The 57,671-nt window shown below is 40.9% G+C and carries 57 protein-coding genes, 1 tRNA gene and 1 pseudogene (2 of these 59 cut by a window edge); 36 read left to right on the top strand and 23 right to left on the bottom strand.

What is annotated here, in order from left to right:
- Positions 1-1,096: the 3' portion of a MalY/PatB family protein gene (locus tag EOK74_RS17410; RefSeq protein WP_133471379.1), read on the top strand. The gene continues 35 nt to the left of window position 1, outside the view; the window shows 1,096 of its 1,131 coding nt (coding positions 36-1,131); its start codon lies off the left edge, out of view; it ends in the stop codon at positions 1,094-1,096.
- A gap of 73 nt (positions 1,097-1,169) precedes the next feature.
- Here EOK74_RS17410 and EOK74_RS17405 read toward each other — a convergent pair whose 3' ends face one another.
- Positions 1,170-3,398, bottom strand: a complete 2,229-nt coding sequence (locus tag EOK74_RS17405; RefSeq protein ID WP_133471378.1) for a TonB-dependent receptor domain-containing protein — start codon at positions 3,396-3,398, stop codon at positions 1,170-1,172.
- A gap of 153 nt (positions 3,399-3,551) precedes the next feature.
- Between EOK74_RS17405 and EOK74_RS17400 the strand changes: the two genes are divergently transcribed.
- The gene (locus EOK74_RS17400; protein ID WP_133471377.1) at positions 3,552-4,196 is read left to right on the top strand and encodes a UPF0149 family protein; all 645 of its coding nucleotides are present in this window, start codon (positions 3,552-3,554) and stop codon (positions 4,194-4,196) included.
- Between the two features lie 105 nt (positions 4,197-4,301).
- Here the strand turns inward: EOK74_RS17400 and EOK74_RS17395 are convergent, their stop codons facing one another.
- Together EOK74_RS17395 and EOK74_RS17390 are read right to left on the bottom strand one after the other, a co-directional pair.
- Complete coding sequence (locus EOK74_RS17395; RefSeq protein ID WP_133471376.1) at positions 4,302-4,673, bottom strand: DUF2750 domain-containing protein; 372 nt, start codon at positions 4,671-4,673, stop codon at positions 4,302-4,304.
- Between the two features lie 71 nt (positions 4,674-4,744).
- On the bottom strand, positions 4,745-6,109 hold the full coding sequence (locus tag EOK74_RS17390) for a glycoside hydrolase family 2 TIM barrel-domain containing protein (protein ID WP_133471375.1): 1,365 nt from the start codon (positions 6,107-6,109) through the stop codon (positions 4,745-4,747).
- Between the two features lie 65 nt (positions 6,110-6,174).
- Between EOK74_RS17390 and EOK74_RS17385 the strand changes: the two genes are divergently transcribed.
- The 3 genes from EOK74_RS17385 to EOK74_RS17375 all read left to right on the top strand — a co-directional run bounded on the left by EOK74_RS17385 (position 6,175) and on the right by EOK74_RS17375 (position 9,373).
- The gene (locus EOK74_RS17385) at positions 6,175-7,014 is read left to right on the top strand and encodes a type 2 periplasmic-binding domain-containing protein (RefSeq protein WP_239024153.1); all 840 of its coding nucleotides are present in this window, start codon (positions 6,175-6,177) and stop codon (positions 7,012-7,014) included.
- Positions 7,015-7,076: 62 nt separating this feature from the next.
- Positions 7,077-7,316 (top strand): DUF2164 domain-containing protein, encoded by a 240-nt coding sequence (locus EOK74_RS17380; protein WP_133471374.1) that lies wholly within the window; start codon positions 7,077-7,079, stop codon positions 7,314-7,316.
- Between the two features lie 83 nt (positions 7,317-7,399).
- Positions 7,400-9,373 carry a RecQ family ATP-dependent DNA helicase gene (locus EOK74_RS17375; RefSeq protein ID WP_133471373.1) on the top strand — a complete coding sequence of 658 codons (1,974 nt, stop codon included), beginning with the start codon at positions 7,400-7,402 and terminating at the stop codon, positions 9,371-9,373.
- Here the strand turns inward: EOK74_RS17375 and EOK74_RS20960 are convergent.
- The 3 genes from EOK74_RS20960 to EOK74_RS17360 all read right to left on the bottom strand — a co-directional run bounded on the left by EOK74_RS20960 (position 9,333) and on the right by EOK74_RS17360 (position 11,361).
- Entirely contained in the window at positions 9,333-9,575 is a 243-nt protein-coding gene (locus tag EOK74_RS20960; RefSeq protein ID WP_205964682.1) for a hypothetical protein, read from the bottom strand. The two genes, EOK74_RS17375 and EOK74_RS20960, sit on opposite strands and share 41 nt — an antisense overlap.
- A gap of 184 nt (positions 9,576-9,759) precedes the next feature.
- On the bottom strand, positions 9,760-9,966 hold the full coding sequence (locus EOK74_RS17365) for a hypothetical protein (RefSeq protein ID WP_133471372.1): 207 nt from the start codon (positions 9,964-9,966) through the stop codon (positions 9,760-9,762).
- 246 nt (positions 9,967-10,212) lie between these two features.
- Positions 10,213-11,361 (bottom strand): alpha-hydroxy acid oxidase, encoded by a 1,149-nt coding sequence (locus EOK74_RS17360; RefSeq protein ID WP_133471371.1) that lies wholly within the window; start codon positions 11,359-11,361, stop codon positions 10,213-10,215.
- A 106-nt stretch (positions 11,362-11,467) separates the two neighbouring features.
- Between EOK74_RS17360 and EOK74_RS17355 the strand changes: the two genes are divergently transcribed.
- The 3 genes from EOK74_RS17355 to EOK74_RS17345 all read left to right on the top strand — a co-directional run bounded on the left by EOK74_RS17355 (position 11,468) and on the right by EOK74_RS17345 (position 13,802).
- Complete coding sequence (locus tag EOK74_RS17355) at positions 11,468-12,367, top strand: LysR family transcriptional regulator (RefSeq protein ID WP_133471370.1); 900 nt, start codon at positions 11,468-11,470, stop codon at positions 12,365-12,367.
- A gap of 646 nt (positions 12,368-13,013) precedes the next feature.
- A complete protein-coding gene (locus EOK74_RS21225) occupies positions 13,014-13,184 on the top strand; it encodes a helix-turn-helix domain-containing protein (RefSeq protein WP_205964686.1) in 171 nt (56 codons plus the stop codon).
- Between the two features lie 135 nt (positions 13,185-13,319).
- Positions 13,320-13,802, top strand: a complete 483-nt coding sequence (locus tag EOK74_RS17345; protein WP_338047282.1) for a VOC family protein — start codon at positions 13,320-13,322, stop codon at positions 13,800-13,802.
- Positions 13,803-13,838: 36 nt separating this feature from the next.
- On the opposite strand, the gene EOK74_RS17340 is transcribed toward EOK74_RS17345, so the two are convergent.
- Entirely contained in the window at positions 13,839-14,210 is a 372-nt protein-coding gene (locus tag EOK74_RS17340) for a nuclear transport factor 2 family protein (protein ID WP_133471369.1), read from the bottom strand.
- A 344-nt stretch (positions 14,211-14,554) separates the two neighbouring features.
- Here EOK74_RS17340 and EOK74_RS17335 point away from each other — a divergent pair, with 344 nt between their 5' ends.
- From EOK74_RS17335 to EOK74_RS17275, 13 genes are all read left to right on the top strand, one after another.
- Positions 14,555-15,676, top strand: coding sequence for an efflux RND transporter periplasmic adaptor subunit (locus EOK74_RS17335; protein WP_133471368.1), 1,122 nt, complete (start codon positions 14,555-14,557; stop codon positions 15,674-15,676).
- Entirely contained in the window at positions 15,673-18,801 is a 3,129-nt protein-coding gene (locus tag EOK74_RS17330) for an efflux RND transporter permease subunit (protein ID WP_133471367.1), read from the top strand. The genes EOK74_RS17335 and EOK74_RS17330 overlap by 4 nt, the downstream gene beginning before the upstream one ends.
- 133 nt (positions 18,802-18,934) lie before the next feature.
- Positions 18,935-20,710, top strand: a complete 1,776-nt coding sequence (locus EOK74_RS17325) for an aminotransferase class III-fold pyridoxal phosphate-dependent enzyme (RefSeq protein ID WP_133471366.1) — start codon at positions 18,935-18,937, stop codon at positions 20,708-20,710.
- A 2-nt stretch (positions 20,711-20,712) separates the two neighbouring features.
- Entirely contained in the window at positions 20,713-23,421 is a 2,709-nt protein-coding gene (locus EOK74_RS17320) for a glycosyltransferase (protein ID WP_133471365.1), read from the top strand.
- A 2-nt stretch (positions 23,422-23,423) separates the two neighbouring features.
- Positions 23,424-24,299 carry an archaetidylserine decarboxylase gene (asd, locus tag EOK74_RS17315; protein WP_133471364.1) on the top strand — a complete coding sequence of 292 codons (876 nt, stop codon included), beginning with the start codon at positions 23,424-23,426 and terminating at the stop codon, positions 24,297-24,299.
- A 17-nt stretch (positions 24,300-24,316) separates the two neighbouring features.
- Positions 24,317-24,946 (top strand): hypothetical protein, encoded by a 630-nt coding sequence (locus EOK74_RS17310; RefSeq protein ID WP_133471363.1) that lies wholly within the window; start codon positions 24,317-24,319, stop codon positions 24,944-24,946.
- Between the two features lie 368 nt (positions 24,947-25,314).
- Positions 25,315-25,536 carry an addiction module protein gene (locus tag EOK74_RS17305; RefSeq protein WP_133471362.1) on the top strand — a complete coding sequence of 74 codons (222 nt, stop codon included), beginning with the start codon at positions 25,315-25,317 and terminating at the stop codon, positions 25,534-25,536.
- Between the two features lie 308 nt (positions 25,537-25,844).
- Complete coding sequence (locus EOK74_RS17300; protein ID WP_239024152.1) at positions 25,845-26,462, top strand: hypothetical protein; 618 nt, start codon at positions 25,845-25,847, stop codon at positions 26,460-26,462.
- An 855-nt stretch (positions 26,463-27,317) separates the two neighbouring features.
- The gene (locus EOK74_RS17295) at positions 27,318-28,637 is read left to right on the top strand and encodes a nitrate regulatory protein (protein ID WP_133471361.1); all 1,320 of its coding nucleotides are present in this window, start codon (positions 27,318-27,320) and stop codon (positions 28,635-28,637) included.
- Positions 28,638-28,752: 115 nt separating this feature from the next.
- On the top strand, positions 28,753-29,136 hold the full coding sequence (locus EOK74_RS17290; protein ID WP_133471360.1) for a hypothetical protein: 384 nt from the start codon (positions 28,753-28,755) through the stop codon (positions 29,134-29,136).
- 139 nt (positions 29,137-29,275) lie between these two features.
- Positions 29,276-29,629, top strand: a complete 354-nt coding sequence (locus tag EOK74_RS17285) for a hypothetical protein (protein ID WP_133471359.1) — start codon at positions 29,276-29,278, stop codon at positions 29,627-29,629.
- Between the two features lie 113 nt (positions 29,630-29,742).
- Positions 29,743-30,261: a hypothetical protein gene (locus EOK74_RS17280; protein WP_133471358.1), complete on the top strand. Its 519-nt coding sequence runs from the start codon at positions 29,743-29,745 to the stop codon at positions 30,259-30,261.
- A gap of 75 nt (positions 30,262-30,336) precedes the next feature.
- Positions 30,337-30,672: a cupin domain-containing protein gene (locus EOK74_RS17275; RefSeq protein ID WP_133471357.1), complete on the top strand. Its 336-nt coding sequence runs from the start codon at positions 30,337-30,339 to the stop codon at positions 30,670-30,672.
- 62 nt (positions 30,673-30,734) lie between these two features.
- On the opposite strand, the gene glgC is transcribed toward EOK74_RS17275, so the two are convergent.
- The gene (gene glgC, locus EOK74_RS17270) at positions 30,735-32,111 is read right to left on the bottom strand and encodes a glucose-1-phosphate adenylyltransferase (RefSeq protein WP_133471356.1); all 1,377 of its coding nucleotides are present in this window, start codon (positions 32,109-32,111) and stop codon (positions 30,735-30,737) included.
- A 728-nt stretch (positions 32,112-32,839) separates the two neighbouring features.
- On the opposite strand from glgC, the gene EOK74_RS17265 reads away from it, so the two are divergent.
- The 3 genes from EOK74_RS17265 to EOK74_RS17255 are packed head-to-tail and all read left to right on the top strand — an operon-like array spanning position 32,840 to position 36,464.
- Positions 32,840-35,473: a M14 family zinc carboxypeptidase gene (locus tag EOK74_RS17265; RefSeq protein WP_420818938.1), complete on the top strand. Its 2,634-nt coding sequence runs from the start codon at positions 32,840-32,842 to the stop codon at positions 35,471-35,473.
- 55 nt (positions 35,474-35,528) lie between these two features.
- Positions 35,529-36,113: a glutathione S-transferase family protein gene (locus EOK74_RS17260; protein WP_133471354.1), complete on the top strand. Its 585-nt coding sequence runs from the start codon at positions 35,529-35,531 to the stop codon at positions 36,111-36,113.
- An 18-nt stretch (positions 36,114-36,131) separates the two neighbouring features.
- The gene (locus EOK74_RS17255; RefSeq protein ID WP_133471353.1) at positions 36,132-36,464 is read left to right on the top strand and encodes a DUF1244 domain-containing protein; all 333 of its coding nucleotides are present in this window, start codon (positions 36,132-36,134) and stop codon (positions 36,462-36,464) included.
- Between the two features lie 63 nt (positions 36,465-36,527).
- Here the strand turns inward: EOK74_RS17255 and EOK74_RS17250 are convergent, their stop codons facing one another.
- Complete coding sequence (locus EOK74_RS17250) at positions 36,528-37,166, bottom strand: NAD(P)H-dependent oxidoreductase (RefSeq protein ID WP_133471352.1); 639 nt, start codon at positions 37,164-37,166, stop codon at positions 36,528-36,530.
- A 294-nt stretch (positions 37,167-37,460) separates the two neighbouring features.
- Between EOK74_RS17250 and EOK74_RS17245 the strand changes: the two genes are divergently transcribed.
- Genes EOK74_RS17245 through EOK74_RS17225 form a run of 5 tightly spaced genes read left to right on the top strand, consistent with a single transcriptional unit; the run spans position 37,461 to position 42,577 of the window.
- Entirely contained in the window at positions 37,461-38,150 is a 690-nt protein-coding gene (locus tag EOK74_RS17245) for an ABC transporter ATP-binding protein (protein ID WP_133471351.1), read from the top strand.
- Positions 38,151-38,155: 5 nt separating this feature from the next.
- The gene (locus EOK74_RS17240) at positions 38,156-39,157 is read left to right on the top strand and encodes an HlyD family secretion protein (RefSeq protein WP_133471350.1); all 1,002 of its coding nucleotides are present in this window, start codon (positions 38,156-38,158) and stop codon (positions 39,155-39,157) included.
- Positions 39,154-40,161, top strand: coding sequence for an HlyD family secretion protein (locus EOK74_RS17235; RefSeq protein ID WP_133471349.1), 1,008 nt, complete (start codon positions 39,154-39,156; stop codon positions 40,159-40,161). The genes EOK74_RS17240 and EOK74_RS17235 overlap by 4 nt, the downstream gene beginning before the upstream one ends.
- The gene (locus EOK74_RS17230) at positions 40,158-41,339 is read left to right on the top strand and encodes an efflux RND transporter periplasmic adaptor subunit (RefSeq protein WP_133471348.1); all 1,182 of its coding nucleotides are present in this window, start codon (positions 40,158-40,160) and stop codon (positions 41,337-41,339) included. The genes EOK74_RS17235 and EOK74_RS17230 overlap by 4 nt, the downstream gene beginning before the upstream one ends.
- Positions 41,336-42,577 (top strand): ABC transporter permease, encoded by a 1,242-nt coding sequence (locus tag EOK74_RS17225; protein ID WP_133471347.1) that lies wholly within the window; start codon positions 41,336-41,338, stop codon positions 42,575-42,577. Before EOK74_RS17230 ends, EOK74_RS17225 begins: the two co-directional genes overlap by 4 nt.
- Positions 42,578-42,636: 59 nt before the next feature.
- On the opposite strand, the gene EOK74_RS17220 is transcribed toward EOK74_RS17225, so the two are convergent.
- Positions 42,637-43,368 carry a siderophore-interacting protein gene (locus EOK74_RS17220; protein WP_133471346.1) on the bottom strand — a complete coding sequence of 244 codons (732 nt, stop codon included), beginning with the start codon at positions 43,366-43,368 and terminating at the stop codon, positions 42,637-42,639.
- 122 nt (positions 43,369-43,490) lie between these two features.
- Between EOK74_RS17220 and EOK74_RS17215 the strand changes: the two genes are divergently transcribed.
- On the top strand, positions 43,491-43,916 hold the full coding sequence (locus tag EOK74_RS17215) for a MarR family winged helix-turn-helix transcriptional regulator (RefSeq protein ID WP_133471345.1): 426 nt from the start codon (positions 43,491-43,493) through the stop codon (positions 43,914-43,916).
- 91 nt (positions 43,917-44,007) lie between these two features.
- Here EOK74_RS17215 and EOK74_RS17210 read toward each other — a convergent pair whose 3' ends face one another.
- Positions 44,008-44,562, bottom strand: coding sequence for a carboxymuconolactone decarboxylase family protein (locus EOK74_RS17210; RefSeq protein WP_133471344.1), 555 nt, complete (start codon positions 44,560-44,562; stop codon positions 44,008-44,010).
- Between the two features lie 157 nt (positions 44,563-44,719).
- Here EOK74_RS17210 and EOK74_RS17205 point away from each other — a divergent pair, with 157 nt between their 5' ends.
- A complete protein-coding gene (locus EOK74_RS17205) occupies positions 44,720-45,307 on the top strand; it encodes a TetR/AcrR family transcriptional regulator (protein ID WP_239024151.1) in 588 nt (195 codons plus the stop codon).
- Between the two features lie 12 nt (positions 45,308-45,319).
- Here EOK74_RS17205 and EOK74_RS17200 read toward each other — a convergent pair whose 3' ends face one another.
- Positions 45,320-45,739, bottom strand: coding sequence for a cytidine deaminase (locus EOK74_RS17200; RefSeq protein WP_133471343.1), 420 nt, complete (start codon positions 45,737-45,739; stop codon positions 45,320-45,322).
- A gap of 233 nt (positions 45,740-45,972) precedes the next feature.
- Here EOK74_RS17200 and nlpI point away from each other — a divergent pair, with 233 nt between their 5' ends.
- The 5 genes from nlpI to EOK74_RS17175 all read left to right on the top strand — a co-directional run bounded on the left by nlpI (position 45,973) and on the right by EOK74_RS17175 (position 50,071).
- Positions 45,973-46,884: a lipoprotein NlpI gene (nlpI, locus tag EOK74_RS17195; RefSeq protein ID WP_133471342.1), complete on the top strand. Its 912-nt coding sequence runs from the start codon at positions 45,973-45,975 to the stop codon at positions 46,882-46,884.
- Positions 46,885-46,887: 3 nt separating this feature from the next.
- Positions 46,888-47,919 carry a hypothetical protein gene (locus EOK74_RS17190; protein WP_133471341.1) on the top strand — a complete coding sequence of 344 codons (1,032 nt, stop codon included), beginning with the start codon at positions 46,888-46,890 and terminating at the stop codon, positions 47,917-47,919.
- A gap of 87 nt (positions 47,920-48,006) precedes the next feature.
- Positions 48,007-49,065, top strand: a complete 1,059-nt coding sequence (gene nadA / locus EOK74_RS17185) for a quinolinate synthase NadA (protein ID WP_133471340.1) — start codon at positions 48,007-48,009, stop codon at positions 49,063-49,065.
- 132 nt (positions 49,066-49,197) lie between these two features.
- Positions 49,198-49,785: an HAD family hydrolase gene (locus tag EOK74_RS17180; RefSeq protein ID WP_133471339.1), complete on the top strand. Its 588-nt coding sequence runs from the start codon at positions 49,198-49,200 to the stop codon at positions 49,783-49,785.
- 196 nt (positions 49,786-49,981) lie between these two features.
- Positions 49,982-50,071: transfer RNA gene (locus EOK74_RS17175), tRNA-Ser, on the top strand.
- Positions 50,072-50,564: 493 nt separating this feature from the next.
- On the opposite strand, the pseudogene EOK74_RS21310 reads toward EOK74_RS17175, so the two are convergent.
- The 11 genes and pseudogenes from EOK74_RS21310 to EOK74_RS17115 form a co-directional block, all read right to left on the bottom strand.
- A pseudogene (locus EOK74_RS21310) lies at positions 50,565-51,587 on the bottom strand (recombinase family protein); the annotation flags it as partial.
- 53 nt (positions 51,588-51,640) lie between these two features.
- Positions 51,641-51,823 carry a hypothetical protein gene (locus EOK74_RS17160; protein ID WP_133471338.1) on the bottom strand — a complete coding sequence of 61 codons (183 nt, stop codon included), beginning with the start codon at positions 51,821-51,823 and terminating at the stop codon, positions 51,641-51,643.
- Between the two features lie 35 nt (positions 51,824-51,858).
- Positions 51,859-53,148 (bottom strand): relaxase/mobilization nuclease domain-containing protein, encoded by a 1,290-nt coding sequence (locus tag EOK74_RS17155; protein WP_133471337.1) that lies wholly within the window; start codon positions 53,146-53,148, stop codon positions 51,859-51,861.
- Positions 53,145-53,540 (bottom strand): plasmid mobilization relaxosome protein MobC, encoded by a 396-nt coding sequence (gene mobC / locus EOK74_RS17150; protein ID WP_133471336.1) that lies wholly within the window; start codon positions 53,538-53,540, stop codon positions 53,145-53,147. Before mobC ends, EOK74_RS17155 begins: the two co-directional genes overlap by 4 nt.
- 79 nt (positions 53,541-53,619) lie before the next feature.
- Positions 53,620-54,132 (bottom strand): hypothetical protein, encoded by a 513-nt coding sequence (locus EOK74_RS17145; protein ID WP_133471335.1) that lies wholly within the window; start codon positions 54,130-54,132, stop codon positions 53,620-53,622.
- Between the two features lie 26 nt (positions 54,133-54,158).
- Positions 54,159-54,455 carry a hypothetical protein gene (locus EOK74_RS17140; RefSeq protein WP_133471334.1) on the bottom strand — a complete coding sequence of 99 codons (297 nt, stop codon included), beginning with the start codon at positions 54,453-54,455 and terminating at the stop codon, positions 54,159-54,161.
- 193 nt (positions 54,456-54,648) lie between these two features.
- Positions 54,649-54,945, bottom strand: coding sequence for a hypothetical protein (locus EOK74_RS17135; protein ID WP_133471333.1), 297 nt, complete (start codon positions 54,943-54,945; stop codon positions 54,649-54,651).
- A gap of 19 nt (positions 54,946-54,964) precedes the next feature.
- A complete protein-coding gene (locus EOK74_RS17130; RefSeq protein WP_133471332.1) occupies positions 54,965-55,330 on the bottom strand; it encodes a hypothetical protein in 366 nt (121 codons plus the stop codon).
- Between the two features lie 13 nt (positions 55,331-55,343).
- Positions 55,344-57,008, bottom strand: a complete 1,665-nt coding sequence (locus EOK74_RS17125) for a type IV secretory system conjugative DNA transfer family protein (protein WP_133471331.1) — start codon at positions 57,006-57,008, stop codon at positions 55,344-55,346.
- A 4-nt stretch (positions 57,009-57,012) separates the two neighbouring features.
- The gene (locus EOK74_RS17120) at positions 57,013-57,321 is read right to left on the bottom strand and encodes a hypothetical protein (protein ID WP_133471330.1); all 309 of its coding nucleotides are present in this window, start codon (positions 57,319-57,321) and stop codon (positions 57,013-57,015) included.
- Positions 57,318-57,671, bottom strand: partial view of a hypothetical protein gene (locus tag EOK74_RS17115; RefSeq protein ID WP_133471329.1) — the end only. The gene runs 894 nt beyond the window's last position; 354 of the gene's 1,248 nt are visible here — the last part of the coding sequence; its start codon lies beyond the right edge, outside the window; its stop codon occupies positions 57,318-57,320. Before EOK74_RS17115 ends, EOK74_RS17120 begins: the two co-directional genes overlap by 4 nt.

The raw sequence follows: 57,671 nt of genomic DNA, 5'->3' as shown, positions 1-57,671 counted from the left end.
TAGCTACGCCTACAAGTGGGAAAAGTACAAAGGCCGAGATATATTACCTATGTGGATCGCAGACACTGAATTTAGATGCGCCCCCGCTATTCTTGACACACTAAACGAGCGCACAGAACACGGTTTGATGGGGTACACCCTACCTGCCCATCATGCTCCAGCAAATGAGGCTGTCGTTAAGTGGATGGCTCAGCAGTATGATTGGAATATTTCTGCGGACTGGATTGTTTGGACTCCAGGCGTTGTACCTGCGTTTAATGTTGTCTGTAAGGCTTTTTGTAAGCCTGGTGACAAGGTTATGGTGCAAACCCCAAATTATCCGCCATTAATAGCAGCACCTAAGCTTCATGGCTTAGAAAGAGTCGATATTGGTACGGTTGCCATAGATGAGCGCTGGACTATTGACTTTGAAGACCTTGAAAAACAAGCTGCTGATCCTAAATGTAAACTGTTTATAGTGTGTAACCCAATGAATCCGGTTGGTACGGTTCTATCAGCAGCAGAGTTACAACGTATTAGTGACATTTGTGTGCAGAACGATGTCATGCTTTGTTCTGATGAAATTCACTGCGATATTATTTTAGATGAACATGCCAAGCATATCCCAGCAGGAAAGCTAGAGGCCCTTAAAGGCAAAGCGATTACTTTAATGGCCGCCAGTAAAACCTTTAATGTTGCGGGACTAGGGACGTCATTCGCTATTATTGAAGATGCCAAAACAAGAAAAAGCTTTAATCAAGCTGCACAGGGTCTAGTGCCTTGGGTCAATGTGATGGGCCTTAGCGCGACTCAGGCTGCCTTTACAGAATGTGAAGATTGGCGACAAGACTTACTCACTTATTTACGTGGTAACAGAGATTATCTAGCTGCTGAAATTGCAAAAATCGATGGCCTTAAGTTACTGACTCCTCAAGCTACCTTTTTAGCTTGGATTGATGCCAGTGGGCTAGGGGTAGATAACCCTCAAAAGTACTTTGAAGATAAAGGAATTGGCCCGTCACCGGGTATTGATTTTGGCGATAAGAACTTTGTACGTATTAACTTTGGTTGCCCTCGTTCGCAACTAGAAAAAGCCATTGCACTGTTAACTAGTTAAAGGCGTTTACAGAAATAAAAAAGGCTTAACCGTAAGGTTAAGCCTTTTTTGTTAGTGCCTTTACTGAGGAATACTAAAAGTTATATTTAGCACCCACAACAAATGAACGACCCGGTAAAGGCGCGACATCTTTAATAAATGAGCTATGCACTTTACCTAGTTCATCAGTTAAGTTGTTACCTTTAACATAAAGGGTTAAATCATTACCACCGAGAGGTACATAGTAGTTAAATGAAGCTGAAACTATAGTGTAGCCGTCTGTTTCAGTTTCAAAATCAGCTATTTTATCCTGCTTAGCGTAGTGAGTTGCGCCAAGCTCTGCGTGCCAATTATCTTGTTCCCAATGTAACTCAGCGCCAACTCGCATCGGAGGGATCCTAGGCAAGTTATCGTTGCCATCATCACTATCGGTTAACTTGGCTCGAGTGAAGTCGGTAAAACCACTTAAACGTAGGTTTTCACTGAAGTGCCAATCTACATCTGCTTCAAATCCATAAATTACCGCATCTTGTTGGTTGAACACATATACTGGCGTGCCTTCTTCCTCCTCGTGCTCTTCTTCCTCATGGTCTTCCTCTTCAAGTTCTTCTTCTTCATGGTCGTGGAATTCCAAACCAGTGTTTTGTTGGAACAAGTAGTTGTCTACTTGGTTGTAGAACACACTGAAGTTTGCTTGAAGGTTATCACCTTGTACTCTGTAAGTTATGTCTAGGTTGTTAGATATTTCTTTGTCAACGGCATCACTAGATTGTACAACTGTGAACTCAACATCATCGGGGTCGCTATCATCAATAACCAAATCATAACCTGCACCCACTTCATAGGTCGAGGTACTGATATGCAGTCCGTTAGAGAATATTTCAGAAGAAGAAGGAGCGCGTTCAGAAAACGCATAATTCACAGCAAGAGACTGATTGTCACTTACACTGTACACAAACCCTGCTGATGCACTGCTAGCGGTATAGGATAGCTCTTTAAAATTGGCATCTACATCACTTGTAATGAAAAAGTCGTTATCAGGTTTATGAGAAACTCTTTCAACCCTACCACCTAGCTGCCATAAAAAATTACCCACTGTTTTTTCTTCTAGAATAAACAAAGCGGCATGGGTTGAGTCTGTAGATGGGGTAAAGGCCTCTTCACCCTCCGCTGAAAACTCAGAATCAGTATAGTGAAGACCAACCACCCCTTCCCAACCACTGGTCATTTTATGTTTAGCCCAAAGTCGTGATTCTAAGGTGTCATTTTTAAAGGTTGTACCTACTTCACCTTCTTCAATTTCACTATGCTGATAATCTGTGTAGGTATTGTGCCAATGTAATTCGTTGAAGAATCCTGAGATATTTTTCCAATCCACTACAGACTGAAACCTATCTTGTTTCATACGAGCAAAGACTTCTTCCTCTTCTTCATGCTCATCTTCATCGTGATCTTCTTCGTCATGATCTTCCTCATCATGGTCTTCGTCTTCCTCATCTTCATGCTCGTGATCATCATGGGAGTGTCCAGGAATACCATAGTCTGTTTCTAATCTTCCATAGGCAAGAGAAACATTTACATCATCTCCAATCCAGCCCGCGCCAAAGGTATAACCCTGCGAGTCAATATCTGAATTATCAATAGTGTCGACTATGTCACCATCTTCAAGGGCAAACTCAGGCACATCATAATCATCGGTTTTACGCTTAAAGGCATCTAAGTGCCAAGCAAAGTTTCCTGAACCACCGTTAATATCAGTGGATGCCGTGCGCTCGTTTGACACAGAGTCATATAAGGCACTAACACGTCCAGAGGTTTCATCTTGGCGGGTTTTCGGTAGGCGGTTGTCAACAACGTTAACTACACCACCAATGGCACCACTACCAAATAATAAGGTTGATGGCCCACGAAGTACTTCGATTTGGGTGGCAGTACTCGCTTCGTTGGTTGTGACATGGTCGGGTCCTACTCGTGAGGCATCCGAACTGTCCATTCCATTTTGAACTACTTTTACCCTAGGTCCATCTAAGCCGCGAATAATAGGGCTACTGGATACAGGGCCAAAATAGGTGCTATTAACACCCGGTACTGACTTTAACGTCTCGCCTAAAGTGGCGGCTTGGTTTTTCTCTAGTTCATCGCCACTTAAAATAGATACAGGTGTAGTTGACTGAAGAACAGAACGTTCTAAAGGGCTAGCTGTAATTATTAGAGTTTCGATGTCATTTTCATCTTTTTGAATGACTTTATCTGCAGCTAATGCTGAATTTCCGAGCAGGGCGGCCATAACAAAAGTGCAAGTAGTGGATAGTTTGTGCGACATGGGCAACCAATCTCGTTATTAAGGTAATGTTATATTATAACTTGTGGTTTTTGATGCAAGGGGTTTTTAAGATGCGGTGTCGCAGATTTACCGTTGCACTCAAGGCATGCTTCTGGTTTATTGTGGGTATGACTATTTGAGAAATAATTGTGTATGTTCAAAAATGAATCAGGTGTAGAAACCAAACTCAGGGCACTATGTGCATCACCAGAGTTGAGTGATGTGGTTCACCCCTTTGAGTTTATTCTAGGGAGCGTGTTCGCTGCCGCTGCGGCACCAGAGATCCCCATGCCAGAAATTTGGTTACCTTGGGTTATCAAAAAAAGTAATCAACTGAGCAGTACACAGCAGGCGGATGAATTAACCAATTTATTGATGGCGTTACTACAAAATCAATTAAAAGATATGAGTGATGAAATTATTCAATTGCCCGCAGGTATTGGGGTTAGGCGTAGTTCAGAACAAAAATGTTTAGCACTGTGGTGCCAAGGAATGTTGTTAGGCCATAGCCAGCTTGAAGCGGTGTGGCAGCATGCATGGGATAAAATGCAAGTGACTAAAAAAGAAGAAATGCAGAAGCTACAAAAAGATTTGAGTCATTGTTTGTATATGTTTACCACTTTTGCAGATATGCCTTTGGCAGTAGCTCAAGCTAAGCAGCGGGGTAATGATTCTCTTGAAGATATGCTACCTAAAATCTTTCAATCTTTTGGAGAGTCTATGAAAATTTATGTGGGATTGTCAGGACGACTAGTGGACTTTTTACCTAATCAATTTGAAACCTTTGAACAACAATAATATTTGTAACAAAAGTTGAATGTAAGATTTGTTGCAATCATCAAGCTTTAAAAGCTATACCGTCACTCTTATTAGGCTGTAGTCAGATGACGGTATGGCGTGTGTTTATTTTCTAGCTTGGTTTTTTAGTTCTAAATCAAACTCAAAAGCTGACATTACCAGCCCTTCATCATTTTCATCTGGAAACACCACAATAGCTACATCGTCGTCTTCTAACCCTTGGCTCCAGCGACTATGCCACGTTTTTAAGTCTATAGCGTGAGGTTGACATGCTTCCCAATCTCCTGTGGCCCATGCTTTTGCCGTAGCTTCGCTTGGCCATACAGGTGCGCAGTCTTCGTCTTCAGTGTTTAACATGACGCAGCCGTCATCATCTGTCAGTATCCAAACTTGACTTGATGCGACACATTCTTTAACTAAGTAAGTCAGGCGTTGTTCTGGGGTAAAGTTAGTAAATTCACTTGGGGGATTAGACATAGTCATTCCAAAATATCGTGTTCTAAAACATGCAGACTAGAGCAAAGTGATGCTCTAGTCTCTAGTTGTTTTTAATTCTTTACCATAAATGGAATATTTGCATTACCTACGTTGTTATTTCCGTCGTATGCGTAGTTAAACAACCTATACTCGCCCGCTTCTAGTGGTGCTTTAAAGATCATTTCAACAGAGCCTGCGTATACGTCTGTCTTTATTATCTCTAAAACACGTTCAGCTGGTTTGGCTTCAAAGTGACCACCCTGACTACGGGCTTTAACTTCTTCCATTAATACCCATTCATGGGACAAAGTGTCGTCATCTGGATCTGACACTAGTACTTTCACTGTGGCCGTTTGCCTGGGCTTTAAATAAATATTATCCACCGCTGCAGTATTATCTATGGTAATGGCCTTTGATAAAGGTGCGCGGTTGCTAGGATATTGCCCAGTCCAAATTTTGGTGAGCTCATCAATACGGGCAGTGTGCTCGCCAGATTCATTGAACATGCCATACCAAGTGGGAGTACGCTCTTGTTTTTGGCCCCAGAAAAAAGCAAAGGACCCTATTATGTGCCCAGTTTGGTCGTTAATGATGACATCTTGCATACGTTTTGCCATGCCTGCTGCTTTTACTGCGCTTGGCTCTTCGATTTCACGGCCCCATTCGGTTGTTGGTAATTCCCAGTGCCCCATAGGCCCAAACTCTGTGACCATAAAAGGTTTATCCACTTTACTTTGTGCAATGCTTTGGGGGACTGTGGTTAGGTCACCATAGGTTTGCACCGCAATAATATCGATATTTGGGGCGTATTTAACAACTTGCTGTATATGTGCAGGGTTGGCGCCAGCTAAGCTAAAGGTAGCAGGGTGGTTGGGATCATTTGCATGAATATAGTCAATGATGTCGCCCATGGCAGCGTACACCTTAGGGTTAACATCTTTTAATTTACCCTGGTCATCAAATAGCAGGTTAGGCTCGTTATTGATAACCCACATTAAAACATTAGGGTGGTTTTTATATTTCTCGATGGCAGCGGTCACTTCTTTAAATTGTTTAGCGACAGCGGCTTGGTCATTGTAATCAAACCCTAACAACTCTTTACCTGTGCTAATGCCTACAGCAATCATCAAGTCTAATTGCTCAGCTATCGCCAACTCTTTGTCTATGTGCTCCATACCCCAAGTTCTAAAGGTGTTACCGCCGGCTGCTTTTAATGCGACTACTTTTTCAATGTTTTTGAATCCTAGGCCTACTCCTCTTACTTCATATGGTGCATCATTTACAGATAGTGAGTATTTACCTTCATGTTTTATTATTTTCACAACTGAGGGGACGCTCGACTGCTCAGAACTTGTGCATGCACTTAAAAATAGACAAATGGGTATGACTAAAAAGAGTCTTGGTAAGCGAGAGAAAATAAAAATCGCAAGTTGCATAAATGGCCTTAATGTTAACTATATGCATTAAATTGTATGCTAGCTAATGGCCATTAAGTACTTAAATGGGCCTGAATTCGGCGACGTGGATTATTGAAGGGGTTAAGCGGATGGATAGAGTGCATTTTTGGAATGGCAATAAATCTTCCAGCAGGCAAGCTTATGAAGTGGCCTTACTAAAGGCTTGTTTGCGCATAACAGACGTTAACGGACAAGCAACAAGTGTTTATATAGACAATACTGACTACCCCGGCGCGGCTGATGAAGGGCGCGTGTTTGAAACCGGAGCTGATGTGTTAGTTACCGTGGCAGGTAACAGTAAATTTGATGGCATCAACAAGCTAGTGGTCCCAAGTCCACTCACCAAGGGGTTGTTGGGGTTTAGGCTCTTGATAGTTAGAGACGCTTCATTACCTCAGTTTGCTAAATTTAGGTCTCAAGCACAATTACAACAACATAGTATCGGGATCCCTAATACATGGGCTGATGCTGCCTTGTTTAGGCACAACCACTATCCAGTGGTTGAGCGAGGCTCTTTAGATGAATTGTTTCATCGCCTTAAGCACAAAGAGTTTGATTATGTGGCTTTAGGAGTGAATGAAATTGAGGACATATATAATCACCTAGCAGCACCTTTAGGTGGCTTGAGCATAGAGCCATCTTTAATGCTTTATTATCCTTTCCCCCTTGTTTTTTACGTTAATCCTAACCGTCCTGAGTTGGCTAAGCGGTTACAAAAAGGCTTGCAGGCTTTACAAGATACCAATGAATTCTCGACAATTTTTAATCACAATCATGATAACCTGCTTGAAAAATTTAGCTTAGCAGGGCGCACACTTTTTACGTTAGAAAATCCACAGTTACCTCAAAGCATGGTTAACTTCCAAGCTAGCCTACTTGATTAGGTAAACTTATTTGAAAGTTAGCACTCACTTATTTTTTATTCCAATTTATTCGGAGAGTATCAGTGTCAAAAATTGAGTTTTCGTCGCAACAAAAAGAACAAATTATCACTAAGTTACAAAAGTTTATGTCCTCAGAGTTAGACTTAGAACTTGGGCAATTTGATGCAGATTTCTTGATTGATTTTATTTCTAAAGAAATGGGGAGTCTTTACTATAATCAAGGACTATACGATGCTCAGGCAGTATTGGTAGACAGAATGGATTCACTTACCGATGCAATTTATCAGTTAGAGAAATCTTAAATGGCGCTGACCATTAATCTAGCTAACAAACCTTGCCTTGAAACTTTGAAGCTTAGTGACAGTAAACAAGGAAGGTACAACAAATGAATTCAAATCCAGATCACACGCAATTACTGCAATCCCTGTTTGGGTTCTCAGCATTTCGCACTGGCCAACAAGAAGTGGTAGATGGCCTATTAAATCAGCGCTCAACACTTGCTATATTTCCTACTGGGTCGGGCAAGTCATTGTGTTACCAGTTTGTGGCAACCCAATTGCCCCATCTAACCTTAGTGGTATCACCGCTATTAGCGTTAATGAAAGACCAACTTGAATTCTTACACAGTAAAGGTATCGCAGCGGCCAGTATCGATTCGACCTTAACAGCTCAGCAAAACAAACAGGTAATGCACGATGTGCGTTCAGGCCAATGCAAAATATTAATGGTGTCGGTAGAGCGTTTTAAAAACGAACGTTTTAGGCAGTTTATAGAGTCTATTCAAGTATCTATGCTGGTGGTTGACGAAGCCCACTGTATCTCTGAATGGGGTCATAACTTTCGACCCGACTATTTAAAACTTCCGGCCTATAAGCAAGAACTCAAGATACCTTTGGTACTGTTACTCACAGCAACGGCCACTAAAAAAGTTAAGCAAGACATGGCCAACAGGTTTGCCATTATCCCAGGTGACATAATTCAAACAGGGTTTTATCGTTCTAATCTTAACCTCAATGTGGTGCCCGTAGTTGAGGCCCATAAAAATCAGGCGCTATTACAACAGGTGTCACAGCAGCAAGGGGCTGGAATTGTTTATGTCACATTGCAGCAAACGGCAGAACAAATAGCCGGTTTTTTAAAGCAAAATGGCTGCGCAGCAAAAGCTTACCATGCCGGGTTAGACAGTGATGTTAGGCAGTCCATTCAGCAAGACTTTATGGACAACAAGCTGCAAGTAGTAGTGGCCACCATTGCCTTTGGTATGGGGATAGACAAATCAGACATACGTTTTGTGGTGCACTACGATTTACCCAAATCTATTGAAAATTACAGCCAAGAGATAGGCCGCGGAGGCCGAGATGGGCAAGCTGCTAATTGCACTGTATTAGCTAATCTAGATGGCTTGGTGACCATAGAAAACTTTGTGTATGGTGACACCCCAGACATGCCCGCTATTCAAAGAGTCATAGATGACATTGCCGCCCAAGGCTCAGATGTAAATAGTAACGGGCAATTTCAATGGGAAACCCAAATTAATAATTTGTCGACCATAAGTAATATTCGCCAATTACCCCTAAAAACTTTATTGGTGCAGCTTGAACTTGCCAAAGTCATTCGCCCTTTATACGCCTACTTTGCCGAGTTTAAATATAAATTCATCACAAACAAAGGGACAATTTTAAGTCAGTTTTCTAAAGAACGAAGTGATTTTCTCAATGCCGTATTTACCCATACCGCTATGAAAAAGGTTTGGGGTGTAGTGAATTTTGATGAAATTTATCAAGCATACGGAGCCGTGCGCAGTAGGGTGGTGACAGCCTTAGAATATTTACACGAACACAATCATATTGAACTAGCCTCTCGGTTAATTACCGATGTTTACGAAGTTAAGCAACAAGCCTTATTAGCACCAGACTTAGCTAAAACCTTAGCCCAGTATTTTGCAGAGAACGAACTAAAAGAAGTGAAGCGTATTGCCGCACTTGTGCGATTTTTTGAATTAGATAAATGCTTGAACTTTAATTTATCCGCTTACTTTGATGACAAGCAAGCACCCGAGCATTGTGGCCATTGCAGTGTTTGTAACGGCCAAGTGGCAAAACTAGAATACTCAACCCCAATTGCAGTACCCGATAAAGCACAAGTGGCAGAGGCCATGTCAGCGCTACAAACTCACCTTGCTGATAAAACCGATGTGCCTTTAACCGAATCTATCTACTGTCGATTTCTAACCGCCATGACCATGCCCTTGTTTACCCGTTTAAAAGTGAGGCAAGTGGCAGGGTTTGGGAGCTGCGAGCATTGTCGTTATGGGGATGTTAAGCAAGTTGTGAGGGAGGTGTTGGGCCAGGCTTTTTAATGTATTTTGAACACAGGGTATCACTGGGTGATGGAGCAACTGCCACATTATTAAACGCTTGGCCTTTATCAATGGCCGCTAACAATGCCGAAGCATTAATGACACCAATATCAGGAATACTGCGTAATATGTTGCCGCTTTCACTTTGTTCAACAAATTCATTTAATTGTTTTTCAATACTTTTTAGGAAAATAACAAACAAATAACAAAGACACCCACTTTTAAAAAGTACAAAACAGCGTCCCGCTTCGAGGTTGAAATGCACAACTTTTGCTGAGCTATGAGTTTGAGAGTTCAGGAGTTTTTAGCAATGGGTGTCATGATTAGCTGAATTCAGGGTATTGTGGGGCTGGAGATTAGGCATTTCGGGCTACCAGATTACATTACTATTGGTACCAAACAGTTACTACAACTGTCGCTGGCATCCATGAACCGCCACTTTGAGTTTGAGTAATTTTCTTTATCTCAATATCGGGTTTTGATGCAAGCCAAAGGTTAATTTCTGCTTCTAATACACCATGGGGGACTCCAATAGGTTGCATCCAAAAATTCAATTTTGGTTTTAATGACTTAGTAAATAATTTAACTTCCATTATTGAAATAACTCCGTTTATTTAACGTACCAATATTAAACGTTAACTACTATTGAATGACAAGGGCAAACCCATGAGAGTTTTTCTGAAGGAGGTTAAGTTCCAATTGGTATAGAATATTTATCTGTAATACAAAGCTGATGTAAAACAAAATTGAGGAAAGTAGTCGAGTCGTACTTGACCCGACTGAAGTGTCCATATCTGTCTTTATTTCTTTGGGCTATTGGGCTTTTATGGCTAGCTAAACTAGGAACGAAAACGTAAGTTATTAGTCGACAATTGCTCGATTGAGGTTTTTCCCATCAATTTCATGCCTCGTTCTAACTCTGCTCGCATTAAACCTAATGCTCTTTCAACCCCTGGTTGTCCAGCCGCGGCAAGCGGATAAAGGTACATTCTGCCAATTCCTACTGCTTTTGCTCCTAAGGATAGCGCTTTTAGTACATGGGTACCGCGCTGTACTCCGCTATCAAAAATCACGTCTATTTCATCGCCTACTTCATCGACAATTTCGGCAAGTTGGTCAAAAGAGCTTCGCGAGCCGTCTAATTGGCGACCTCCATGATTAGATATCACAATACCGGTGCAACCGATATCTACCGCTTTTCTTGCATCTTCACGGCTCATAATGCCTTTTAAGCAAAATTCGCCGTCCCAAAATTTGACCATTTCGGCTACATCGTCCCAATTCATAGAAGGGTCAAGCATGTTAGTAAAGTAATCTCCAATAGAAGATGCACTGCCACTCATATCAAGGTGATCGTCAAGTTGTGGTAATTGAAAGCGCTCGTGGGTCACATAATTGATGCCCCACATGGGCTTGATTGCAAATTGCAACATACCGGCTAGGGTCAGGCGAAAAGGAATAGAAAACCCAGTGCGTAAATCCCGTTCACGGTTACCGCCTGTGATGGAGTCAACCGTTAGCATCATTACCTGTATGCCTGATGCTTTGGCTCGTTCCATCATGGCACGGTTTAAACCGCGATCTTTATGAAAATAAAACTGGTATACCTGAGGAGTATCAATTTGCTTGGCGATCTCTTCCATGCTGATAGTACCAAGAGAAGACACACCAAACATAGTGCCATATTTTTCTGCTGCCGCTGCCACGGCTCTTTCACCTTGGTGATGAAATAAACGTTGTAAAGCTGTGGGTGAGCAGTAAACAGGCATATCTAATTTTTGCCCCATTACTGTCACAGAAAGATCGATATCTTTTACACCGGTCAACACGTTAGGGACTAAGTCACAGGTTTCAAATGCAGCAGTGTTGCGGCGATAAGTTGACTCATCATCAGAGCCACCATCAATATAATTGAAAATCGGACTGGGCAGACGTTTTTTAGCTAACGTCCTGAAGTCATGAAAGTTATGGCAGTCTTTAAGTCGCATAATGGTATTTCTTCTAAGGGAACATATAACTCATTATAATCATGCTTTTATTTGCAATAAATACGACATAAAATAATAAACTATTTCTTAAAACGGCTTAATAGTTTTGAATTCAGCAGATTTAACCCTCTTCGTATACGTCGTTGATAGCGGCTCTTTTAATAAGGCTGCACTCAAAGCTGGCTTATCGACCCCAGCGTTAAGTAAAAAAATAAGTAAACTAGAACAAGCGCTTGGCGTACAACTGATTCACCGCACAACCAGGCGCCTTAGCTTAACAGAAGCAGGTGAAAACCTTTATGTTCATGCCAAAAACATAGAAGGCCAAGTCAGTGATGCCATTGCTTCTGTGTCTGCCTTCAGCCAAGGCATTAGCGGCCATATTAAAATATCGGTACCAACCATATCTGGAGAGTTACTTTTAGCAGAAGCTATCGCTGAGTTTTGTCAAATGTACCCCAATATTACTGTTGATATGCGACTCGATAATGGCTTTGCTGACTTGCTTGAAGAAGGGCTAGATCTTGTTATACGAACAGGAAAATTAGAGGATTCAAGCCTGATTGCCAAGCCGTTGATTCAGTCAAACTGGGTAGTCTGTTGTTCCCCTAAGTATGTAGAAAAGCACGGTGAAATAAAAAGCTTAGAGATGCTTAAAAATCACAATTGCCTTGCTTATACCTATCAAGCGCAAGGCTCGTTTGATTGGCGTTTTACTAAAAATGGGGTAGAAGAATGCGTGCGCATCAGTGGTAGTTTAGCCACCAATAATGCTCAAGCATTACGTAAAGCTGCGTTAGCTGGCTTTGGGATCGTTTATGTACCACGCTGTTGTGTTTATGAGGATTTACAACAAGGGACATTGGTACCAATTTTGAGTGAGTTTCAGCCTAGGCAACTCGGTGTTTATGGGGTTTATCCTTTTACTAAATACTTACCTAAGAAATTAAAGCTACTGATTGCACATATCAAACAGGCTTATGAAAATAAAAAGGAATACTTTTAATTTTAACAAGTATGTTTTTTAAAAATCGCTAAAAATCAATAACTTAAAAGTAAGTCCGTATTTAAAATGGATTTCCCGCACTTCGCAACAGTCTGTACTCGACAAGGTTTTTAAAACCGAATGGGTGTTTGAGACTGGTAATTGCTGATCTCATTAAGGCCAGACAGTAAAACGAAGATACGACTCTGAGAATAGGCCGGATATATGTCAGTACAACCCTTAGCCAATAGTCATTAGATGAGATGTTGTTAGTCACAATATAGAGGTAACTACTTTCTAAAATAGAAGGTGAAAGTAAATATTGTCTTGACGATAGCATTTGTCTACATAATTGTTTTTATATTCACCCACTTTATATAGCCTTAATACTGATTGGGCTAAGGCTGTGTCATTAAAACATATTGATCAGATTATTCAGTCTACATTTATTGTGTGGGAATATGAAAAGTGGCATTTTAGTGATGAATAATTGAGTTATACCAAAATATCAAATTTGTTCCTTTCGGTCACTGGGACAAAATATGCCTAGTAAGCAAACTAGTCGGTTAGATGTCGGGTTAAATACGTAATCGACAATGACAGAATTAATGAATACTCTTTATTCTTGAATATAGAGAGAAACTTAATGATTCTAAAATAACTATTCATTAGTCATTGTCTTTCACAGGAGCAATTAGCTCAAATATCAGGGTTAAATGTACGCACAATTCAACGGATTGAAAGTGGCAATAATGCAAGTCTAGAATGGCTTAAATGTATCGCTGCTGCACTTGAGGTTGATATTTCTACTTTGAATCAAGAGAAATTTACACCATAAAAAAATAATAATGTTAATTATTTATAAGCTGCTCATGGGGCTAGCCAAACTTGGTTCGCCACTATGGCTAAAGTTTTTTGTTAATTATACTTTGCGTCATTACAGGATACAGACGAACTAAACTAAGAGGTTAAGATGAAAGCTAAGTTATATATTTTATTATTTGTAGTTTTCTTAACTGGTTGTGTAACAGCACCAGTTTCCCAAACATCAACTCATATAGGTGAATCAGCTATGAAATTAGGTAATTTTTCTGTCAGTCTCACTGTTAAGGATATTGAAAAATCTAGAGTCTTTTATGAAAAGCTAGGTTTTACGGTACGAGGGGGGGATCAGGCTCAAAATTGGTTAGTGCTTCAAAACGAACAAACTATCATAGGTTTGTTTCAGGGCATGTTCGAAGATAACATATTAACATTTAACCCCGGCTGGGATAACAATGGCAATAAGCTTGCTAACTTCACTGATGTTCGTGAACTTCAAAGTACGTTAAAAGCAAGTGGTATTACACCGCTAACTGAGGCTGACGAATCAACCACTGGACCTGCATATTTTATTATTGAAGATCCTGATGGTAACCAAATTATGGTTGATCAACATGTGTCTGCAGCCGATTAAACCTATTTGAATGGAACCCAAGTAGCCTTTAAAAGGCTATTTTTTTAGATCTGGGCCTGTTCCAACAAAGCCAACCATGCGGGATATTAGCCCGTCTTCTGTTTCAATAAAGTATTGGCCGTGTTGAATCATGTCTTTACCATCAGGCCCCTTTCCTCCAAAAGCAACGGTAGCCCGTGTCATACCTGCAGTGGTATCGCAGCCGACTACTTGGGCAGACCAGCCTGGGGCGTTCGCACTGAACATTCCAACATATTCATTTAAAGCTGTTTTTCCATCTATTGTTTGTGGCGTACGTGGATCATCGTATTTGATCTTGTCTTTAACCGATTGATCTAACTTTTCAAGCCGCTGTTCTGACGCAGTGCATTGCCATGCATCGAAGAAAGTTGTTATTGGATCTGCCATGATTCACTCCAGAATTATTGAAATTTTATTGTATACCACAGAACAAGGGCTTAGCGAGGGGATTGGTTCTTTTAACTAATCATAAGTTCTTTATAATTCTTCAATATTTAATACCCTTTAAATAATAATCACCACAGGTTAACAAAACTCATTATTTAAATTGTTTAAACACTGATCAAATCCATGGACTTCACTCGTAATAAGATTTTAGATTTGCGTTTTTGAGTTTTCAGATTGCTGCATGTTATCTAATACGTATTTAGTAACATTTACTTTCACTAATTCACTGCTTTCTTTTTTATAAATTAGTTAATATAGCGCGGTCAATTTTATAAGGATCTCTAATGCTCTTCACACTCACTAAGTTAAGACAACAACCCGCTTGGATTGCGCTGATTATATTTTTGTTGTTATGCATTTGGGTTGGCTCAGGTATGTTGACTGCCGAAGATAAAAAGCCCCCAGCTAAAGCCCATGCAGATGCTGCTTTGGTAAAAGTGACAGTAGAGCGCATGCAGGCGTCTGAAGTGACCCGTGAAATTACTTTATATGGCCGCACCGAGCCTAATCGAATAGCGAGTTTACGTTCAGAAGTAAAAGGCTTAGTCGAAGTTATTCATGTGCAAGAAGGCGAGCGTGTTAGTAAAGGGCAACTGTTGGTTAGCCTTGAAAGTAGCGATGCCGCCAGTCGATTAGCGGCTGCAAAGGCAACTTTAGAGCAAAGAGAAGTAGAGCTTAAAGGTGCTCAATCTTTAAAAGAAAAAGGCTATCAGTCACAAACCGCGTTAGCACAAGCCACAGCTAATCTTGAAATGGCAAAAGCAGACGTACGAGCGTATGAGTTGGCATTGTCCAGAGCAGAAATTATCGCGCCTTTCGATGGCGTTTTAAATCAGCGTTTTGTTGAAGTGGGCGATCTATTAAAAGATGGCGATAAAATTGCTGAGCTGGTGGACTTAAACCCACTAGTGATCAACGCCCAAGTCACTGAAGCAAATATTAAGAGCTTAACCAAGGGGCAGCCTGCATCTGGCAGAATGGTGTCTGGTGATTTTTTGCAAGGGAATATTCGCTATATTTCAAGTGTTTCTGAAGCCGGAACTAACACCTTTAAAGTTGAAGTGGCTGTGCCAAACCCAGACTTCTCCCAAGTTGCAGGTATGAGCACCGAATTAGCTTTACCTCTGCAAAAAACGTGGGCTGTTAATATTACTCCAGCGGTTATGACATTAGATGACGATGGTAATTTAGGGGTTAAAGTTGTAGTCGATGAGCATGTTAAATTTGTGCCCATCGATATTGTAAAGAGTGATAGTGAAGGCGTGTGGTTATCGGGTTTAGGTGAAACTGCCGATGTGATTACTTTAGGTCATGGCTTTGTACGTGATGGCGATAAAGTTGAAGCGGTTTATGCTGACAAAGTTTATAAAGAGTCTCAAACATTATCTTCAAAGGCTACGCAATGAATAGCATTATTACCGGAGCCTTAAGTCACAGCCGCACGGTATTGATGATATTTGTGTTGTTGTTGGTGTCTGGAGTGGTGACTTACGTAAATATTCCTAAAGAAGCCGAGCCAGATGTACCAATTCCTATCATCTATGTGTCCATTACCCATGATGGTATATCGCCAGAAGATTCTGAACGCATGTTGGTTAAGCCTATGGAGCGTGAGCTGCGTTCTCTTGATGGCCTAAAAAAAATGAGCGCCACCTCTGGTGAAGGGTTTGCAAGCATTACCCTTGAATTTATAGCTGGCTTAGATTCTGCTGCCGCTTTGGCTGATGTGCGCGACAAAGTCACCGTAGCCAAAGCTAAGCTCCCCTCTGAAACAGAAGAGCCTACTATTCATGAAGTTACGATAGCAGGGCAAAAAGCTGCGCTTACCGTAGTTCTGTCGGGCCCTGTGTCAGAGCGCGCTTTAGTGACGGTTGGCCGAGAGCTAAAAAATCGCCTTGAAGGACTGAGCGAAGTGCTTGAAGTCGATATAGGTGGAGACCGAGAAGATATCGTTGAGATTGTAGTCGACCCACTTTTAATGGAGTCTTACGGGTTAGATCAAACCGATATTCTTAATTTATTGTCACGAAATAACAAGCTTGTTCCTGCAGGGACTATGGACAACGGTAAAGGTAGCTTCGCGGTTAAAGTACCTTCGGTGTTCGAATCAGTAAAAGATGTCATGGAGCAGCCTGTAAAAGTGCAAGGTGAAAGCGTGATCACCTTTCAAGATGTGGCTCAGGTAAGGCGCTCTTACAAAGATCCAAGTAGCTTTGCTCGATTAAACGGTGAATCTTCGGTGTCGTTAGAGGTGAAAAAACGCCCCGGCGAAAATATGCTTGAGACAGTCGCTAACATTAAGAAGCTGGTGTCTGCGGCGCAAGCCTCTGCAATTTGGCCTGCGAATATTATGGTCAGTTACACAGGCGACCAAAGTATTGAAGTAAACACCATGCTCAATGATTTACAAAATAATGTCTCCAGTGCCGTTATTTTAGTGGCAGTGGTGATAGTGGCAATATTAGGGCTGCGTACTGCATTTTTGGTAGGGGTTTCAATTCCTGGTGCTTTTTTGACAGGGATATTAATCATCTCTTTGTTTGGTTACACCTTAAACATGGTGGTGTTGTTCTCACTGATTATGGCTGTGGGTATGTTGGTCGATGGGGCGATAGTTGTCACTGAATATGCCGACCGCTGCATGAGCGAAGGCCTAGATAAAAAAGTTGCTTATAGCCGCGCAGCCCAGCGTATGGCTTGGCCTATTATTGCATCAACCGCCACAACACTTGCTGCATTTGCCCCCCTAATGTTTTGGCCGGGTATGATGGGTGAGTTTATGAAGTATTTACCCTTTACCCTCATTGCGGTGTTGTCTGCTTCTTTGCTTATGGCGTTAATTTTTGTACCTGTGCTTGGCGGGGTATTTGGAAAACCTCGTTATATTTCTGATTTTGATAAACAACAAATACATGAAGCTGAAAATGGCGATATTCGTAATTTACAGGGTTTTACTGGTAAATATATTCGTGTACTAGATACCGCTATTCGCCACCCATGGAAAATGTTATTGCTGGCAATAGTGGCGGCTATTCTTTCTTTTAGCGCCTATTACATGTCTGGTTTAGGTACACAGTTTTTCCCTAATGTAGATGTAAAAGGCATTAATATTACGGTTCGCAGTGCTGGTGATATGTCTATCTATGAAAAAGACCAAGTTGTCAAAAAGGTTGAAGACAGACTGCTTGATATGGAAGAGATAGAAACCTTATATGTACGCAGTGGAGGTACCGATAGAGTAGGTTACTTACGCCTTAATTTAGTTGATTGGCATTTACGGGTACATTCAGATGAAGTGCTCAAAAAAGTACAGCAAAGAGTGGCTGACTTAGCAGGCATGGACATCGAAATCTCACTTGATCAAAACGGCCCTCAGTCGGGTAAAGATTTGCAAATTCAGCTGTCATCAAGGTTTCCTGAACTGTTAGACGAAGCGGCCTTAAAAGTCAGAGCGGCGCTAGATGCAAACGATAAGTTTAATGCGGTAAGTGATACTGCGCCAAAACCGGGAATAGAATGGCAGCTTAAGGTCAACAGAAGCGATGCAGCTAGGTTTGGAGCAGATGCCACCTTGGTGGGAAGCACAGTACAACTTGTGACGAACGGCTTAAAAATAGGGGAGTATCGCCCTGATGACGTAGACGACGAATTGGATATTTTGGTGCGCTACCCAGTGGACTCCAGATTTATCGGAAAATTAGATGAGTTAAGAATGAAAACCGCCAATGGCATGGTGCCTATTTCTAACTTTGTAGAGCGCACCCCCCAACCTAAAACAGATTTGATTCGACATATAGATAGTCAACGTGTGCTTATGGTTGAAGCCAATATGGCACCCGGCGAATTGCTGAGTATCGAGTTACCTAAGTTACAAGAACAACTGCCTGATTTGAATTTAGATCCAAGGGTGACCTTGATGGTGAAAGGTCAAAACGAAGAGCAAGACGAATCAACCGCCTTTTTATCTAATGCATTCTTAGTGGCTCTATTTGTGATGGCTATTATTTTAGTCACCCAATTTAATAGTTTCTATCAAGCTTTTCTGATCTTAAGTGCGGTGCTGTTTTCAACGGTAGGGGTGTTTTTAGGGTTACTCATATTTCAGCAACCATTTGGCATCGTTATGTCGGGTATTGGGGTGATTTCATTGGCCGGTATTGTAGTAAATAACAACATTGTGTTGATTGACACTTACAACATATTGCGCAAAGAGGGCTTGCCCTACATGGAGGCGATACTGCGCACCGGGGCGCAAAGATTACGCCCAGTGTTAATGACAACTGTAACCACTATCTTAGGATTGTTGCCTATGGTGGCCCAAATCAATATCGACTTTATTGGTCGTAATGTAGATATAGGTGGCCCATCGACAGAATGGTGGTCACAATTGGCTACTGCAGTGGCTGGTGGTTTGGCCTTTGCTACAGTACTTACCTTAGTGCTAACTCCTTGTTTGCTCGCGTTAAAAGCAAGAACCGAAGCTAAAAAGTATCAGGCAACCTATAAGCCTGAAGCTGCAATTACAGAGTAATCATATTACTTCAAGCTGAAACAATGCCCTGCTTCAGGGCATTGTTAACTGTAATAAAACAGTCTCAAAACTGAAATAAATTATTCAAAGTAGCGTGCTAGCTTATGCAAAACCTGACGACTAACCGGGTCACATGCAACAGACTAACATTTACTATTTTATTTTGGCACTGATTAGCATTTACCTTATTTACAAGGTGGCTATTCGACTGCAACTTTCAAAAGCCAAACACCCTTCGTTACGGGGCCACAGTAAATGGTCGCGACGTATAGCCGGTAAAATTCCTTATTTTACCTATCAAGACTCAGTTTATTTTTGCTCAGATGGTGCCCCTAAAGACATTGCAGAGAAGCGCCGTGCAGCCTTACAGCGGTTACAGCAAAGCATAGCTGCTAAATGCAGCCAAACCATTGCTCGCTATGAGCCACTAGAAGAAAGTGTCTCTGACGTTAGATTTACTAGCCATTACCGTATTCCTTTTCCGTTTCGTAGCAAGTTAGCAAAAGAATTTACTTTAGGCTCTATCGCCGATGAAACCAAAGGCTCACAAGTTAAAGATCTCGATGGCAACTGGCGTTATGACCTTTCTGGCTCATATGGCGTGAATGTATTTGGTTACGATTTTTACAAAGAATGCATGAGTGTTGGCTCAGAAAAAGCCAAAGTACTTGGGCCTGTTTTGGGGGCTTATCATCCGTTAATTACCGAAAACGTAGAGTTAATTAAACAAGTCTCGGGTTTAGACGAAGTTTCTTTTCATATGTCTGGCACCGAGGCGGTGATGCAAGCTGTAAGGCTAGCCCGATACCACACAGGTAAAACCCACTTAGTTCGATTATGTGGTGCTTATCACGGCTGGTGGGATGGGGTACAACCAGGCATTGGTAACAACCGTAAAACTCACGATGTATACACACTCGCTGATTTAAGTGAGCAAACCTTGCATATACTCAATACCCGTAAAGACATAGCTTGTGTGTTAATTAACCCTTTGCAGGCGTTTCATCCCAACGCTGATTCGGCGTCCGATGTATCTTTAGTGGCAAGCGATAGGCAAACCCATTTCGATAAAGAAGCCTACTCACAGTGGCTCGGCAAAATAAGAGCCATTTGCACTAAAAGAAACATAGTGCTGATTTTTGATGAAGTATTTACTGGCTTTAGGTTAAGCCATCGCGGTGCCCAAGGTTTCTTTGGGATTCAAGCCGATATGGTGACCTATGGTAAAACCCTAGGTGGCGGTTTTCCGGTAGGTGTAGTGACAGGCACTCACCAATTAATGAAACGCTTTAAAGATGACAAGCCGGTGGATGTGTCTTTTGCTAGAGGGACCTTTAACTCACACCCCTATGTTATCGCTGCCATGAACGAATTTCTTACTCGGGTGCAACAGCCAAACATTCAAGAGATTTACGCCAAAGCCGAACAGGTGTGGAACAGCAGGGTCGCTAAGTTCAACCAAGCATTATCGGCTGCCAAGTTGCCCATTCAAATCACCAATATGCATTCTATTTTATCTGTGATTTATACCCAGCCGAGTCGTTACAACTGGATGCTGCAGTTCTATCTTAAAGATGCAGGCCTAGAACTAAGTTGGACGGGTACAGGCCGCTTCATCATGAACTTAAGCTATACCGACCAAGAGTTTCAGCAAGTCATTGAGCGCTTTGTTGCGAGCGCTACACAAATGCAAGCTGATGGCTGGTGGTGGAGTTCAGCAGCTCTTACTAACAAGGCCATAAAAAAGCAATTTTTAAACGATATGTTGAGAACTAAGTTCCCAGCGATGGGACGGTTTTTAGACTCGCCTTTAATTGATCAAAGCCTCAATACCAGTGAACCGAGCGGTGCATTCAATGAAATGAGTTCTGCCCCCTCAATCAGTAGTAACAGCGATAAGGTGGGTTAAGTATGTTGAACGTAACAAATCAAATGCCGCAAAATGATTTTCGCGCATCATTAAAAAACGAATATAACGAATTTTTAGACAAACAAAGCCGTCGCTTTAATACAGAAGATTGCTTAAAAATTGATTTTCACTGTCACGATCATAACAGTGATATTCCCGATGAGTTATGGGGCCGAATTTTACGTTTGCCAGAAACTTGGCTAAAAACTAAAAAGCTGGTGAATCTTTTAAAGAAAAACGGTAGTGATGTAGTAACGGTAACTAACCATAACAATGCGCGTTCATGTTGGGACTTACAAGCCAAAGGTGTAGACGTACTAGTTGGGTCTGAGTTCACCTGTTTTTTCCCAGAATATGATTTGTTTATTCATGTTTTAACTTACGGTTTTACCCAAGAACAAGAAATTATACTTAATAAAAAACGCCAGAATATTTACGACTTTTTACGTTACGTAGCCGCCGAAGATATTCCGGTGATCATGCCGCACCCTTTATATTTTTATACCCGTAACGAAAAAATAGATTTAGACCTGTTTGAAAAACTTGCTGTGATGTTTTCTCGGTTTGAAGTGTTAAATGGTCAGCGTGATCTATGGCAAAGCGTGTTAACCCTGAACTGGGTTGAAAGCCTCACCCCAGCAAAGATTATCTCTTACGCTAAAAAGCACGATTTAAACCCAGCTGATTTTGCCGTAGACCCATACAAACCTAAAGTGTTAACGGGCGGGTCGGATGATCACACTGGCATATTTGCGGGTCAGTGCGGCTCTATGTTGTATGTTGAAAACCTGCAAGAGCGGCTAAAAACTCAACCTGCATCTGAGCTAGTCTTAGAAGCCCTTAAGAAAGGCGATGTAGCGCCGTTTGGTCAAGTGGGCGAGAACCAGAAATTAAACATAGCTTTGTTAGATTATTTCTCTCAAGTTGCCACTAAAATTAAAGATCCTGGCTTGTTCCGCATTATGTTACACAGAGGCTCTACATGGGACAAAATCGGTTGTTTTGCAGTGAGTAACTTGTTGCTTGAAATGCAAAAACATAAGAAAACCATGAAGTTTTTCTCATTTGTACACGAGGCGCTACAAGGCAAAAAGCCAAGTAAGTTACTAAAGTGGCAAGTGTCTAAAGATTATAAGTTTTGTATAGGTCAGTTAGAAAAAATCGCTGATAGCAAAAAGCTTGGGCCAGAAGCCTTTACCGAGACTGTTAACGAAGCCATTGCTGATTTGTTTACTAACTTAAACAAACTTATTGCTACACGCCTTGAAGCTGAACTCAAGGGCAGTAAGGGTTTACAGTTAGAAAGCTTCTCAATGGAAGAGATGACGCAAAAATTCGAGATACCCAGTCAGCTAACAGCGCTGTTTTTTGGTGATGGAAAGCGCCAAGACAATATGAGTAATGTACGGGTTGAGAAAATGCTCGATAGCTTGTCATTCCCTATTTTGATCAGCTTGATTTTGGCAGGCTCTACTTTGGCTTCTACTCGGGTGTTATATCAAAACCGAACACTGTTAAATCGCTTTGCTGGGCAAATTGGTAAAAACAAACACGCCAATCGTGCTTTGTACCTTACCGATACCTTGCTAGATAAAAACGGTGTGTCTAATTCACTGTCGGGCAAACTAAAAGAGGTACAAAGAGCTGATTTACCCGTTGATTTTCTTATTTGTCATAGCACTGCTGAATCTGCACCACACTTGCATGTTGTTAAACCCATCACAGAGTTCGAACTAGAAAAATACGGAGAACAAGTGATCCGTATTCCCGATTTAATGGAAATCGCTAAGATTTTCTACGAAGGTGGTTACGACCGTATTGTGTGTTCAACCGAAGGGCCAATGGCCTTGGTATCTATGTTTATTCAGCAGATGTTCAATGTGCCCAGTTACTTCTTTATGCACACCGACTGGATTGATTTTATTAAACATACCACAGACCTAAATCAATATGGTCGTGACCGTATTCGCCGCTTAATGCGGGCCTTATACAACCGTTACGATGGTGTATTTGTGCTAAACAGCGAACACAAAGAATGGCTAATTGGTCACGAAATGCAGTTACCAAAAGAAAAGGTATTACTAACAGCTCATCATACTCAACCAAGAGATTTAGGTGCTCACAAAATCAGCAAATCTAGCATTGTCCCAAATGCAACTGATGCTACCCCAGTGCTTTTTATTGCGTGCCGTATCAGCAAAGAGAAAGGTATTTTCGACTTGCCCGAAATTGTCAAGAAAGCCAAGCAAACTATCCCCGACTTGAGGATAGTGGTTGCAGGCTCAGGCCCTGCTCTAGAAGAGTTGAAAGCCGTTATGCCAGAGGCTATTTTTCTGGGTTGGCAAAGTAAGAAAGAATTAGCTTCTTTGTATTTAAGCCTAGACTTGTTCGTATTTCCTTCCCGGTTCGACACTTTTGGTAACGTTATTCTTGAGTCTTTTGTGCATGGCATGCCAACCCTTGCCTACAACTGTAAAGGGCCAAAAGATATTATCGAGCACCATAAAAGTGGTTTCTTAGTCGATTCAACATCTGAAATGGCCGAGAGTATTGAGACTTTTTTTGCAGATAAATCTCTGCAACACAGTATGTCCCAGCAAGCTGTGCTTCGAGCGACCCAGTACCAAGCTGAACCTATCATGCAGCAGTTTTTGAGTGACATGGGACTAGAGTTACCGCTTATGTACAACAATCAAAGAACGGTTGCTTAAGCATGAATAGCGCGGTTCAAGCTCTCACTAAAAAAGAACAACTCAACTTTTTGCTAACTAACCGTATTCCGCGGCGTTGGTTAACCTTTTTTATTGGCTGGTACAGTCAAATTCAAAGCCCATTACTGACAAAAGTATCTATCTGGGTGTGGTCATTGTTTGCCGAGGACTTACGCCTTCAAGATGCTCAAAAACAGCGTTTTAATAGTTTAGATGAGTGCTTTACTAGGCAGCTTAAAGAAGGGCTGCGCCCCGTAGAGCAAGATGAAGATATAGTGACCAGTCCATGCGATGCCATTGTGGGCGCTCATGGTGAAATACTTGGCTCGAGAGTGTTTCAGGCTAAAGGGTTTCCTTATGACATTAGTGAATTGATACCCGATAGGTACCTTCAAGAAAAGTACAAAAACGGCAAGTTTGTCACTCTAAGATTAAAGTCGAGCATGTACCACAGGTTTCATGCGCCAATTGCCTGTGACGTGAACAGAGTGTCTTATATTTCTGGTGATACTTGGAACGTTAATCCCGTTGCATTAAAACGGGTAGAAAAGCTATTTTGCAAAAATGAAAGGGCGGTTATCGAATTACATTCAGATAAGCCAAATAGCAGCATTACCTTGGTGCCAGTGGCCGCTATTTTAGTGGCCAGTATGAAGTTTAATTTTTTGTCAGAAACACTGAGCCTTAAATACAAAGGGCCAAACATATTGCCATGTGAGGCTTCATTCTCTAAAGGAGATGAAATGGGATATTTTCAACATGGCTCCACCATTATTTTATTCGCAACTGCTAATTATGAATTCTGTGAAGGGATCGAAGAGGGAGTTGCTATCAAAATGGGCCAAGCATTAATGACTGGCCACTCTACGTTTAATTAATAATCAAAGGCAATAACATGACTTTTTTACAAGAACTACAACAACAACGCTGGGATGATCACCGCTATTATCATCACAATAGAATCAATCAGTTTTTGCATTTATTAAGTGCAATGTGCTTTTTAGCGAGTTACGTATTGGTATTTTTCTACCCTGCTATTGCCGCATTAGTGGGCTGGTTACTAGCTATGACGTTACGCCAAACAGGGCACTTTTTCTTTGAGCCACTAGATTACGACAAGGTAAACAAAGCCACTCACGAATACAAAGAAAGCGTTAAAGTGGGTTACAACCTACAGCGCAAGGTAGTGTTGTTATCTATTTGGGCTTTGGTTCCTATTGTGCTGTTTTTTGAGCCTAGCTTTTTTGGGCTGTTTACGCCTGCTGTGGACTTTGTTGGGTTTGTCGATAACATGGCAATAATCTGGTTAGTGGTAGGTTTAGGGGCAATCGCATTTAGAACCGTACACTTATTCAAATTGATGGGTGTTCAGTCTGGTTTAGTATGGGCAAGCAAAATCATCACAGACCCGTTTCACGATATTAAGATCTATCACAAATCTCCTTACTTCATCATGAAAGGCGAAATGTACGACAACATGGAAGATTGGTACGAAGAAGCCTCTTTTGAGAATAAAGTCTTGTAATCGAATATTTAAACCTAGCTTTATAGCTAGCTTTTAGGAATAAGAGATAAGAAAAACAAGATAAAATAAAAGCAGAAGCAGTTAGTTGAGCCAGTGTTTTACCGAAAGGTATAACACTGGCTTTTTTGTTTTGTGGCGTGGCGCAACCAATATATTCACAATGCTCATTTTTATGTGTTTCGTTCATCGTCACTTCCCGCTATGCCCATTTCATGTTGAACGATACAGATATAGTAAATGTGCCGTATAACAGCAAGGTCTTGGAGCTTTTATGGATATAAATATTGCTAGCCACTCATGAAAATATCTAGCTTTTCTAATATGTTTTTAATGTTATTGTTGATACTTATCGATAACGGAGATGTTATATGTCTGATGCGTTGAAAGTTATGCTTGAAAATATAGAGCAACTTAGCTCTAAAGAGAAAGCATTGGCTGCTCACTGTCTTCTTACTGCGATGAATTCAAAGTCAGATGATAATGTAGATGCGGACTGGTTGAAGTTGGCGGAGTCACGTAGTGCAGATCTTGAATCAGATAAGGTAAAGGGACTTTCTTGGGAAGAGATTAAAAGCGAAATATTAAGTTAATGCTTCCCATTATCCTGATGTTCAGTTTGAAATTAAAGACTCATTTGAATGGTATCAAAAACAATTTAAAGGGTTAGGGCATGACTTTATTCAAGAGTTAGAAGAGTCTTATCAATCTATCCGTTAACTTCCTTTTTTTTGGCCAAAAATGGGGCAGTTTCATCGTCGTTACATCTTAAGTCGTTTTCCATTTTCGGTGATATACAAACTTCAATAAATACTTACCTAGACACCCATTCTAAAAAAGTAACAAAAAATCAGCTTTGTTCTAGGCTTTAATGTATTTATTGAAACCAAGGATGGTCGCTATGCCTCAGTCCCGTAAATCTCAAATTAGTTTAATTGATACCCCTCCATTTTTGATATATAGCTTGTTAAAACAGCAGTTTATGGATAATTTACTACTTGGAGATCTAATTCAGCTCAACGCTGATGATGAACAACACATACATGGAGATTTAATTGTGAATAAATTCTTTTATATTGTTTTATTATTTTTAGTATCTAGCATTTTTCAAAGTTGTGGAAGAGATGCGAATGCAGTTACTGTTTCACCTGAAATAGAATACGAAATATTGCATGAGTCAGATCATAACGAATATGGAGATTATACCAGTAAAGCAGCCATTGTTATTGATAGCCAAATTGCCTATGAAAAAGAACTTGTTTTAAGAACTAGTGATTTAACAACAGATGTCAATTTCAACGAAGAGTCTATTTTATTAATTGATATGGGGGTTAGAGGCACGGGAGGACCTAGCATCAATTTAATTAGTCTGGTAGATAATGGCGACCATATAGTAGCTACTATTGAACTTAATGTTACTCCTGGTGCGTTACAATGGGTAACGAACCCTTATAAATTTATAAAAATTAAATCTACAAAAGAAATATTGTTTGTCGAGCAGTTAAGTACTGATAGTTAAAAAACAATACGCTTAATTCGAGACTAATAGGTTAGCAAAGGTGATGCACGTCTAACTTGAAGTTGGGAAGTACAAAGACAGTCATGATTAATAAGGCGGTTACATTTCTATCAACATAAGAACTTAGCTTTGAAAATCACCTCACTAAAAAACTTACAAGAATCTGATGTTTCCCAACACTCTAAGATTTAGAAGAAAGTATTAGTCTCTGAGCTTATCAGGACAGTCATGATAACTTTGCTGGTGTTAGCACAATTCACATTCGAGTAGTTATGAAGAGTATCGTAATTTTATTAGTTTCCTTTTTTCACCTTTAGATGTCATCGCTGAATGTCTTTTCCTTGAAAATCAAACAGAAATAAAAGCAGTCTCGGCTCTTAGAAATCAAGCCATTCTTGTTTTAGATGCAGAGGGAGAAAACTGTGACTCTATCACTGAAAGAGATATACGAACTTCCTGTCAGTGTAAGTACCGAAAAGAGCCTTTAATCAAATTTAAAAATCAATATGATGAAGTGCTTAGTAAACAGCCAGAATATAGCGAAAGAATGGTATGTTTTTCTGAGAATAACCAAGGAATATCTGTAAACTTTATTGCTTATAAGCAAATGGCTTCTTGGTGCATTTAGTGCCAGCCAATCAATCAAGTACGCGCCTTCTACCCCGAGAGTTTAGGCTCTAGAAAAATCTCAGAACAAGATTTTAAATAACATTCATAATATAGGTGTTACCGCTCAACGACTCATACAGGTTACTTAGAACAATAAAATAAGCATAAAAATTGCATTGTTTTTTTATGGCAGAAACCATTTAGCGTTTCATTTAATCCTCATCTTGTAATAAATTCGGATTGTCCATGAACAAGTATAGTGATACTACCAAGCAGTTTTTACTTGCCACTAAACGATCAGAAATAGAAGCTCTGCACCAACTTGCATCAAATTGCCAAGTTATTACTTTTGTTTGTGAGCTGATTCACCAATTGCAGCGTGAGCGGGGTATTTCTAATATCTTTTTAATCAGCAAGTCCACGCGATTTTGCGAACAAAGGCGTAATCAAATAGAAGCAAGCATAAACGCAGAAGAAATGCTTCGAAGCCAACTTAAAGCCAAATACTTACAAGTCAGTGATAGTGCCAGTAACATGCGCTTATTCAACTTAATTGCACTAGCCTTACAAGATATGGATCATGTGCCAAGTTTAAGACGAAAAATAGAAAACCAACTTTTGACAGCTGCCCAATCAACCCGGGCATATTGTCGAGTCATTTCAGCCTTGTTGGCAGTGGTCTTTGAAGCATCTGATGTAGCTAGTGATCCTAAAATTACTCAGCAATTAGTCGCTTTATTTAATTTTATACAGGGTAAAGAGTTTGCTGGGCAAGAACGAGCATGGGGGGTAGTAGGTTTTTCTCAAAGTACATTTGATAAAAGGCTCTGTGAACGAATAAAGCAACTAGAGGTAAGCCAACAAGATAGTTTTAAAACTTTCTTTGAGTTCGCACTTGAGAGCGACAGCCAACAGTGGCAAAGCCTAGAAAGCGCTGATTCAGTTGAGCCACTGTCACAGATGCGAACCATGATCCAGCAATTAGCTAATGGCACACCTATAGCCGCTGAGATAAGCGAAGTTTGGTATGAATTAACTACGGCACGCATAGATAAAATGCATACAGTCGAAGAACAGTTAAGCGCAGGACTGCTCAATCAAACCAAAAGCCAAGTAGCCAAGGTGGAAGATGATTTGCTCAACCATAGAAAACGAGTGAATACTGCTGCAAACAAAATTTCTGATATGGATTATTGGTTGTCTACTCAGCTAACATCAAATGAAGATGCAAAGAACACCCTTCAACAATATGATATAAAGAACCACACTCAAACCGACCAGTTAACTGGTAACCGAGCGTTTTATGACCTGATTAAAGAGCAATCTGATCATATTAAACGGATGGAGCTGGAGCTAGATACAGCAAAGCAAGCATTTGTTGAGCATAAAAAGATCGACCGAGCTAAATTGCTAATCATGCAAGAAATGAATTTTGATGAAGCCGAAGCCCACAGAGTTATACAAAGACGAGCTATGGACGAGCAAACTAGTTTAATGGCTATTTCTGAAACAATTATTAAAACCGCAGCTGCCTTGCATAAAAGTTTGAAGTCTCTTGAGAGTTAAGTAGTCAGCCATAATCAAAATGAACTAATAACAGTTAGTTTTTCTTGTTTTTCGCAATATTAGCCAACAATTTTATTGGTGTTTAGTAAAACGTTAAATTTAAAAGGAGTGTTGTATGAAACGGTATTCAAGCAAAAAACTGAGCTTACTTTTTTTGATTATTCCACTGTATATCATAGGCATAAATTTTGTGCCTCAATTAACCATTTTGAATAGCTCAAACATACGAATTGTAGATGCTAAAATCACAACCCCAAATTCTGATTTGAAATTTTGGTCACTAAATGATGGAGAAGATAAGGAGCTTCATTATTCAATTTTCCAAAAAGAGGGGAAGTATCAATATGACTTTTCTTTAAATAATAATATTACCTTGAGCGGTGAGTGCGGTTTTGTGAATAATTTTGAGTTCGGTAAACGTGTTATATTTTTAGTTAGCGACGACAAAGTAATCTATTCTAATGGTGAAAGTGTCGTATGCGAGACATATGAAATATAGCAAGCGAAGTTTTAGGCGTTAGTGTTATTTACCCTGACAGCCATGACTTAAATGGTTCTGAACTTCGAATTAAAATCTAAGCGCACAATAACGCTTCTTTTTTTGGTTAAGTCAAGCTTGGGGGGGACAGAGGTCACCATTGAAAAATTTTTTAATTAGTATTTCTTTATCGAGTTTTTTAGGTGCAGCAATTTTATTCTTGTCTCCGTATGTCACCGGTGAAATTGAACCGTGGGACTCAAATAATTATTATTACAGCAGCGCGCTACTAATCGCTGGATTTGTAATTTTGTTGGATAGACAAGCCTCATATGAGATTGCTTTTATTGGTATTATACTTGGTCAAGCCTTGTATATGTTTTCTTTTATGCCTGTTGATTCATTAATGGGGATTGGATTCGTTATTATGGCATTTAAGAGCTTGCTGTCTCTGGTTGGGTTAGTCTTAAAGTCGGCTTATCTTAATTTACTGCTTTTGAATGGTAAGTACTGACCAACATAATGTTAAATATCATTATTTTACCAAGTTATTACTCTTTATAGTTTAAATAGAAAGCATTCTCGTTTATAAAGTACGCCATTTTTAAAATACAGAAAATTAAACTAATGGCTGCATCAAAATTACATCTTACGTTTCGCAAATATCATCGTTGGCTTGGCTTTTTCTTAGCGGGAATTATGGGAGTTTACGCTGTTAGCGGAATTCTTCTTATTTTCCGTCCTACTGACATTCTAAAATATGATCAAGTTCAGGTTAAGCAGTTAGAACCAGGCCTTAATAGTAAAGAGCTGCTTCTAGCACTGCGCACTAAGGGGAGCAAAGTAGTATCTGAGACAGATTCAATCATTACCCTTAATGTTGGTGAATACGAAAAATCCAGTGGCACGGCGACAGTGACCCGTAAAGAATATCCTATTGTACTTTCGAAAATGGTAAAGCTACATAAAGCGACTAACAATAGCCCATTATTTTGGCTGAATATTAGTTTTGGCTTAGGGTTGCTGTTTTTTGTGATTTCTGCTTTTTTGATGTTTTTACCTAAGCTGCCCATTTACAAGAACGGCTTAAAAATAGCTGGGGTTGGAGCGCTAGTGGCCGTAGTCGTCGTGATTTTTGGTTCATAGTTTTAACTCGGTAATATGGGGGTATTTGCTGATCCCAAATGGTAATTATAACTCTATTAAAATGAGAGATTAGCTTTGAAAATAACGTCACTAGAAAACATACAAGAATCCGATGTTTCTCATAACTCTCTGATTAAAAAGAAAGTATTAGTTTCTAATGGTGATATTCCCCATATCACTTATTTCTCTAAAGCGGTGTTTCCGCCAGGAGAGTTGGCTAATGCCCATAGTCACAGTGATATGACTGAGGTGTTTTTTATTGAATCAGGTACAGGGGTTATTACCGTTAATGGTGACGATATTCCTTTAGAGGCTGGTATGTGCGTAACCATTGAGCCCCATGACTTACATGAGTTAAATAATACTGGGCCCACAGATTTGGTTGTTTTGTACTTTGGTATTGAAACCTAATAATGGACTCTGTATTTTTAAGGAAGAATATATAAAAGTAGCCACCATAAAAGTGGCTCTTATTAGCCCTCATTAATCGCTAAATTTTTACCGCTTGGCTGAGTATTTTGTATTGAAATGTCAGAGGGTATTTGTTCAACCACTGTTAATTTAGACGTATGTCGTGGCCTGTCTATTTTGTATTCTGACTGGCTTAGGCTATCAATGGCTTCTTGAGTAATTAATATCACGCCTTTATCTGTAACCGTAAAGCCTTGCTGCCTAGCAACGGCTTTATTATCGATTACAAAGTTATCGGGAATGGTGACACCTTTATCAATAATGGCATTTTCTAAGGTAACCATATGGCCCACTGTTACATCGGGTAACAATACGCATTTATCTAGGTTGGTTCCTGTCTCAACTTTACAATTATTCGATAATACTGATTGTCGAACGTAGCAGCTTGTTAAATGACACCCCGAACCTATTAGTACGTTTTCAAGTTCACAAGGGGCTTGATGGGAGGCTCGTGTGATTTTAGTGGTTGTGCCTGCAAACGCGTGCCCGCGAATTGGCCAATTAGGATCAGATAAATTTAATATATCGCTATTATTTAATAGGTCCAGATGGGCGCGCCAATAGCTGTCCAGTGTTCCCACATCTCTCCAATAAGGTATTTGAGTGCCAGTAGGTCCACGAAAACGATGGGCAAAAATTCGACTCTGTTTAATAATGTTGGGAATTATATTTTTACCAAAGTCATGTTCTGAATCAGGTGAGTTTGCATCTTGCTCTAGTAAATCAAGAAGTACATCTGTATTAACCACATAATTACCCATTGACGCTAAGCAATAGTCAGGTGCATCTAATAAAGCATGGGGTGTGGCAGGCTTTTCGTTAAAGGCTGTGATTTTCCCCTTACCATCAGCACTTAATACACCTAATTGATTTGCGGCATTTTTAGTTGGCACTTCTATGCAGGAGATTGTCATATCGGCTGCATTTTTTACATGGGTGGCTAATATTTTTCGATAGTCCATCTGATACACATGGTCGCCTGATAAGATCATCACGTATTTAGGAGCCATTTCTTTTATATATGAAAGGTTTTGATAGCAGGCATCGGCTGTGCCTTGATACCAGTTTTCTGAATGTTGCTGTGAAGCTGGCAGTATATCTAAGCGCCCACCAAAATTGTCATTAAGCGCTCCCCACTGCTGCATTAAATGACGTATTAAACATTGGGATTTATATTGGGTAAGTACTGCAATTCGATTAAGCCCTGAGTTAACACAATTAGACAAAGGGAAGTCGATAATGCGGCAATGGCTGCCAAATTCTAGTACGGGTTTTGCTCGCATTTGGGTGAGTTGTTTAAGGCGAGAACCTTGCCCTCCTGCCAACACAAGCACCATAGTGTTTTCTACTACTTTCTGCACATCTGTAATCGCTTCCATTTTGAGGCTCCTAGTCAAGTTACCCCTGACCTAGGTAACAATAAATTTAGTTGTCTGTTGGTGGGGGCTAACTTAGACATCTTGAGCTTCCCAATTTTCAATTTTCTGATAAGGCTGCTGCTCCAACACTTACATTTAATTTAAAACTAGGCAGAAATAAGCTGCTGCTAGGCTCCAGTGCATGTGTTGTATCTTCTCAATCTCGATTGGTTTTTACTGAAATCAAGGTAGATAAGTAAACATTAGATTTGATAGAGCGTTCTTGATCCGTATCAATGTTTTATATTCTGTTTGAAATTCAAGCAATACATTATCAGCAAAACAGGTAATGTTGAAAATTGGTTCATTATTTTATTGGTACAAACACCAATTCTAATTGCCACATTAGTTAGGTTTTGGATTGTTAAAAATAAGGCTAAACAGGAAATCGAAAATATTGAAAAATTATTAAAGGAATATTGAGATATCTTCCATATTAATATCCTAACTCCTTAGTCAATTTGATTATTAAATTGTATTGTTTCTTTAGCTTGGCATATTTATTTTGTGTTTCAGCTCACAGTAATTGCAGTTGCTATTAAATTCACTTTATTATGATGATCCTTGTTTTAATTGTAATTTGTTAGGAACCTCCCTCGATGAGCTTTAGTTCTTTAGCTGTTTTTCATGGTGTTACTCTTTTATATCGTCGCTGCCTATTTTTAGGCTTTGTTGTTTCTTCTGGCTTAATGAGCTTTCTAGCCCAAGCCGAATACGATCTATGGCCTGGTGCTCAATACAGTGCTGATATCCCCACCCACAAGCAGGTTTTGGGCTATGAAGTAGGTGAGCGAATCACTAATCATGGCGATATGCTTAGGTTTTTTGAAGCCCTAGAGCGTGCAGCACCAGATAGAATTCGTTTATTTGAATATGGTCGCTCATGGGAAGGCCGTAAATTAATTTATGCTGCCATAGGCCAGCCTGAATTAATTAAAGATTTAGAAAGCTTTTCTAGCGACATGCAAAGTTTGTCTGACCCTAGAATTACCGATAAAAACCAAGCTAAACAATTACAAGACGTTCTGCCAAGCTCAGTATGGTTACAATATGGTGTCCATGGCAACGAAATAAGCACGACAGATGCCGCAATGATGACGGCTTACCACCTGCTAGCCGCGCCAAATGAGCCCACCAATAAAAAGATTTTAGATAACAATATTGTGTTCATTGACCCGCTGCAAAACCCAGATGGTAGAACACGATTTACCCAGCGTTATTATGCAAGTGTTGGTATCAGCCATAGCCCTGACCGTTTGTCTGCAGAGCACAACGAACCATGGCCAAGAGGTCGTACAAATCATTACTTGTTTGACATGAACCGAGATTGGTTAGCCCTTACTCAGCCTGAAACTCAAGGTAAGATCAAAGCTCTTAACAAATTTCGCCCACTTGTGGTGATTGACTTGCATGAAATGGGCGGAGACTCTAGTTACTTCTTTGCACCTTCGGCTCAACCATTTAACCCCCATCTTCACCCTAAACAAATTGAGAACATCACCTTAGTGGGCCGTAACAACGGTAAGCATTTCGACAAGTTTGGGTTTGATTACTTTACCCGAGAAGTCTACGACGCGTTTTACCCAGGCTATGGAGATAGCTGGCCAACCTTTTACGGAGCGGCTGCTTCTACATACGAAGTGGGTTCTTCACGGGGTGAAGTTTTCTTAAAGGACAATGGTGAGCTTTTAACCTTTAAAGACACTGTGCATAAGCATTTTGTGGCGTCTATTTCTACCGCAGAGGCGGTAGCAGATAACCGAGCTAAATTACTTAAAGATTTCTATCAGTATCAGGTAGATGCTATTAAAAGTGGTAAGTCTGACAAAAAAGAACGGACTTTTATTTTATCTAACGGCCAAGACAGAGCCACTACACACAAGCTCGCTACCTTGATGGCTCAGCACGGTGTTGAAGTGCAACAAGCGACTGAATCATTTAAAGCCTGTGGTGAAACCTACCAAGCTGGTACGTATATTATCGATACAGCTCAGCCTAGAGGGCGCTTTGTTAAAACTACCTTTACTCAGCAAGTAGATATGTCTGACGCCTTTATAAAAGAACAAGAAAGACGCCGAGCTAGATTGCTACGAGACGAAATTTACGATGTAACTGCATGGTCGTTACCGCTAATGTTTAATGTGGATACAAACACATGCGGTAAAGCCGTTTCAGCTAAAACCATTCAGGTAGAGGCTAGCGATAAACTAGTAGGCAGCGTTGCAAACCTAGATGCAGACGTGGCTTATCTAGTGCCTTGGGGCGATATGGCTTCGGTACACTTTTTAACACAAGCGTTGCAACAAGGCTTGATTGTTAAAAGTGCAGATAAAGCTTTTCAATTAGATTCTAAGCAGTCTTTCCCAGCGGGTAGTTTGATTGTTGAAAACCGCCGTAACGGCGAAGATTTAGCTGTCAAAGTGCAACAAATTGCAGCCGATACTGGCGCTGTGGTAACGGGCGTTGATAGCAGTTGGGTGATAAATGGCCCAAGCTTTGGTAGTGGTGATGTAGTTGATATGCCAGCGCTGAATATTGCTATGGCATGGGATGAGCCGGTTTCTTCTTTAAGTGCCGGTAACTCACGATTTGTTATTGAGCAGCAGCTAAACTATCCGGTTACCGCCATTCGTACCGATAAATTAGGCTCTGGAAATTTGGCCCATTACCAAGTGTTAATTCTACCGTCTGGTCGTTACAGCCAAGCTTTCTCTAAGTCAGCCTTAGATAATATTAAAAACTGGGTTAGTAATGGTGGTGTATTAATTACCTTTGGTGATGCCACTGCATTTGCTGCATCAGCTAATGCTAGTTTGTTAGATGTGAAGCGTGAGCTTGCAGTGACAGACAAAGAAGATTCTGCTAATTCCAAATCTGATTCAGACAGAGTTAAAGGCCAGTTGTTAACCGACAAACAAGCCTTGTTAGATGCCAGCGTTGATGCCAAGCAACAGCCAGACTATGTCGCTGGGATATTAGCGAATATTGAAGTTGATCAGGAACATTGGCTTACCGCTGGTGTCAACCCTAACGTGGTGGCTATGGTCACTGGCCGTAATATTTATACGCCCATTACCCTTACCTCAGGTAAAAACCTAGCCTGGTTTAAGGGCGAAGAGTCGTTATTGGCTAGCGGATATTTATGGCAAGAAAACACCAAACAACTAGCCTATAAGCCTTTTTTAATAGTGCAACCACAAGGTAATGGCATGGTGATTGGCTATACTCAAGAGCCTACTACTCGCGCTTATTTAGATGGGTTAAATCTAATGTTAGCAAATAGTATTTTTAGGGCCGCAGCCCATGCGCAACCAGTTAGATAATATGTTAATTAGCATCTTGTTGATGAATTGATAGCAAAGCACTAAGGACAAATGAATGTTAAAACTTTATGGTTCTACTACGTCTCCTTTTGTACGTCGTATACGTATTTGGTTAGCCAATACTCAGCACGAGTTTGTAAATTTACAGATATTTGCCGAGCAAGATAGAGAGGCGCTAATCGTTAAAAATCCCACCATGAAAATCCCCATGTTAGAGGATGAAATGGATGGCAAGTCGCAGGTGATTTATGACTCGAGAGTGATTTACCGTTACCTGACCGATAAGTTCGCAGACCCAGCTTTGAGTTGGGAGCAAGAAAACCAATTGACCTTAATTGATTCGGCCAATGACTCTTTAGTGCAGATGTTTATTTTGTCTAATTCAGATATTCAAGCAGATGAAGACAAACTGTTTTTTAAGCTCCAAAAAGAGCGAGTAAATGCGGTTTTAGTGCAGTTAAATGAACAGGTAGATAGCGGGTTGTTTTCTAGTTGGAATTACCCCTCAGTGTGTTTATATTGCCTTATAGATTGGATAGAATTTAGAAAACTACACAATATGCAAGGGTTAACCAGTTTGTTGGAGTTTCATGATGAAAACTCACAGCGAATTGAAGTGACAGCCACAGACCCAAGATAATTTTAAAAAAGGCAGCAGATGAATCAAGAACAAAAAACTCAAGCCGAAGCAGCAGCTTTTAGGCATTTACTTAAACATTTAGATGCAAATAAAGATGTGCAGAATATCGACCTGATGATTCTGGCTGATTTTTGCCGTAACTGTTTGGCTAAGTGGTATATGGCTGCAGCAAATGAACAAGGCGCTGAAATGGATTATAACCAAGCCCGTGAAGAAGTGTACGGTATGCCATTTAGTGAGTGGAAAGATAAATATCAATTACCTGCTACTCCAGAACAACTAGCAGGATTTGAAGCTAGGCAAGACGCTAAAAAACTAGCAACTGAACCGTCTACCTCAGGCTGTCAGTAACTTAGTTAGCGGCATATACAAGTTGCATGTGCCGCCACTAGATCCCGTTTTAAAAAGCGGGGTTTATTTTACTTCGGTAACAAAATCCTCTGTATCTCGTCTTACTTTTTTCAAGTCAACAAGCCAGTCGCCAGACTCGGCACGATAACCTATAGGTAGCAACAATACAGATTTCAAACCTTTTTCTTTAAGGTTAAGAATTTCATCTACCTTGTCTGGGCTAAACCCTTCCATTGGTGTGCAATCTACTTTCATCTCTGCTGCGGCAATTAATGCAGTACCTAAACCAATGTAAGCTTGTCTTGCAGCATGTTCAAAGTTGGTTTGCGCATCGCGGCCAGGGTAGGTAGCTAGCAACATTTGACGATAGTTTTCCCAGCCTTCATTTTTAAAGCCACGTTGCTCGTTCACTAAATCAAACATGTGATTAATACGTTCGCTTGTGTAATTGTCCCATGCTGCGAATACTAATAAGTGCGAGCCATCGGTAATCTGTGCTTGGTTCCAAGCATGAGGTACGATCTCAGCGCGAACATCAGGATTAGTCACCACTATCACCTCGTAAGGTTGTAAACCACTAGAGGTAGCAGTTAAGCGAATAGCTTCTAATATAAAATTGATTTTTTCATCACTGACGGCCTTAGCAGGATCCATCTTTTTAGTGGCATAGCGCCACTGTAGGTTTTCTAATAATACAGACATCTAATACTCTCGATTGGCCTAGGGGGAGAACGTTTTGGGAGGTAGCACTAACGTTCTAGTTTGTCATCTGTATTAGTATGGGCGGCTCTAAGGGATATCAATGGAGTAACAATAAACTACTAGGTATCAGGAAGGGGACTTTTTACATCTAGGCTGCAGTTTTAAAAAAATACTCCCAAAATACATATTTTGAAACATATGAAACACTTCAAAACCTTCGTTTAGGTGCAGCCTAATTGATACTTATTCAGTATCTGTATATGGTTAATACAAGACTCCTAATATCAAATTATTATGCTTGAACTTCGTAACATAGCTAAGTCTTTTGCTAACGGCACTGAAGTTGTCCATGCACTGAAAGACATTTCTTTATCTATCAGGCAAAACGAATTCGTTGCCTTTATGGGCAGTTCGGGTTCGGGTAAGTCAACACTTATGAATATATTGGGGTGTTTAGATACACCTAATAACGGTCAGTATTTCTTAGATAACAAAGACGTTGCCACTATGGATGACGATACTTTGTCTGGTATCCGAAATAAGCATATAGGATTTATTTTTCAAACCTTCCATTTATTACCTAAGTTAGATGCTATCGAAAACGTCAAACTGCCTTTGCGCTATAGCAATATCTCAGAGGAAGACGCTAACCAACGTGCCCATGACTTGCTCGATAAAGTGGGATTGGGGCATCGTAAAACCCATAAACCATTTGAAATGTCTGGAGGGCAACGCCAAAGAGTCGCCATCGCGAGAGCGTTAATTAACCAGCCAACAGTTGTGCTTGCTGATGAACCCACTGGTAATCTTGATAGTAAAACTTCACTCGAAATCATGACTTTATTGACTGAATTACATCAGCAAGGACAAACCATAGTCATGGTGACTCACGAAGACGATATCGCGACCTATGCTCAGCGGGTGATCACTATGCGTGACGGTCAGGTTCTAACTGATAGTCAACTAGAAGTTAAAAAGGCTTGATATTAATGAAAGTAAAAATGACTATTTTTATTTTATTGGGACTATTCACAGCACAGGTCTCAGGGAGTGAACAGCCTTTAATATTAACAGGGATTATTACGTCTTCAGATAATCAGGTAGTAACTGCTCCTAAAACTAATCGTTGGCAAGTGCAGATTCAGTGGATGGCTGAAGAGGGCAGTATTGTTAATAAAGGTGAGTTAGTAGCCGTATTTGACTCAGGGGGAATTGAATCTCAATTAGAAGAAAATCAAGAGAAACTTGAGACGCAATCCTTGGAGTTATTGCAGCTAGAGATGGAACAAGAGCAAGCGGTATTAGAAGCCGAAGGCAGAGTCAAACTCAGTTCTATTATGGTACAAAAAACAAGAATTGAAGCTTCTGTACCTGATGGTGAAGTGAGTGCTTATGAAAAAGGTAAAAGTGTTATTGAATACGAGAAAGCCCTAACAGAGAAGATTAAAGCTCAACAAAGTTATGCACTTGCCTTGGAAGAGCAACAAGTAGAAGTACGTAAAAAGAAAATTGAAATTATCAAACTAAAAGAAAATATCGCATATCAAATCAGCCAGTTAGATAAGTTAAGTGTTAAGGCTCTAGTGACTGGCCCTGTCACCCATGCCATGCATAGGTGGTCTTCAAAAAAAATTGAAACAGGAATGAATATTCAAGCCAGTTGGGATGTATTGACTGTGCAGGCCGCCGCAACTTATCAAGTGAGTGCTTGGCTACATGAAGTTGATGCCGCCAGAGTTGATTTAACAAACAGTGAATATAAGCTCACATTAGATGCGTATCCTGAACAGAGCTATAGCGGCAAGGTATTAGCTGTTTCTAGTCAGGCTGAGCAAAAAGCACAATGGAGTGATAGCGCTTACTACCGGGTAGAAATAGGGTTTGATGATGAGCTCAAACGAAGGTTGTTTCCGGGGATGAGCGTCAGAGTTAAGATGACACCTAAGGCCATTGCTCAGCACTCAGACGCTCAAAGGGAGCAACCATTATGAAGCTCAAGTTAAGTATGATTATTTGCAATATCAAAGGTTTGGTATTATCTCTAAGCGTAATAATGTTGGGTTGTGGTTCTGAGCCCGATGTGATTCAAAAAACAATAGAAGAGTCCAAAGTAACAGCGTCTGCTGAGCTTATCTCGCTTCACAATGCCTCCATTGGCCCGCCTAACGTATCGCGCATGTGGCAATACAAAATTCAAATGATCGCCACTGAAAATAAGCAGGTTGCAAAGGGCGATATTATTTTAGTGTTTGATGGTCAAAAGTTAAAAACGAACCTAATTGACAAAAAAAGTAAGTTAAAAGCTGCCATTAAAAAATCAGAAAGTGACAAGTTAAAAGATGAAGCCAGAAAGCAAGACCTGATCTTGGAGCTTGCAGAAGCAAAAATGGAATATCAAAAAGCTAAACGTAAAGCAGAAATAGTAGATGCTTCAAGTTCAAAAATCGAACGTTTGAAGCAACAAGCAGATTTTCAATATCAAACAGAAAACCTATCTCAAGCCCAACAAAAATTAGCTCACCATGAAAAAGCCATGTTAATTAACGTGCAGGTTGCAAAGGGCACCATTAAGGGCTTGCAAAGTAGAGTGGACAATATTCAACAAGAGATAAGTAAGCTTAGCGTAAAAGCGCCTAAAGATGGCTTAGTAATGTACCTTGAAAATTGGGAAGGGGAAAAACCAGCGGTAGGCGAAACAGTTTACATGGGGCGCAGTTTGTTGCAGTTGCCCTCTTTAGATGCGGTGGCTTTGAAGGCTGAATTTGCAGAGCCAGTTAAGGCCAAATTAAGTGAAGGGCAAACCGTAAAAGTTATTTTTGAGGCTTACCCAGAAATGTCTTATTTAGGCTCTATTTCAAAGTTAGGGCAGTCGTTTTATTCAAAAAGTGCCAATAACACTAAAGTGATATTTGATGCACAAATTGAACTTGGAGAACAAAGGCCAGAAGTGATGCGCCCCGGTATGAAAGCAAAAATTGAAGTGGTAGGTACATGAATAGATTAGCTTGTTTAGGGAGCTTTTTATTACTACTCGTTAGCTGCACGAGCGAACAAAAACTAAGTGTGCCGGTATATGAGGTCCAAGAAAAACCCTTCGCGGTTGTTATTCCTGCTCATGGTGAGCTAGAAGCTGCCATTGCTAAAAGTATCAATGCACCTGGGCGTAGCCCTATGATTATTGACTGGTTAGCTGAAGAAAATAGTTGGGTGACAAAGGGGCAGATTGTGGCAAGGTTTGATGCAGAACAAATCTCTCTGGATAGCCGCAAAGAAGAGCTAGACATGATGCTGCTAGATATGGATATGCGGCAACAATACGCAGAAGAGATGCAGCAGCAAGGTGAACTTAATTCTGACAAAGCTTTGGTAGGTAAAGAGTTCACCTTTGTTGATACCTTTGCAATCGATGATTTAAGGTTATATTCCAAACTAGAAATTATTGACACCTTGTCCAATCGAGATTATCTGGGGGCCAAAGAAGAGTTTATTGAGTGGAAAGAAAGCAGTATAGATGAACGTAACCAAAGTGCTTTAGACGTACTAAATATTAAAAAAGGGGGGCATCAGGAAAAGTTTCAACAGCATCAAGCAGCCTTGGCCCAACTAGAGGTACTTGCTCCTTATGACGGTATGTTGGTTTATGAAAAAAACTGGCGAGGTGATAAAGCCAGTATTGGGCAAACTGTCTTCCCTGGACACACAATAGCAAAAATCCCCAACCTCACTAAGATGCAGGCACGGCTCTTTGTGTTAGATAAAAATGCCATTAATTTAGAGTCAGGGCAAAACGTTACGCTTACGTTAGATGCTTATCCAGATAAACAATATACCGGACAGCTACAGTCAGTCTCGGGCTTTTCTAGGACCATAAAGCGCGGTAATCCCACTAAATATTTTGAGTTGGTAGTGTCTATTCAGGAGCAGTCGCCCCTATTACAACCTAGTGTCAAAGTATCTGCATCTATAAATGTAAGTGAGCCAAAAAATAAAATAGCGATCCCATTACAGGCCATCTTTAATGAAAAAAGTGAGAATTACGTTTACAAGAGAGAGGGAGCCAAGTTTGTGCGGCAGAAAGTTATAACCGCCATTAAAAATCTACACTTTGTGGAAATAATTGATGGTTTGGATGCGGGTGATATTATTGCTCTCAGTGTGCCGGAGGCGGTATGAATAGTAACTTTTTATTGTTAGTTAAAGATGCCTTAATTGAGATGGCCTCCCACAAGTTGCGTACTCTGTTAACCCTACTAGGTATGATTTTTGGTGTTGGTGCAGTGATCGCTATGCTCAATATTGGAGAAGGTGCCGAACGCCAAGCCTTAAAAATGATTGACTCTATGGGCCTCAGAAACCTGATTGTAGAAGCTAAACCTTTTGCTGATGATGAATTAAAAGAAATTCGCCAAGAGTCACAAGGATTAACTTTGGCTGATGTAGAAGCCGCTATGGAAACCTTGCCATTCCTAGAAGATTACAGTGCCCAACATCTAGTGAAAGTCCAGTCTCTATACAGTGATTACGAAATCGCAGATCTTAAAGTGGTTGGAGTAAGTAGTAGTCATTTTGGCTTGTCAAACTTGCAAGCAGAAACTGGCAGAGTGCTAACCGCACAAGACAACAATAATGTTTCCCAAACTGCGGTTATTGGCGCTAGTGCAGCGGAACAATTATTCCCAAATGTGAGTGCCATTGGGCAGTATATTAAAGTAAATCACCTTTGGTTAGAGGTGGTGGGAGTATTGAATAATCCGCTTTATGACAAGGATGAATTTCAAGGGGTAAAAATAGGCGGTGACAGTGCACGAATTTTTGTACCTTTAAGCACAAGTTTGAAAAAACTAAGTAGTCCTATTTTAGCCAGTGAACTAGATGTAGTAAAACTCAAAGTGGCGGAATACATTGACCCTGTGGTTGCCTCTAAAGCAGTGTCACAGCTGTTTGAATTGCGCCATGGCGGTGCTGATGACTACCAACTTGTTATTCCAGCAGCACTCTTGGCGCAACAAAAACAAACTCAGCAAATATTCAACATAGTGATGGCCTGTGTTGCAGGCATTTCTTTATTAGTTGGGGGCATTGGTATTATGAATATTATGCTTGCTAATGTGTTAGAGCGTACCAAAGAGATTGGTTTACTAAGAGCCATAGGTGCAACTCAAAAAAATATAAAGATGCAGTTTATTGCAGAGAGCTTTTCGATTTCAGTATTAGGCGGTTTGTTAGGTGTGGCCTTTGGTCTAATTTTATCTGAAATTATTGGCTTTTATTCGGGTTGGTCAGTGAGCTGGTCAATCACGGCTATCTTTTTATCTTTAGGTATCTGCTTATTGGTTGGCATAGGGTTTGGTGTTTATCCTGCCATTAAAGCATCGCAGCTTAATCCTATTGATGCGTTACATAGCGATTAGTTAGTTTTAGTACTTAGAATTACAAGCACTACAGTTGATAAGCCGAGAATGTTCTGCATTCACGACTTTTGTTTTTTATTCCAGTAAGCGCTGGCGTATATTTTTGATTTATCGTATTCGCAGTGCTCATTCAGATGTGTCTTTAATTGACGAACTACACCGGCTTCAAGGGCGATAAAAATAGCCGTGTTGGCTAGGTCTTTAGGTTGGGCCTGTAGTGCCTTTAAAAATTCATCAGTCAGTTTGTTTTTAGTGACTAACCACTGCACATTCACTCCTGTTGGGTGAGAAATGGTTTGAATATCTTGTTCTGTGGGTACTTGTATCCATGCATGTCCTAGCGCATTTTCTGGTAGTTTTTCTAAGGTTGCTGCTATTGCAGGTAGGGCTGTTAAGTCACCGAAAAACAAATGTCTATTTGCATGAAAGTCTGCATGTTTAACCTCTCCTGGGCCAGCAATGCCTAAATAGTCATTCACTTTGGCATTGGCAGCCCAATTTGTTGCTAAACCCAGATGGTCATTTATTGCAAAGTCTAGCGTTAGGGTTAAGGTTTTTGCATCGAAATATCTTACCGTGTAAGAGCGCATCCACTTTTTAAATCCTAAATACATTCCAAGTTTAGGTGATTTGTTTGGGGTATCTGGCTTGGGGAAAATGACCTTAACATGAGCGCTTTCTTTATCAACAGGGAAGTCTTCTAGTGAGTCACCCGTTAATACGATTCTTCGCATATGGGGTGATAAATCTTCAATTGATAACACTTGAGTCATTCGCATTTTAGGGCCCATCACATCCTCCTGTTGGTATTTAGTTGCAACTCATTAATAAAATAAGTATGGTTGACTTTATCTACTATATATAAAAAGATGATAAAGTCAACTATGTTGGGTTGTTTTTCCAAGGAGTTTCAGTGAATGTAAACGAGGCGCTGTTTAGCTTAATGCATCTTGTGCGAAATAATATGAGTCAAAGGTTAAAAGCTATTGACCAAAATTTGTCACCTATGCATATGAAATCATTAAAAATAATTTCGAATATAGAAGAGTGTACCGGGCAGAAACTAGCTAATTTTATAGGTCGTGATAAAGCTCAAATTAACCGCTTGATAAAAGAGTTAGTACTACAAAAATTGCTCATTAAAAAAGATAATCCAAAAGACAAAAGAAGTCAGTTATTAGCATTAACAGATTCAGCAAAAGAGCTAATTGAAGAGTTTACTAAGGTAGAAACTGAGCTTGCAAAGGTAATGTCTACTGATATCGAGCCTGAAAAAATAGACGAGTTTATTGTGGTGTCTCAAAAGCTAAAAGCTAATTTAGAAAAGCTAAATACTTAGGTTTGAATACTGGGCTAATCCCCATTTTAAAAAAGAAAACACCTACTTGTAAAAGCAGGTGTTTTTTAAGAAGTGCTGAGTTTAGATACCCTTAGGCTTTCTTTTCCCATGCAAACTGTGCAAAAGCATCGTCAACTGGTGTTTTCGCTAAATGGTTTGTGTAGTTACTCATAACTTTTTGAGCTAGGCCCAACACTATATTTAAAAGGTTTTCAGACGTATAACCTGCGTCATAAAAAGTTTGTACTTCTTGCTCTGATAACACACCACGGTTACGTACAACTAACAAAGTGGTGTCCTGTAATACCTGTAGTTTTTCTGTTGGCATAGCTTCTTGGTTACGAAGGGCTTCAGTTAGCTCAGGGCTAACTTTCATCATATGAGCAATACCAGTATGTGCTGGTACACAGTAATGACAACCGTGCTCAACATTAATGGTTTGCCATACAACTGTTAGCTCTTCTGCGTCAAAAGATGTTTCGCCAAATAATGTGTGAAGTACTTTATAACCCTCTAGCATTTGCGGAGACTCAGCCATAGCTGCGTGCAAGTTAGGTAACATGCCAAAGTCTTTTACTGACTGTTCAAGCATAGGTTTACTTTTTTCTGGAGCAGATTCAATTGTATGTAGTTTGATATCGTTCATGGTTATTTCCTAGTCAAAATTAAATGTCATAGTTCGGATGAAGCTAAGTGGCTTCTATGTGTTGGGCACAATATATCTGTACTTGAACGATTGTTCAAGTTAAAGTTGAACAATCGTTCAGATTCGTATTGGGTGATGAACTTACTGATGAGAGTTGATGATGAGAAAAAACGCTAAATTTGACCGAGCAGAGGTAGTAAATAACGCCACTAAGCTATATTGGGAAAAAGGCTTTAATGGTACATCTATGCGTAATCTACAAGATGTAATTGATATGCGCCCAGGTAGTATTTATGCCACCTTTGGCAGTAAAGAAGGTTTGTTTAAAGAAGCCCTTAATCGTTATGCAGACATGGGGATAGAGGAATTACTAGCCTGTAGGAAAGCCGTGGACTCGCCTTTAAAAGCCCTTAAATTATTTATGAAAAGTGCTGTGTTAGATTACACCAATAGCGCACCCAGCAGAATGTGTATGTTAGCGAAAACCATGGGTGAGTTAACTGAAGATAATGCCGATTTGTTACAAGAAGCCAAAAGGTTGCTGGCTAAAATTGAAGCTGAGTTTGTAACATTACTGCAAGAAGCCCAAGAGTTAGGCGAAGTTGATAGTAATAAAGATGTTCATAAACTTGCTCGGCATATTCAGGTGCAAACTATGGGCTTGCGCACCTATGCCAAAGCGTGTGATGACCACACTATTTTAGAGACTATGGTGGATGATGTATTTAAACATCATCCGTTTTAGGTCAGTCTTACTTTAGGATTCTTTCTTTTCGAACCCAAATGCCAAAGGCAGTAATTCAGAGAAGTTAACGGTTTTTACTTCGCCGTTTTGTTTAGCTAAGTGAACAAGGGTTTGTTCGTTTGCGAACTCTGCAATTTTTTGGCGACAGCCGCCACAAGGAGGGCAATAGTCATCGTTTGGGCTTAGGATTAAAATTTCGCTAATGCTTTGACTGCCAGACACCACCATTGATGATATGGCTCCTGCTTCAGCACATTGTCCTAATGGGTAAGAGGCGTTTTCTACGTTACAGCATGCATGATGTTGATTTTTGTCATCAATGATCGCTGCGCCTACTTTAAAGTTTGAATAAGGTGTGTAGGCTTTAGATTGTGCTTTTGTAGCAAGCTCAAATAATGCTTTTTGTTTTTGTTGTGTGTTTGCCGCTGTCATTCAACATTTGTCTCAAAATTGTCGGCTGCTAAGTGTGCGACATTATTTAGGTTGGAATCAAGCCCCGTGATACTTTAGTTAGTGTACCTAAGTGGAAACTTTACTTTTACCACTAAATAAGAGACTCTTAATTTATCTAATTTGTTTGCTATTTAAATTGGACTTAGTGAAACTACTGTTAGCTTCATAGGTCAAATTATTAACTTTTTTCAGGTCAAGATCACCCAATCATTATGTATATCCGATTAGCCGTTTTATCTATTTTCAGCATTTTGTGCGTTAGCTGTGCAAATACCTCCTCTACAATTGCGGATGGCTCGGGGCAGATGGGCAACTTATTGCTGGCTGAGCCAGCTCCTATGAATCAACGCTCACAATTGGCTATAGCTCGCTACAGCCACATTTTAGGGAGCACAGATATAGAAAATGAGCAAAGGGCTCAGTTGTTACATCAAAGAGGCGTGCTGTACGACAGCGTAGGTTTATCTGGTTTAGCCCAGTATGACTTTAATCAAGCACTTCGTTTAAAACCTGATTTAGCAGAAGCTTATAATTCGATAGGTGTGCATTACACCCAACAGATGGATTTTATCCAAGCTTATGAGGCGTTTGATGCCTCATTAGATATTAATCCAAAAATGGAGTTCGCCTTTTTAAATCGCGGTATCGCTTTATATTATGGCGGTCGTCCTGATTTGGCGGTTGAAGATTTCGGTAAATTTTATAGCAAAGATGCGACTGACCCTTACAGAGCTATTTGGAGTTACTTAGCTGCCAGCGAATTAGACAGTGCTCAAGCCCTTTTAGAGTTGACAGAGTTGCGCAAAAACCTCAATCAGCAAAACTGGGCGACACAAATTGTTGATCTATATCTTGGTAAAATTACTGAAAATCAATTGCTTAGCGTATTAATTGGCGGAGTTGAAAGCCAACAACAATTAACAGATCGTTTATGTGAGGCTTATTTTTATCTAGGTAAATATCATGCGGCTCGCGGTAATCGTGGCGTAGCTTCTAATTATTTTAAATTAGCATTAAGCACTAACGTATTTGAATATGTAGAGCATAGATATGCTCGTTTAGAACTAAGCTTATTACGTGAAAATGCTGATAGTCCAGAGACCGAATCTACAAAAATACAATAAGCAATGATCGCTGGTATTAAAAGGGGGCTGGCTTTTTGTCTTGCTGTGCTCCCACTTTATCTTTTGATTTTTCATGACTTTACCCCGCAACATGATACATCGTCAGAGCCCTTATTTGTCACAAAAGCCTCAAGTAAAGCAGCACTAGCCAAGGTTGTAGACTTGTGGAGTAACCATGAGTACTCGGCGGCTAATCGGGCTTTGGCGGAGATTAACCCCCTTGACCAACCCTTAGTGAGTTTATATCAGCCTTATATCGATGATTATTTGGGAAATAGGAAAAACCATAGATGGGAACAACAAGGTGCGTACCCTCCCAGTTGTAAGCAAAAACTATTATTTGTCACGGGCGAGCTAGAATCACTTCATCAAGCTAATCAATTTAAACAGCGTCTTTCTGACGATAAACGGCTTGGCACCTTACCCATTTGCGTACACCAGGTAACATTTTTTGACCCTGATACTGTGTTGTGTCAGAGCAACTGGCTTAAAAGAGGGCGATTGGGCTGCGACCTATTGTCGTTTGCTAAGCAATTGAAAAATATTGATTTTACCCATTTAGTTATTTTTGCAGATGAGGGTAAAGCTAATGTTCATAACGGTATTATGTTTTTAGATAAACAAGATACCTATGATGTGTTTGTTCACGAATTAGCTCATTTTTCTGGGTTTATTGATGAATATCCTCTCAGTGCGGGTTTAGCAAAAAGAGTATGTGCGGGAGTTGATGCACCCAACTTAATCTTTAAAAATGCAGCCGAAAAAGCCAATCCAAGTACAGAATACTTGGCACGAACCTGTGACAATCATGCTGCCCAAGCCTTTAAAGCATCGAGTCAGCTAACCTTTATGGAATACCATGATTTAGCTTATATTCCTCAGCATTATCTTAGTGCTTGGAAAACCTTGTTGAATAACCTTCCTAAGCACCCCTCTGCCCATTTGAATTTTGCACAGCTTTACGAGGAGGCGAATAATCAAAATGATAGTCAGTTTTGGCGAAAAGAATATCAATCATACTTAGCAGGTATTTGATGGATCGGCTTGATATATGTCATTTTCGTTACAGATAGGTATAATACTCGGACAATTTAGTTTCTTCCAAAGTACTTATTTACAATTATGTCTCAGGTATTTGCTGTCGAGCCAATCGACTATCCTTTTCCCGCTAAACCTACTCCTCTTAATGTTGCTCAGCAGCAGCATTATGTGCAGGAAATAAAAACACTATTGAAGCAAAAGAATGCGGTACTGGTTGCCCATTATTATACTGATCCCGAAATTCAAGCATTAGCCGAAGAAACCGGGGGCTGTATTTCTGACTCATTAGAAATGGCTAGATTTGGTCGTGATTGCGACGCCGACACATTAATCGTTGCAGGCGTGCGATTTATGGGCGAAACCGCTAAAATTCTAAGCCCAGAAAAAACCGTATTAATGCCCACATTAGATGCGACCTGCTCACTAGACTTAGGTTGCCCAGCTGAGCAGTTTTCTGCCTTCTGTGACGCTCACCCTGACCATACGGTAGTGGTATACGCTAATACATCAGCAGCAGTGAAAGCCCGTGCAGATTGGGTAGTGACCTCTAGTATTGCCCTTGAAATTGTTGAGCACCTAGATAGCTTAGGAGAAAGAATCATCTGGGGCCCCGACAGGCACCTAGGTGCATACATCGCCAAAGAAACCGGTGCAGACATGTTGTTATGGCAAGGTGAGTGTATTGTTCATGACGAGTTCTCAGCTAAAGCCCTAAGAGATATGCAAAACTTGCATCCAGACGCTGCAGTACTGGTACACCCAGAATCTCCCGCCAGTGTGGTTGAGATAGCCGATGCGGTTGGCTCAACGACTCAATTAATTAATGCTGCTAAAAGTTTGCCCCATAAGAAATTCATTGTGGCTACCGACCGCGGGATTTTTTATAAAATGCAGCACGCAGCCCCCGATAAAATCCTATTAGAAGCGCCAACAGGCGGTAACGGTGCAACCTGTAAAAGCTGCGCCCATTGCCCGTGGATGGCCATGAATGGCTTACAAGCCATACATCAGTCTTTAACTGAAGTTAGTGGTCACGAAATATTTGTTGATGACACATTACGCCACAAAGCACTCATACCATTAAATAGAATGTTAGATTTTTCAGCAGAGTTAAAAATGAGGGTGACAGGTAACGCTTAATCGTTAGCTGCAATAAATAATTCATAAAAAGTCAGCAGTGCTGGCTTTTTTAGTTTTAGCCAAGCTGTAAACTAGTTAATCTGAACGTGAGTTCTAAATACTCTTTTTACATTCAACACTTTGGAGTTACCTATGCTTGATTTAAGCCGTTACAAAGGAATTGTCTTTGATATGGACGGAACCATTATTGATTCGATGGGGACCCATAGCATCGCGTGGCGAAAAACCTGTGAAAAATACGGTTATCCATTCGATGCTGATTATCTTTATGGCTTGGGTGGCGTGCCTACCAATGAAATCGTAAAGCTTCTCAATGAAAAACATCAAATGAGCCACGACCCAGATGAAGTGGCAGTATTTAAGCGTGAGACCTTCAACCAACTTAAAGACAAACCAGTGGTGATAGAAGACACCTTTGAGGTTATGCAGCGCTATCAAGGCAAACTAAAAATGGGGGTTGGCACTGGTGCTGACCGTAACAATGCTATGACCTTGTTAACTGACTCTGGTTTGCTAGAACGCTTAGAAACTGTAGTGACGTCAAGTGATGTTACTTATGGTAAACCACACGGTGAAACATTTATCACAGTAGCAACTAATATGGGGTTAGAGCCAAGTGATTGCGTAGTATTCGAAGATACCGAAATAGGCCGAAAAGCCGCTAAAAATGCTGGTATGGATTGTATAATGGTAATAAACGGTAAAATAGAATTACCATAGCTTGCTTGATTAATAACCGTATCAACCTAGTTACAGCAGTTAACACTTGCGAACCTGAGCGGTTTTCCCTAACATACGCGCCACTTTGTAAGAATGGCAGTTAGCCACAAGTTGTTTTTACAAAAATTACCGGTGTAAAGCGGTTACCTAACGCTTAAGCTTACTGTTAAAGCTTTGAAATAAGGTATGAAATTTAGGAGAGGTGGCTGAGTGGCTGAAGGCGCACGCCTGGAAAGTGTGTTTAGGGTTAAACCTAACGAGGGTTCGAATCCCTCTCTCTCCGCCATTTTGGAATCGTGGCTATCGAATTCCTTCAAAGCCTTGAAGGGTACTGAGATAGCGGCGGTTCGAAAACCGGTTTTTCGGTCATATCGTAAAGAGTCGGAAAAAGCTAATTTTAGTACGGCTCTCTTGTACGAAACCTCTCTGCTAGCCCAGAAAAACCAAGGTTTTTTCAAGAATTCTAATCCGGTTCGAAAACTTTTATCAAAATCCAGTATAGGCTCATCGAATCGATTGATTTTGTCTTCAATCTCGACTTTTTGAGCTTCTATTTTTTCGATTTTTTGTTCGTAAGCAGCTATAGCTTGCGGCAGATATGTATCAACTAACTTATCAATAGTTTTCTGTTGAAATGATTCTAATTGACCAAGCTCTTCGCTAAGCTGTTTTTTGTATTTGTCTTTATTCGATTGAATATCATCCCATAAGTCACGCAAAATGATTTCAGCAACATTTCCCAATTCTTTTGTTGGTACGAGTGTTTTCAGCAGCGCTTCAAATTCACTTTCCAGCTTTTCTCTGCGTATTGATTTGGCATTACTCGGGCAGCCCTTTGTGCGACAAAGATAATATGGGTAGCGAGTATTTCTGCCTTTACTCCAATTCGCTGTCAAAGGTTTATCGCAATCTGCACAATTGACGGCACCACGTAGGATAAAATCAGCGTTTAGGTCAGTGCGAGTCGCGGCATGTTTTTTCTTACCATGTAAGCGCTCTTGGATTTTGTAAAAAGTGGCTAGACTGATTAGTCCTTCGTGCTGCCCATTACGTCTGCTTATGCCTCTTTCGGGTATTTCAACCATCCCCGCGTAAACAATGCTGGTCAGTATTCGTCTTATTCTATCAGGGTGTATCTCTCTCCCTTTATTGTATGTCTTAGGAAACTCTGGGCAGGTTTCCAAGTAGCGCTTTACTTCCATTTGGGTTTGATAATGCCCAGAGGCGTAGCCTTCCAATGCATTTTGTACAAAGGTGGCGATTGGCTCATCACGCTCTAAAATACGCGCTTTATTCTTTTCTGTTTGAAGTTTGAAGCCAACAGGTGCGCGATACCCCCAGAAACCCGCCTCGAACCGTGCGTTAACTTTTTGATAGGTTTGACGCGCAAGCTGCCTACGCTCTAAATGCCCACCTGCGGCCACAATGGTTTCATAAAACTCCCCTTCCGGCGTGTCATCAAAATTGAAGTTTAGGCATTCCACACGAACACGCATACCGTCTAACTTTTCACGCAAAGAAAGATAATCTTGGGTGTTTCGGCTAAGCCTTTTCAAATCATCAAAGATAACGACATAGCGCTCATTTGGATTGGCTTTAATGTGTTTAAGCATATCCACCATGCCTTTGCGGTGCATAAAGCTACCGCCGCCAGAAATATCGTCAGGAAAGACATTTTCGACCTCGTAGCCATGCTGAACGGCATGTATTTCACAGCGCTTTTGTTGGCTGGACAATCCAGAGCCATGACTTGATTGTCGCTTTGTACTGACGCGACAATAAATGAGGGCTTTTTGTGTCATAGGCATACTCCTTACTTTCGATACTCAGTGGATCGTTAATGTTGCAAATTTACTTATTCTTGATCAGCTTTTTCAAAAATATTGGGAAAAATATTGTTGATAGAATTTACTCCGTGTCCCAATTCAGCGAATAATTTCATGATATGCCAGAGTGCAAAAAGTAACTCGTCCTCTTGCTCTCTCGTCATATCGAAACTTGCTAAGTTTTCACGGTATTTGTCAGGGTTGCATTTCATAATGGTGACTCCGTTTCTAAAAGGTTGCAAATGATTCACAGTTCTAATTTGGGTGCATTGTGTGAATGTGACTGTGGTTTAGTTTCTTGCTCAAATTGGTGGGTAAATTCGTGTTTGAGGGAATGTGATTTGAGGTGTTGAACAGCCCATTTATTAAAGGCCTGCATTTCTTGTTGTTGGCGCTCAATAATCTCATTTAAAGGCTGCTGGAGAGTTTCACGGGCATTGATGTGGGTTTGTATCAGCGCGTCTTTTTCAGTCGCATCACGGGCTAAACTTGCTTGATATTCTGCTTCATGCATTTGCTTTTGTTTATGATAACGACCAGTAACAAAGTGCCAGAGGGCTTTTAAGCCTTTTTGGTATTGGGCTTGACGGTTTTCGCGCTCTTCAACTTGCCTTTGTTCATGCAAGGCGAGTTGTTTAGCGCGCTCGTGCTGCTGGGTTTTAACCAGTGTATTGATGCGATTTTCATGGAGTGCGACTTGTTCAGCATGACGCTGTACAAGCTGGCTTTGCTTTTCTTTGAGTTGCCCTAAATGCTGCGCTGCCATCAGTGTTTTGGCAGCATCCACAGTGGGAAGGTTCTGGTTACTACCTAGCTTATCAGCAATCTCTTTTGCAGGCACAGACAGTGTGCGGCGTAGTCCTTTGATATCCATGTGACTATCAACCAACACAAAGTCTTTTCTATCGCCTTTGGCGAGGATGTAGCCTTCTTTCTCAATTGCCTGTTTAAAGCTCTTGAGGTCAGTTGAACTTTCCCAGCAGGCTATAACCTTGGCTTTAATCTCTTTAGGGTTGAGCTTGTTACGTTTGGCCTGCTGATAGTCCGCTAAATCGTAACTGACTTGTTTATCTTTTTTGTTTTCAAAACCCTTTGGTAAATCGTAGCCATGTTCGAGATAAAGCTGTTTGGACAAGTGGAAGAGTTTCTTTTTGTAATAATCAAGCTTGATGGCCTTTAAGTTCTCATCTACCCGTGACCAGACCGCATGAGCATGTCTGCGCCCATTTTTCTCATGAAATACAATCGCCCTTGGTTGATGTTCTAACCCTAGTTCTTTTTCTGCGCGATTAACCGCATCTTCAAAGTCGGCAATGGTCGGATTTTCGCCTTTCGGTGGGTTGATACTCATAGAGGCCATGAACTTCTTTACGTTAGTGGCTTTGGCCGTGGCATATAGCTCTTGCATCGCTTCGGGTAAAGTATCAGCAACAAACCCACAGACCTCATGCACCTCAACATGCTCATTATCATGACCGTTAAGAAGGTGTTGACCTAAACTCTTAGCGCCTGCGCGAGTGGACATTTTCAGTATCATACGCGCACTCCTGACAATTCAATGAGTAGGCTTCGCATATACATGATGGCGTCATAGGCTTCATTGATTTGTGCTATCACATCAGGGGTAAAAACAAGGCTGCCTGTATTAGCAGCATAGGCCAGTTGATTGAGGTTGTTGGCTATCCGAGACTGTCCAATGCCACGCAGCAGGCGCACATATTCTTTGCGCTCATTTCGGCGCTTGATAAGCACAGCAAGCTTGCGCTTAGTCAATTCATCGGCAAGCGTTACGCGCACATATTTTGAAGTGGAGAGCCCTAAAACGTTGGCTTCTTCATCCCATAATTCACGCTCGAATTTGGTCAGTCGAATAGTCAACGTGGCATCAAGCGGTAGACCTAGTAGTGTGTCAATTTGCATTGCTAGCATTTTATTTCCATAGATCATAATGAGGATTAAAAAAGCGCCGAGGCAACACAATGTGCCTCGGCTAGGCTGGGGCGGAGACTTAAGTGTCTTGGGTTAAATCAGGGGAGACGGCTTCGCTGATGCCTTCCTCTTCTTCAATCGGTGTAGCAGGCGTTAAATCAATCGCCGCCATACGCTTACGCGCAAACTTTTTAAGCAGCGTTTCTTTCGCCTCACGGGGCTGAATAACGATTTTGATACCGTCTTCATTTTCAGTAAGATAATTACCATTTCTCGATTTCCATGCTGCCAAGATTTCATCCCAGATTTTTTCTCCCTGTTCGTCCTCACCTTCGATATGGATAAACAAATCCGGGCGTTTCTTGCCATTATTCTTTTGGCCTGAAATGGCATCTTTGGCGGCTTTGGTCATGGCAATGATGGTGTTGCCATCCTTGTCTTTTCCCTTGTAAAACCCTTCCTTCACTAACCACAAAGCAAAGTAGTGTTGCCAGTCTGGTTTACCCCCTTCCTTTGGTATGAGAAGGCTTGCCGTTAAATCTGCCGGACGGCGATTGGAAGGTCTAATTAATTTGGTATCTGTGTTTAACATTCTATTTTCCTTTTAAATAGTTGGGGTTACAGCGCGAATTCACGCTGTTTGTTGCGAAGCGCCATTGGGGGAGTGGACTTCGGTGGTTTACTTGGTGGGTGTGGTAAGTGCGGGTTACTGACCATCACATAGTCATTGCCCGATACCACAAAGGGGATTTCAAAATACGGGAGTGGTTTATCCCACCACCCACAGCCTACTCGTACTAAGTGTTTTTGGCCTTCGTAAATAATCGGCTCATAGGTAAAAACGGCAGGCCGCTTTCGTTTTAAAATTTCACTTTCTGGCAGTGAGCCAAAATCGTCATAATCGCTAAATCTCATGGTCGTTCCTTTTCAATTTTGAGTTGCATTGACCCTTTCAGTTTTTCGCTATACGGCTTAATAAAAGGTAAAGAAAACAAGGGGTTGACAGGCCAAAGCCCGAATGGGCTTTGATGCCTGAAATTAGTTAATTTTTGTTGATAAGGGACATACACCAGCGTGTGGTTTAGGCCTGTTTTTTTGAAGTTAAGGCTTAATAGCTTTGCTGTTGTTCGCGTTTTTGTTGTTGGGCTTTGCCAAAAGCAATCGCCTCAGCTTTCAGTTCTGGATGCGCTTGCTCAAGCTCTTTTTTCTCGGCGTACATGTTATTGGCAACCTCACGCACAACCTGATTAGCTTGATTAAGCCGCATCATCGAGGCAGTGTTATTGCCTTGCGCCATACGCTCCTGCGCTTCATCCAATCCCTGTTGAGCCTCATAAAGCTTTTTACTAAACGCGCTCAACTGTCTGTACTGCTTCTGTTCTGGTGTTAATGGTGTATTTTCCATGATGATTGTCCTCAAGTTATTAATAGCTGATACTCAGTTGCTTTTGGTCATGGGCTTGGGCTGACTCCATGTTGAAATCATTGGCAAGCTGTTGGGTGTTGTTCAGGTGTTGCACCTGTCTGTCCACGGTGGTTTTAATTACCTGTCCGTTCATGCGGTAGGTAGAATGGGTTTCGGTGACGCGGATTTGATACCGTGTCACGCGCTGCTGCTCTTGTTTCAGGCGCTCTTTATGGGTTTGGTTATCCACCTCCTGTGATAACCTTAACGATGGTTTAAGTACTGGCACTGGCTGCTCTTGCTCCACCATCGTTTTTCCAGACAAGGCAAGCCTTGTCTGCTCAGGTGACACGCCGTGTACCTGATGATTGAAATTCTGTTTCATGGGTGCTTACCTCTTAAAACAAGCCGAAACGTTTTCGTTTTAGGGGATTAAATCCTTCGGGATATGACCACATCTCGTTAAATGCGTACTGCGGCAAATGTGCGATTTCAGAGGGGACTTTTTCGCTGATGATTTTGACGGGTTTCAACCGTCCAAATCGGTTGGGGACGTAGATGCGATCATAAGGTGGGTGCTGTGGATTGGGTAGGTAAAGCGGGGCTAAGTGCCTATCTAAGAAATAGTGCCGCTGTTGAGTTTGGACAGGCTTCAATCCTAAGCCTTGCGTAAGCAACAAGCCCATATCATTTGGTCTGCGAATAATTTCATCAGGCTGCATCAGTGGGCGCGCCACGGAGTCAGGAATATGGAGCGCTTCGCTCTGTTTCATGACTTCCAACATGGATGCGGTAAACTCACCATCCCCCATCATTTTTTGTATCGCTTGAGAGCGCCTAAAGGCCGCTTCATTACGTTTAGACTTAGGTAAGAAACGATAGGTGGATTGGCCGAGTTGCTCTGATACAAATTTAGCAGTTTTCACCGAAGCTACACCCAAAATCAGTTTGTAAGGGCAGTTTGATAAGATCGTATCTGCTAAATTTTCGCCATAACAATCAAGAAGCTGCCCGTAATTTTGCAAAAAAATATCGCAGGTAGCCTTATAACCTCTTCCTAGATAACAGATTTTGGGGATGAGGTGAAAATTACCCAAGATAAAGGCCTCATCGAATAAAAACCGCAAGGGGCGAACAGGGTTTCGCTGCTGCTCTACAAATATTGCGGTTGCAATAATGCGGATAGGCGCGCTAGCCTGTTCAATGGCATATTCTGGGAACATAATATAAAGCTGCTTGGGTCTATCACCACTCACAAACTCTTTCGGCGTAATAGTTGATGGGCTAGCAAACATAGACTGTATTGCTGGACTGCCAAATGGTCGTAGAGCCACGCTTGCTGTGCTCATTATCGAACCAAACTCGGCAGGCACCATCTGTGCTTTGCTTTCAAGTTCCCTTGCTACGGCACTTACCGTGCTATAAGGCGAGCGCTTCATCCTATCGATATGAAAGTTAAAAAACTCACCGCTGCCTGTTTGAATATCATCCACCACATGTTTTAAATCTACGGGACTAAAGTGCTTGTGAACACTCTTTCCATCCATCAGAACCGCTTGAATAAGCGATAATGTTTTCTGATAGAAATGTTCACTATTTCCGCCGCCATTCCCCTTTGGCTTCTCTGCGATACTCATTGCCATCAGCAGCACATCTTCAAAAAATGAGGGGTTTAGTGGGTCAATAAACGCAAAAACGTCCAGAGAATGCTGCGGCACGAACCAAGGCGCTTCGCAGCCAACACCATAACCATTTAAGGAGTAGATATCTGCACCAACATTAAGCCCTGCAATATGTCGAAGCTCTGGCTTGGCGTCCACGGTAACGAGATTAAAACTATTATCCAGTAGCTCCCGCGAAATTCTAGTTGACCCTTTACCACTTCCGGACGTTCCGCAGTTGAAGGTTGAGTACTCTTTCGAAATGCATAGCTGCTCTAGGTTTCTCTCCCGCGTATAGCCAATGGGTAGACCTTTACCATTGAGTAGTCCCGCTTTTTTGATTTCGCTGATAGTGGCGAAATCTGCACTACCAAATTTTTCTTCTGCGTTTCTTAGTTTCATCGTATTAACGCCATAGCAGAACAAACAGCAAACCAAAAAGCTTATGAAACGTTTTTACCAAGAGCTTCACTAGCTCCCAAATCAGATTTAGGAAAAACCAGCCAGACAGGGTAATAAGCGCAACAATGCTCAGGGCATACACAAGCTCTGCAATCCACCGATAGTCCCATTGAATGTAAACAAGCGCGAACTTATGAAATATGCCATGCGAAGCGTGATAAATAGGAGCCGTCAAGAACAGTGACAGCGCGAAGCCAATAGCAACACCGAAGTTTTTAATTATGGGGTTGGGCGCTTGTGGTTGAGCGTTCATATTGCAATCCCAGCAGCACCTACAATATCCGTGATAGAAAATCGCTCTGAATAGATGGTATTACTGCCACCCTTGAGCAATCGATTGACATCCTTGCCCTGATTACCTTTACTGGCCTTAAGGCGAAAAGGCACAGCATAGGTGCGCCCCGCAAGCTGCACTCGCAATGAGCCAGAAGTCGGCTTTGGTCTATCTGCATAGTAGAAATTAACAATCACAACTAGTGTGCGGATATCCACTGACTTATGAAAGGTGATAATTTCATAGCGCGCCTGTTGCTCGCCATGACCGCCGCGAATATCTTTTTCATGCCGTCCTTGCTGGCTATCGGTTTGACCATAGAAAAGCAA

The sequence above is a fragment of the Paraglaciecola marina genome (genome assembly GCF_004360155.1).
In the GTDB taxonomy this organism is placed as follows: Bacteria; Pseudomonadota; Gammaproteobacteria; order Enterobacterales; family Alteromonadaceae; genus Paraglaciecola; species Paraglaciecola marina.
This window is presented reverse-complemented; position numbering and strand designations above follow the sequence as displayed.

Bases quoted from the DNA above. Each gene is read 5' to 3' on its own strand.
- EOK74_RS17320 (WP_133471365.1), top strand. From the start codon at position 20,713: ATGTTGAACGTAACAAATCAAATGCCGCAAAATGATTTTCGCGCATCA.
- EOK74_RS17230 (WP_133471348.1), top strand. From the start codon at position 40,158: ATGAATAGATTAGCTTGTTTAGGGAGCTTTTTATTACTACTCGTTAGC.
- EOK74_RS17310 (WP_133471363.1), top strand. From the start codon at position 24,317: ATGACTTTTTTACAAGAACTACAACAACAACGCTGGGATGATCACCGC.
- EOK74_RS17375 (WP_133471373.1), top strand. From the start codon at position 7,400: ATGAATTCAAATCCAGATCACACGCAATTACTGCAATCCCTGTTTGGG.
- EOK74_RS17225 (WP_133471347.1), top strand. From the start codon at position 41,336: ATGAATAGTAACTTTTTATTGTTAGTTAAAGATGCCTTAATTGAGATG.
- EOK74_RS17130 (WP_133471332.1), bottom strand. From the start codon at position 55,330: ATGAAACAGAATTTCAATCATCAGGTACACGGCGTGTCACCTGAGCAG.
- EOK74_RS17250 (WP_133471352.1), bottom strand. From the start codon at position 37,166: ATGTCTGTATTATTAGAAAACCTACAGTGGCGCTATGCCACTAAAAAG.
- EOK74_RS17385 (WP_239024153.1), top strand. From the start codon at position 6,175: ATGGGCCTGAATTCGGCGACGTGGATTATTGAAGGGGTTAAGCGGATG.
- EOK74_RS17345 (WP_338047282.1), top strand. From the start codon at position 13,320: ATGAAAGCTAAGTTATATATTTTATTATTTGTAGTTTTCTTAACTGGT.
- EOK74_RS17125 (WP_133471331.1), bottom strand. From the start codon at position 57,008: ATGAAACTAAGAAACGCAGAAGAAAAATTTGGTAGTGCAGATTTCGCC.
- EOK74_RS17240 (WP_133471350.1), top strand. From the start codon at position 38,156: ATGAAAGTAAAAATGACTATTTTTATTTTATTGGGACTATTCACAGCA.
- EOK74_RS17205 (WP_239024151.1), top strand. From the start codon at position 44,720: ATGATGAGAAAAAACGCTAAATTTGACCGAGCAGAGGTAGTAAATAAC.
- EOK74_RS17395 (WP_133471376.1), bottom strand. From the start codon at position 4,673: ATGTCTAATCCCCCAAGTGAATTTACTAACTTTACCCCAGAACAACGC.
- glgC (WP_133471356.1), bottom strand. From the start codon at position 32,111: ATGGAAGCGATTACAGATGTGCAGAAAGTAGTAGAAAACACTATGGTG.
- EOK74_RS17190 (WP_133471341.1), top strand. From the start codon at position 46,888: ATGATCGCTGGTATTAAAAGGGGGCTGGCTTTTTGTCTTGCTGTGCTC.
- EOK74_RS17400 (WP_133471377.1), top strand. From the start codon at position 3,552: ATGTTCAAAAATGAATCAGGTGTAGAAACCAAACTCAGGGCACTATGT.
- EOK74_RS17200 (WP_133471343.1), bottom strand. From the start codon at position 45,739: ATGACAGCGGCAAACACACAACAAAAACAAAAAGCATTATTTGAGCTT.
- EOK74_RS17365 (WP_133471372.1), bottom strand. From the start codon at position 9,966: ATGGAAGTTAAATTATTTACTAAGTCATTAAAACCAAAATTGAATTTT.
- EOK74_RS17235 (WP_133471349.1), top strand. From the start codon at position 39,154: ATGAAGCTCAAGTTAAGTATGATTATTTGCAATATCAAAGGTTTGGTA.
- EOK74_RS17325 (WP_133471366.1), top strand. From the start codon at position 18,935: ATGCAACAGACTAACATTTACTATTTTATTTTGGCACTGATTAGCATT.
- EOK74_RS17260 (WP_133471354.1), top strand. From the start codon at position 35,529: ATGTTAAAACTTTATGGTTCTACTACGTCTCCTTTTGTACGTCGTATA.
- EOK74_RS17305 (WP_133471362.1), top strand. From the start codon at position 25,315: ATGTCTGATGCGTTGAAAGTTATGCTTGAAAATATAGAGCAACTTAGC.
- EOK74_RS17340 (WP_133471369.1), bottom strand. From the start codon at position 14,210: ATGGCAGATCCAATAACAACTTTCTTCGATGCATGGCAATGCACTGCG.
- EOK74_RS17295 (WP_133471361.1), top strand. From the start codon at position 27,318: ATGAACAAGTATAGTGATACTACCAAGCAGTTTTTACTTGCCACTAAA.
- nlpI (WP_133471342.1), top strand. From the start codon at position 45,973: ATGTATATCCGATTAGCCGTTTTATCTATTTTCAGCATTTTGTGCGTT.
- asd (WP_133471364.1), top strand. From the start codon at position 23,424: ATGAATAGCGCGGTTCAAGCTCTCACTAAAAAAGAACAACTCAACTTT.
- nadA (WP_133471340.1), top strand. From the start codon at position 48,007: ATGTCTCAGGTATTTGCTGTCGAGCCAATCGACTATCCTTTTCCCGCT.
- EOK74_RS17155 (WP_133471337.1), bottom strand. From the start codon at position 53,148: ATGATACTGAAAATGTCCACTCGCGCAGGCGCTAAGAGTTTAGGTCAA.
- EOK74_RS17120 (WP_133471330.1), bottom strand. From the start codon at position 57,321: ATGAACGCTCAACCACAAGCGCCCAACCCCATAATTAAAAACTTCGGT.
- EOK74_RS17145 (WP_133471335.1), bottom strand. From the start codon at position 54,132: ATGTTAAACACAGATACCAAATTAATTAGACCTTCCAATCGCCGTCCG.
- EOK74_RS17405 (WP_133471378.1), bottom strand. From the start codon at position 3,398: ATGTCGCACAAACTATCCACTACTTGCACTTTTGTTATGGCCGCCCTG.
- EOK74_RS17290 (WP_133471360.1), top strand. From the start codon at position 28,753: ATGAAACGGTATTCAAGCAAAAAACTGAGCTTACTTTTTTTGATTATT.
- EOK74_RS17335 (WP_133471368.1), top strand. From the start codon at position 14,555: ATGCTCTTCACACTCACTAAGTTAAGACAACAACCCGCTTGGATTGCG.
- EOK74_RS17220 (WP_133471346.1), bottom strand. From the start codon at position 43,368: ATGGGCCCTAAAATGCGAATGACTCAAGTGTTATCAATTGAAGATTTA.
- EOK74_RS17180 (WP_133471339.1), top strand. From the start codon at position 49,198: ATGCTTGATTTAAGCCGTTACAAAGGAATTGTCTTTGATATGGACGGA.
- EOK74_RS17135 (WP_133471333.1), bottom strand. From the start codon at position 54,945: ATGGAAAATACACCATTAACACCAGAACAGAAGCAGTACAGACAGTTG.
- EOK74_RS17330 (WP_133471367.1), top strand. From the start codon at position 15,673: ATGAATAGCATTATTACCGGAGCCTTAAGTCACAGCCGCACGGTATTG.
- EOK74_RS17245 (WP_133471351.1), top strand. From the start codon at position 37,461: ATGCTTGAACTTCGTAACATAGCTAAGTCTTTTGCTAACGGCACTGAA.
- EOK74_RS17280 (WP_133471358.1), top strand. From the start codon at position 29,743: ATGGCTGCATCAAAATTACATCTTACGTTTCGCAAATATCATCGTTGG.
- EOK74_RS17160 (WP_133471338.1), bottom strand. From the start codon at position 51,823: ATGAAATGCAACCCTGACAAATACCGTGAAAACTTAGCAAGTTTCGAT.
- mobC (WP_133471336.1), bottom strand. From the start codon at position 53,540: ATGCTAGCAATGCAAATTGACACACTACTAGGTCTACCGCTTGATGCC.
- EOK74_RS17140 (WP_133471334.1), bottom strand. From the start codon at position 54,455: ATGAGATTTAGCGATTATGACGATTTTGGCTCACTGCCAGAAAGTGAA.
- EOK74_RS17210 (WP_133471344.1), bottom strand. From the start codon at position 44,562: ATGAACGATATCAAACTACATACAATTGAATCTGCTCCAGAAAAAAGT.
- EOK74_RS17265 (WP_420818938.1), top strand. From the start codon at position 32,840: ATGAGCTTTCTAGCCCAAGCCGAATACGATCTATGGCCTGGTGCTCAA.
- EOK74_RS17255 (WP_133471353.1), top strand. From the start codon at position 36,132: ATGAATCAAGAACAAAAAACTCAAGCCGAAGCAGCAGCTTTTAGGCAT.
- EOK74_RS17300 (WP_239024152.1), top strand. From the start codon at position 25,845: ATGCCTCAGTCCCGTAAATCTCAAATTAGTTTAATTGATACCCCTCCA.
- EOK74_RS17360 (WP_133471371.1), bottom strand. From the start codon at position 11,361: ATGCGACTTAAAGACTGCCATAACTTTCATGACTTCAGGACGTTAGCT.
- EOK74_RS17390 (WP_133471375.1), bottom strand. From the start codon at position 6,109: ATGCAACTTGCGATTTTTATTTTCTCTCGCTTACCAAGACTCTTTTTA.